This window comes from Limnobaculum eriocheiris (assembly GCF_021010575.1).
Classification (GTDB): Bacteria; Pseudomonadota; Gammaproteobacteria; order Enterobacterales; family Enterobacteriaceae; genus Limnobaculum; species Limnobaculum eriocheiris.
Map to the genome: position 1 here is coordinate 1 of NZ_JAJNAG010000020.1, position 57,671 is coordinate 57,671.

The window sequence follows — 57,671 nt, forward strand, 5'->3', positions numbered from 1 at the left end:
TGCGAACCCATCTTAAACGGTTGACCCGCAAGACTATCTGCTTCTCAAAGTCAGAAGAAATGCACGATAAGATCATCGGATGGTATCTGACGATCAATCATTACCACTAAATCTGCGTCACGACCTAAAATTAGTGCCTCTGTATCTGATTCTTGCAAACAACATGTCACCGTTATTATCTTCCAGTTCAGCAATGGCCACCATATTCATGGTGTTGGTATAAAACTCTATTGCCTTTCTGACATCTGGCACACTGAGTGCAGTGGTCAGCCAGGTTAATCCAGGCCACGGATGGCTGCGATCTTCAACGTTATCAAACCAGTTTGCCTTCTTAGTCATTTTACATCCTCTTAATATGCGTTACCCCGATGAGGTTTTAAAATTACTTTTACCTCAACGATCTCCCTTTTATACCCATCTCACATCAAACAAAAAAATAACCACTTTTCCGCAACCCATGATAAGTATTGCTCTCATCCCCCGTTATAATCCCCCACAGGAATTATAAATACTAAATGGAACAATACCTTATGCGGAAGTCCAAAACTGAACAAAATTATCGCCACCGGGTTCAGCAGGTTCATCGCCTGATTGCCGCATCTTTAGATGAACCAGTGAATATCACGGCACTGGCAAATGAACGGGAAGACCAAAATATCCGCACCATCAAACTGGCCGCCGGACGCTATGCGCGATACCGTCATACGGGCCCCTATAATACGCTGGAACAGGCTTACAATACTTTCTATGGTCAGTGGCTACCTGACAGCGGCTATGAGTGTGCAGACCAGCCACCGTTCGAGATTTATATCAACAGCCCTTACGATACGCCGGAGGCTGATTTAATCACGGACATCTACATGCCGGTTAAAGACAAGTAATCGAAAATTTGCATAAAAAAATGGCGCCGTCTGGTGCCATAAATAAAGCACATCAATGAATTATTCTTTTTCGCTCTGAAACTCTTTTTCAGCTTCATTAAAGCGAGCAATCATTTTTTCTGTTGGCTGACTGCCAATCTTACTGAAAATAACAATGGCGATAGAAGCAAAAATAAAGCCCGGAATAATTTCGTACAGGTTAAACCACCCGAACTGTTTCCAGACCAGTACCGTTGCCGCACCAACCACCATACCGGCCAGCGCACCATTTCTTGTCATACCTGACCAGATAACCGACAGCAGGATCACCGGACCAAAAGCAGCACCAAAACCTGCCCAGGCATAAGCCACCAGACCCAATACCCGATTATCCGGGTTAGCGGCTAACACAATAGCAATCACCGCAACCAGCAATACCATCAGACGACCTACCCACACCAGCTCATTCTGGCTGGCATTTTTGCGCAGGAATGCCTTATAAAAATCTTCCGTTAATGCGCTTGAACACACTAACAACTGACAGCTCAGCGTACTCATTACCGCCGCCAGAATCGCCGACAGCAGAACACCCGCTATCCACGGATTAAACAGTAACTTGGCCAGCTCAATAAATACGCGTTCGCCGTTTTCACTCACATTCCCCGCCAGACCCGGGTTATTAGAGAAGAACGCGATACCAAAAAAACCAACGGCTACCGCACCACCCAGACAGAAAATCATCCAGGTCATACTGATACGGCGGGCGTTGTGGATCACATGGTGAGAATCCGCCGCCATAAAACGTGCCAGAATATGCGGTTGCCCAAAGTAACCTAACCCCCAGCCCAACAGCGAAAGAATGGCAACAAAGTTCAAACCTTTAAACATATCCAGGTATTCCGGGTTTTTCGCCGCAATCACAATCATTGAGCTGTCGATACCACCGACCGCGATAATCACCATCACCGGGGTAAGAATCAACGCAAAAATCATCAGCGATGCCTGAACGGTATCTGTCCAGCTAACAGCAAGAAACCCTCCTATAAAGGTATAGGCTATAGTTGCCGCCGCGCCAACCCATAATGCTGTTTCGTAGTCCATACCGAAGGTACTTTCGAACAGTCTGGCACCGGCAACGACCCCGGAAGCGCAGTAAATAGTGAAGAAAATTAAAATCACGACCGCAGAAAAAATTCTTAAAATACGACTTTTATCTTCAAAGCGCGTGGTGAAATAGTCCGGTAGTGTTAGTGCATTATGGTTAATCTCGGTATGAACCCGTAAACGACCGGCAACAATACGCCAGTTCAGGTAAGCTCCAATGGTTAAACCGATAGCAATCCAGCTTTCCGAAATACCCGACAGGTAAACGGCCCCCGGCAAACCCATTAACAGCCATCCACTCATGTCCGAGGCACCGGCAGATAACGCGGTCACAAAACTCCCCAGACGGCGACCACCCAAAATGTAATCACCAAAGTTGTTAGTTGCCCGATAGGCAGCTAACCCAATTACAATCATTCCCACGATATAGACCACAAAGGTCACTAACATTGGCATGCTGGCGCTCATGCAACTCTCCACTTTCATTATTTTAAATATTTAGTTGACGTTTTTCATCGCTGTTGCGGGAAGTGCCTGAACCAGTTCTGATTGAACAGAAGCGAGAACGAAACTATCCCGAAGCTTCGCCACTGCCAGAAAACGGCACGCGAGATCTAAGTAAAAACGCGAATTTAATGAGTTACCTGCAATTCAGTCCGTTTTACAATCCTAGTCAAAAAAATAAAAAATTAACAATATAATTAACAATTAAATCACACTTATGTTACGGCAGATCACATTTATAAAATTATTACCCTGCCTGCAACAAAATTCCCTGCCCATCCATCGTGCACAAAAGTCCGGAATTATCCATACCTTATCAATAGATTACAAGTCTATGTCAGATATTCCAAAAAATAGCATTTAAATAGAATTATTCACCATCATGGATCGAGATCACATAATAGGTGCAACCATATTAAAACAAAGTTGCAACATTAGGGTTTTACTGCCTATTCTCAGTGAGCGGTAATTTTTCAATCAACATAACCATTTATCTAATTTTTGATGTTTTACGTTTCTTTCGGGCTGATTTATTCAGCGATACGAGCGAAGCTCATTAATAACCACCTGATTTTTGATAACAGGCGTAGAGGAAATAAAATGGGAATGACCACCATGGGCGTCAAGCTGGATGAGGCGACACGCGACCGGATAAAAAAAGCGGCCCAAACCCTGGACCGTACTCCTCACTGGTTGATTAAACAGGCTATTTTCAATTATTTAGAACAGTTGGAACAGGGCAACATCCCTTTCGAGCTGTCTGCCAGTGAACAGGATAACCGGCAAGATGACGATACTCTGCCAGAGCCAGAACCCGAGCAGGCCTGCCAGCCTTTTCTGGAGTTTGCTGAAAATGTGCAACCACAATCCGTCAATCGTGCCGCGATTACTGCCGCCTACCGCACACCGGAAACCGAAATTATTCCGCGCCTGCTGGAACAAGCACGCCTGACCACCGAGCAAAGTAACGCCACCCATCAGCTTGCCTATAAACTTGCTGATAAACTCCGCGGACAAAAAACCGCTATTGGCCGTGCCGGTATGGTTCAGGGATTATTACAAGAATTTTCACTCTCCTCTTCTGAAGGAGTGGCGCTTATGTGTCTGGCGGAGGCACTACTGCGTATCCCGGATAAAGCGACGCGTGATGCCCTCATCCGTGACAAAATCAGCAATGGTGACTGGCATTCCCATCTGGGGCAAAGCCCCTCGCTGTTTGTTAATGCAGCAACCTGGGGGTTATTGTTAACCGGAAAGCTGGTTTCCACCCATAATGAATCCCAACTCTCATCTTCCCTTAATCGAATTATCAGCAACAGTGGTGAACCGCTTATTCGCAAAGGGGTGGACATGGCGATGCGTCTGATGGGGGAACAGTTTGTGACTGGCGAGACCATCTCTGAAGCGCTGGCTAAGGCCCACAAACAGGAGGATAAAGGTTTCAGTTACTCCTACGATATGCTGGGTGAAGCCGCGCTGACTGAAGCCGATGCTCAACGCTATCTCTTCTCCTACCAACAGGCGATTCATGCTATCGGTAAAGCTGCCAATGGCCGTGGGGTTTACGAAGGTCCGGGGATCTCTATTAAGCTGTCAGCACTCCACCCGCGCTACAGTCGGGCACAATATGAACGGGTAATGGGCGAACTCTACCCTCGCCTGCTGGAGTTGACCCTGTTAGCACGCCAATATGATATTGGTTTAAATATTGATTCTGAAGAGGCTGACCGGCTGGAAATCTCACTGGACCTGCTGGAAAAACTCTGTTTTGAACCGCGGCTGGCTAACTGGAACGGTATTGGTTTTGTGGTTCAGGCCTATCAGAAACGTTGTCCTTATGTGATTGACTCGCTGATCGATCTGGCCCATCGCAGCCAGCATCGCCTGATGATTCGTTTAGTCAAAGGCGCTTACTGGGACAGCGAAATTAAACGTGCACAAATTGACGGGCTTGAAGGCTATCCGGTGTATACCCGTAAAGTGTATACCGATATCTCTTATCTGGCCTGCGCCCGTAAACTACTGGCGGTGCCTGAGGCGATTTATCCGCAGTTTGCCACCCACAATGCCCATACGTTGGCAGCGGTTTACCATCTGGCAGGCAATAACTACTATCCTGGTCAATATGAATTCCAGTGTCTGCACGGCATGGGGGAACCACTCTACTATCACGTCGTTGGTAAACACAGTGATGGTAAATTACAACGGCCCTGTCGTATTTATGCGCCGGTTGGTACCCATGAAACCCTGCTGGCCTATCTGGTTCGTCGCCTGCTGGAAAACGGGGCAAATACCTCCTTCGTTAACCGCATTGCCGACCACAGCATCACCCTTGATGAGCTGGTAGCCGATCCGGTTAAAGTTATTGAAGCCCAACTGGTGGCAGAAGGTGAGCTGGGTAAACCCCACGCTAAAATTCCATTACCGCGCAACCTGTATGGCAATGCACGGCTGAATTCTAACGGACTGGATCTCTCTAATGAGCAGCGTCTGGCATCGCTATCCTCTGCGCTGTTAGCTGGCGTTTCCCACATCTGGTGTGCCGAGCCGATGATTGATGGTGAAGTCAGCGGCGATGTGACCACGGAAAAAGTCTTTAATCCGGCAGACAGCCGCGATTGTGTAGGGCGAGTCAGAGAAGCAACCGAACAGGATGCCGAACAGGCGCTCAACAGTGCGGTTAACTTTGCGCCTATCTGGTCAGCAACACCATCAGAACAGCGTGCAGAGCTGCTTAATCGCACCGCTTCTCTGATGGAAAACCAACTCCAACCACTGATTGGCTTGTTGGTCAGAGAAGCCGGGAAAACCGTGAGTAATGCGATTTCTGAAGTGCGTGAAGCCATCGATTTTCTACGTTATTACGCCGAAATGGTACAGCATGACTTTAGCAACGAAACCCACCGTCCTTTGGGTCCGGTCGTTTGCATTAGCCCGTGGAACTTTCCATTAGCTATTTTTACCGGTCAGGTAGCGGCCGCACTGGCTGCTGGCAATACCGTACTGGCTAAACCGGCAGAACAGACACCGTTAATTGCCGCGCAGGCCATTCGCCTGATGCATCAGGCGGGTATTCCTGCCGGAGCCGTTCAGCTATTGCCAGGAAAAGGGGAAACCATAGGTGCCAAACTGGTTAATGATAGGCGTATTCGCGGCGTAATGTTTACCGGTTCAACCGAAGTGGCAATGACGTTACAACGTAACATATCCGGAAGGCTTGATACTTTAGGCCACACCATTCCATTAATTGCTGAAACCGGTGGTTTAAACACCCTGATCGTTGACTCTTCTGCCCTGACAGAACAGGTCGTTAACGATGTAGTTGCCTCCGCCTTTGACAGTGCAGGACAACGTTGCTCTGCCCTGCGCATTCTCTGTCTTCAGGAGGAGATCGCCGACAAAACCATCACCATGCTGAAAGGCGCAATGAGTGAATGCAAAATGGGTAACCCGGACTGTCTATCAACGGATATCGGCCCGGTAATTGATGCTCAGGCAAAAGAGAATATTGAGCAGCATATTCAGACCATGCATTCCAAAGGGCGTAAAGTCTATCAATCATCATTTGACGGCAGTTCAGATAAGAGTCTGCTGACAAAAGGCACTTTCGTACAACCGACCCTGATTGAACTGGAAAACCTCAATGAGTTAACCAAAGAAGTATTTGGCCCGGTTCTGCATGTTGTACGCTATCAGCGTGAAAATATCGCTCAGTTAATTGAACAAATTAATGCCGCAGGCTACGGATTAACCATGGGTATTCACACCCGTATTGATGAAACCATCGCTCAAATTACCGAACGGGCAGCCGTAGGTAATCTGTATGTGAATCGCAATATTGTTGGTGCGGTGGTTGGCGTACAACCCTTTGGCGGCGAAGGATTCTCCGGTACCGGTCCTAAAGCCGGCGGCCCGCTCTATCTCTATCGCCTGCTGTCTCACCGTCCGGATGACGCCATCGCTAAAGCGCTGTCCCGCAGCGATCGGGAACGTCTGGTGGATACCCGTACTAAAGAGTTATTGCTACAACCGCTAAACGTATTTAAAGAATGGGCGCTGAAAAAGGAGAATCGCCCGCTGGCTGCCCTGTGCGACAGCTACGCAACCTATTCACAAACAGGCACGATTCGCCTGCTTACCGGCCCTACCGGTGAGCGCAATAGTTATGCATTAATGCCGCGCCATCGTATTTTATGTTTACATCACGAAGAGCACGACGCCCTGATTCAGCTGGCGGCCGTTTTAGCCAGCGGTTCAAAAGTGCTGTGGGTGGACCATAACTTTACCCGTTCGCTGCACAAAAACCTGCCGGAACAAGTTCAGTCACAAATTGGTTTTGTTGCCGACTGGCATAATACCGAAGTGGCATTTGACGGCGTGCTTTACCACGGTGACAGCGATAAGTTACAGCTGATTAGCGAACAAATCGCCCGCCGTGATGGGCCTATCTTATCGGTACAGGGATTCGCCCATGGGGATACCAACATTCTGTTGGAGCGTTTGATACTGGAACGAGCATTAAGCATTAATACTGCCGCGGCTGGCGGTAACGCCAGTTTGATGACAATTGGTTAATTTTATTTCACAGGGCTTGGTGTAGACTAAGCCCTGTGTTGTACCAATAATGCTCTTAACAGGGCAACGGCTATATGCCATTGATTCCCATGTCCGTTTTATTTAATTCCATATACTGGTTATACTAAGACCTACTCTGAATTCTGTTCAGCTCATTTAACAATGCCAATTGCATAAGTATCGCGATGAAAACAATCACTACACAAATTCCTGCGCTGGATAAAGTTGTTCGTATTTGTGACTTTTTATCTGATAAAAATGGTGCCACCTTTAGCCAAATTTATCAGGGCGTTGGCATTGCAAAAAGCAGCACTTCTTCTTTACTCAACGGTATGGTAGCGCACGGCCTGCTGCGTCAGGACAATGATAAATATTATCTTGGCCTGCGGTTGTATGAGTTTGGTAATAAAGCCGTCGAACAGTATGACATCAAAAAGATCGCCCTGCCGGTGCTAACGGCATTGCGCGATAAAACTAATCTGACCTGCCATTTAGGCGTATTACAGGGTTCCTCACCCATTTATCTGACCAAACTGGAAAGTCCGCAGGCGATTATTATCCGCAGTTGGGAAGGCAAGCGCCTGTCGCTGTACAGCTCTGGTTTAGGTAAAGCGCTGATGGCGCATTTAAGCGATGAAGAAGTTGATGCGCTGTTACCAGAAGATAAAGTTCTAACGCGTATTACCGATACCACGATTACCGATATTAATGTGCTAAAAGCCGAGCTGGCTGAGATCCGCGTGCGCGGCTGGGCCTATGATAATGAAGAGGATAGCCAGGGCGTTCGCTGTATCGCCGTTCCGGTACTGAACCCACAGGGCAAAGCTATTGCCGCTATCAGCACCTCGGGCGTAGCCTTCCAGATCCCGGACGATAAGCGGGAATATCTGGCCTCTCTGGTAATGGAAGCCGGGCAGCAACTGGCCCAACAGCTAAAATAACCTGAATAGTCCCCAAAACGCCTCAGACCTTCGCCAGTCGGCGAAAGTCTGATTGCTTTCTCAATAACAATTTTTATTCTACAGAAGAATTAACGATCCTGATAAGGCACGCCCGCAAAGGTTAATACTTTCATCAGTTGTTGTTTTTTCTCTTGTGATAATTTCTGCACCGGCGCTAAAACCTCGGTGGAAATATTCAACCCGCACAGTTTAATTGCTTGTTTAATCACGCCAAAAAACGGGATTTCCAGACTATATACCGTCGACAGGCGTGACAACTGACGCTGTAATTCAAACATGGTTTCATAATCTTTTGCTTTAAACGCCCGATAAATTCCGCAGGTAATCTGAGCCGCAAAGTTAGACGTTGCCGGAATTGCGCCATTCCCACCCATAATCAGGGTGTCCATCATATATTCGTCATAGCCGGAAAACACCACGAAGTTCGGGCGAATAGGCCGCACCTGATTAATAACCTCCCGTACATGACTGATATTATCCACGGTATCTTTAATACCAATAATATTGCTCACCTCTTTTACCAGACGGGCAATCAGGTTAACGCCGATATCCTGACCGGTTAACGCCGGGAAGTTATACAGAATAACCGGAGAACCAATGTTCTCAGCGACAGTGCGGAAGTGGTTATACATATATTCTTCGTTAAGCAATGCATAATAGGGGTTCAGTACCAGTACGGCATCCACCCCTAACTTATCTGCATGCTGACCAAACTCAATGACTTCCTGAGTGGAGGGACTGCTAATGCCTAATAATACAGGTACCCGACCAGCAATATGCTTTACCGCAAACTCAGCCACTTCAAAACGCTGCGCTTTCGGCATATGGCAAAACTCACCGCCACTGCCAAGGATCAGCATACCATCTACGCCATCATTGACTAATTTATCAATCAGCGCTCCCATTCCCACGGTATCCAGTCGTCCATCCGCATGAAATATCGTCGGCACCGGAGGAAAAACGCCTCTAAACTTATTCAGGTCAGTCATTGTATTATCCTGTCTTATTGCTAATGAATACATCTCTGTTGCTTTGCTTCCGTCATCGTTAAACCATGACGGAAGCTTAACTGGTATAGGCTCCAGCCATTAACGAGGCCGCACGCTGGGTGAACTGCTTGTACACCCCTTTACGATGGGAATAGTCCGGACGTACCCACTTAGCCTGACGTTCCGCCATAATAACGTCGATTTGCTCCGGCGTTTTATGCTCACCATTGATGCCAACGATATTCAGCTTACGGGCAGGTACATCCATTTCGATTAAGTCACCATCCTCCACCAGTGCAATCGGCCCACCGTCTGCCGCTTCTGGTGAAACGTGCCCTACACAGGGACCACTGGTAGCACCAGAGAATCGGCCATCGGTAATCAATGCCACCCGACCATCCAGACGGTTGTCATATACAATGGCATCGGTAGTCATCAGCATTTCCGGGGCGCCAGAACCTTTAGGCCCTTCGTAACGGATAAACAGCACATCCCCCGGATTTACCCGGTTATGAATAATGGCCTGCTGCGCATCTTCTTCTGAGTTAAACACTTTGGCCGGGCCCACGTGTTGATGCATATCGGCGCGACAGGCAGCATATTTGATAACCGCACCATCCGGCGCAATATTGCCTTTAAGAATAGCGATAGACCCCTTTTTAGTGGCTGACTCGGGCTTTCTGATCACCTCTTCCGGCTTCACTTTATGGTTAGCCAGATAGCCCTGATTACGTTCAAAGAAACCTGACTGTTGTAGCATATCCAGATTATCCCCCAGCGAACGTCCTGTTACGGTCATAACATCCAAATCCAGCTTGTCGCGCAGTAACCATTGAATCATGGGTACACCACCGGCAAACCAGAACAATTCTGTCACATACTCGCCGCTTGGCTGAATATTGGTGAGATAAGGAATATCATGATTGATACGGTCAAAGATTTCCGGCTTCAGTTCCCAGCCAAGTTCATGGGCGATGGCCGGTAAATGGATCAGCGCATTGGTGCTACCGCCAATAGCCGCATGCACTTTAATGGCGTTCTCAAATGCGGATGGCGTTAATATTTTTGCCGAGGTGATGTTCTTCTCCGCCAGATACATCGCCTGATGGCCCGCAGCACGCGCTACCCGACGGATCTCTGACATGGTGGAAGGCATGATGGCACTCCCCGGTAGCGCCATACCAAGGGCTTCTGACATACACTGCATGGTGCTGGCCGTTCCCATAAACTGACAGGCTCCGGCGGTAGGACAGCCACACTGTTGATGCGCTTCCACCTGCTTCACGCTAATCTCGCCTTTCTTCAGTTTGGCCGTCAGCCCACCCAAATCGGACGTGCTCATATTGGGTGCAGGGCGCATAGAACCGCCGGGAATATGAATTAATGGCATATCCAAACGCGCAGCGGCAATCAAATGGGCCGGAACCGATTTATCGCAGCTGGAAATCAGTACCGCACCATCATAAGGCACAACGGATGCATGGATCTCAACCATATTGGCAATGGCTTCCCGCGAGGCCAGAATATAGTTCATACCATCATGACCCTGCCCCCAACCATCACAAATATCGGTAACATGATGACGAACAGCACGACCGCCGCTTTCATGAACCCCCAACATAGTTTCATAACCCAGCTCATTAAGATGGAAGCTTCCCGGATGGCTTTCACCATAACAGTCATCAATCAGTACCTGAGGTTTCTGGGTATCTTCTTTGCTGTAGTTCATCCCCATACGTAGTGCATCTAACTGCGACCATAAATCACGAGCGCCCTGACATTTCTGTTTCATTTTGTGGTTCCTTTAATAATTAATTCATCACGACATTACGGATTATTTTTTAGGTGGCCGGGCGGTAATCGCCGGCAGCGTAAATAGCAGGAAAACCGCTATCATTAAGGCAGCAACCAGTACAAACATACCTGCCGTCTGGCTAACGGTCATGGTTAACAGCCCCACCAGATACGGACCTATAAATCCGCCTAAATTACCCAGTGCGTTAATGGTTCCACGCACTCCGCCTAATACATTGGATGGGAACAACAGCGGCGGCAGTGTCCAAAACGGCCCCGCATAGGCCTGCAAAAAGAAGCCACACAACACCATTACGCCATAAGAAAGCCAGATACTCTCTTTCAGCAACAGAGAAAGGGTTAAACAGACGGCAAAACCAACCAGTGGAATCGCGGTATACAGGCGGCGGTTCATCGTCTTATCACACCATTTGGCGATATAATATTGACCGAAGATACAAAGCACATAAGGTGCCGCAGTCAGCATCCCTACCATGGTCATCCCACTGCCTGTCAGGTTTTTAATCAGATTAGGCATCCACAGTGCAAAGCCATAGAACCCGACCTGAACAAAGAAATAGATACCAATCAGTTTCCACAGGTTTGGACTGCGAATAATGGTGCTGATACTGGCTTTATCATCAATGGAAGCCCCCATACGGTCCTCTTCCAGCTTTTTCTCAATCCACTCACGTTCCCGTGGGCCCAGCCATTTCGCCTGATGAGGATGGTCAGATACCAACGGCATCCAGACAAACAGCAGCGCCAGTGACAGTACCCCTTCAATGATGAACATTTCACGCCAGCCGTGCAGCTCAATTAACCAGCCGGACAGTGGGCCTGTAATAATCGAAGCAACTGCCAGATTCATCTGGAAAAAGGCAATGGCCCTGGCCCGCTCTTCATTAGGAAACCAGTGACCAATTAAGGCCAGAATTGCCGGATATACCCCTCCCTCAGCAACGCCAAGAATGAAGCGGATAATCAATAACTGAGTCGGGTTTTGCACAAAACCGGTTAGCAGGGCAAATCCTCCCCAGGCGACAATGGTCCAGGCAATAAATTTCCTGGCGCTGTAACGTTCAGCAATATGGCCGCCGGGTATTTGCAGGAAGATATAACCGATAAAGAAAATCCCTGCCACCAACCCGGCAAATGACGCCGTCATGCCTAAGTCTTTATCCATACCACCGGCAATACCGATTGCGATATTAGTTCGGTCCATATAAGCCACGATATAGACCAAAATGGTTGCCGGAATGATATGCATCCAGCGCCCTTTAGGAATAGGTTTACTTGAATCTGTGCTCATTAGTATGTTCCTTGGTTCAACCGCTAAATGATAAAAAACGCGAGTACGTTTGTTGTTTGTTATTCATTGTTACGCAATTTGTTCTGCATATAGAACAAATATTCAATATACGGAACAATATTCCTCGCGCTGCATAAAAGAGTCAATGGGGGAAATTGCCAAAGTTGAATATCTGTGAACTGACGCAACTTTCGCCATTCTGAAGTTGACGCCAAATAATTTCGGGAAGAATATACCCGCATACAGAACAGCAGTTCCACATAAAGAACAATAAGCACTGGTAACCATTTTTATCACGATTAAGGAGCTAAAATGATTACTACTGCTATTTTCCCCGGTCGTTACGTACAAGGTTCCGGGGCGGTTGAGAAGTGTTTAGGTGATGAGCTATCGCGCCTGGGTCAGAAGGCACTCATTTTGCAGGATCCCGTGGTTCATCAAAAGCTGGGCAGCCATATTGCTAAAGCGCTGGAGGGAAAAATTGCCTGTCAGGTTGAGGTGTTTAATAGCGAATGCTCTGATGAAGAGATCGATCGTATTTCGGCGCTGGCACAAAACTACGGTGCTGAAGTGATTGTAGGTATTGGCGGAGGAAAAACCTTAGATACCGCCAAAGCAACCGGCGCATTCCTTAAGCTTCCTATTGCTATTGTACCAACGCTGGCCTCTACCGATGCTCCATGCAGCTCTTTAGTGGTGATTTACACTCAGGAAGGCAAATTTAAGCGCTATATGATGATCCCCCGCAACCCTGACGTGGTGCTGGTTGATTCAAAAATTATCGCGCAGGCTCCGGTACGTTTTCTGGTTTCCGGCATTGGCGATGCGCTGGCAACCTGGTTTGAAGCAGAAGATTGCCGCATAAAAATGGCTGGCAATATGACCGGTCGCCCTGGCCCAATGTCGGCTTATGGTTTGGCGCGTTTATGTTATGACACCTTATTGCAATATGCGATACTGGCGAAATCGGCCTGCGAACAGCAGCAGGTTACTCCAGCGCTGGAGCTCGTTATTGAAGCTAACACCCTGCTCTCAGGATTAGGCTTTGAAAGCGGTGGTCTGGCCGCAGCACACGCCATCCATAATGGATTAACCGTGCTACCACAAACCCACAGTTACTGGCACGGAGAAAAAGTCGCCTTTGGCACACTGGCCATGCTGATGCTCACCGACCGTGAGCCCGAAGTGATTGATACGGTCTATAACTTCTGCCGCGATGTCGGTTTGCCAACCACACTGGCAGATATCGGGTTAAAACAGGTGAGCGATGACGATCTGATGAAAGTAGCAGAAGCCTCGTGCAATCAGGGGGAAACTATCCATAATGAACCTTATGAGATCTCCGCTGAAAATGTGTTGGCGGCATTAAGGGCGGCTGATGCAGAGGGGCAACGGCGTAAGCTGTTCGCCTGAGACAATAAAAAACAAGATGGCCTGCATCGCAGGCCATTTGAGACTGATGACAAAGTCAGATGATTCAGTTTTACGGGGTCAGTCCATCTAAGCCCGGAGCGCTCCTTAGTTAAGTACAGATGGTCTTCCGGCCGAGCACGAAAGTGATATGAGCAACATCGTTTTTACGGCCGGAATATTCACAGATACTGATTTATCAGCAGACTAAAATGAAATGCCCCACACCGCAGTCCATTTTATTAAGCTAAAAAACCAATATTACCCCAGCGCCTTCAGCTCCTGATGCACTTTCGTCAGCCACTCCTTATGCATTTTACGATAGTGCGGTTTAGCGCGACGGGCCATAACGGCAATCGTCTCTAACTGATGTTTAGCTTCCAGTTTATCGCCCTTTTCTGTCAGCAGTTGGTAGTAACGAAAGCGTGCTTCTGGTCCGGTGTAATACTCAACCAAAACTCTGAATTCATCTTCGGCTTTATCAAGACCGCCAGTTTGTTGCAGCGATCGGGCATACAGCAAATGACCGTCCTGAGAGCGATAGTCAGGATTAGCATCAATCAGTCGTTCCAGGGTTTTCAGGCAGGAGACCGGATCCTGACTGTCAAACTGTGCCTGAGCCAGCTTAACTAAAATGTCCGGATCCTGAACAAAAATACCGGTTAACGCTTTTTGATAATTCGCAACTGCTTCCTGTGGCCTGCCAATACGCAATAGTTCATCGGCTAAACGCACATAGTTCTGGCTGGTTTCGGTAATCACCAGCTCATCACGCAGCATACGCACATGACGTTCCGGATCCATCTTATCCTGTGCTTTACCCAACAGGCGCTTACCATCGCGGCTGCCTAGCAGGTCCGGTAATATAATAGCCAGTACATATATCGCACAACCAATACCCGGCAAACCAATAATGAGATACAGCCAATAACGTTCCTGTCCAGTTTTCACCACATGAACGCCACACATGATTTGAATAATAACCACCAGAATAACCGGCATTTCAGCACTCCCTGCCAAAAGTAAAACAATCGCTATAATGGAGGCATCATATTGCTGAGACGGCTGTCTGACAATGATTTCAGCATATAAACGCAGTAAAATAATAAATTATGAAATTAATTATCCCCTTATTTTCTATTTATAGAATTTAATTATTCTTTGCCATGAATCTGCAAAAAGAATGCAGAAAAAATAGTCTGCTCACAGGGATGCCTAAACCACCGCGATCTGTGGCATAATGTGCCTAATATCACACTTTCAACTATGAGTATTCGTTTTGTTAATCAGCAATAATATTACTATGCAGTTTGGCTCCAAGCCGCTGTTTGAAAACATTTCGGTCAAATTTGGCGGCGGTAATCGCTACGGTTTAATTGGTGCTAACGGTAGTGGTAAATCCACCTTTATGAAGATATTAGGTGGCGATCTGGCCCCTTCCGGCGGCAACGTATTTCTCGATCCAAATGAGCGCCTGGGTAAACTGAAACAGGACCAGTTTGCCTATGAAGAGTACAGCGTACTGGATACCGTGATTATGGGCCACGCTGAACTTTGGCAAGTTAAAGAAGAACGCGACCGCATCTATAATCTACCGGAAATGAGTGAAGAAGATGGGCTAAAAGTTGCCGATCTGGAAGTTCAGTACGGAGAGATGGATGGATATACTGCGGAGTCCCGCGCCGGTGAACTGCTGTTAGGTGTGGGTATTCCGGTAGAACAGCATTATGGCCCGATGAGCGAAGTGGCACCGGGCTGGAAACTGCGGGTATTACTGGCTCAGGCACTTTTTGCCGATCCGGACATTCTGCTGCTCGACGAACCAACCAACAACCTGGATATTGATACTATTCGCTGGCTGGAACAGACGCTAAACGACCGTAACAGCACCATGATCATCATTTCCCATGACCGTCACTTTCTGAATATGGTATGTACCCACATGGCCGATTTGGATTACGGTGAACTTCGTGTCTATCCGGGTAACTATGATGAGTATATGACTGCCTCAACTCAGGCCCGTGAACGCCTGTTGGCAGACAACGCCAAGAAAAAGGCCCAGATTAACGAACTGCAATCTTTCGTTAGCCGTTTTAGCGCCAACGCCTCCAAATCTCGTCAGGCAACATCACGCGCTCGTCAGATTGATAAAATCCAGTTGGAAGAAGTTAAGGCGTCCAGCCGCCAGAATCCATTTATTCGCTTTGAACAGGACAAAAAATTGTTCCGTAATGCGCTGGAAGTGGAAAACCTGTCAAAAGGTTATGACGGCAACGCCCCGCTGTTTAAAAACATCAATCTGATGCTGGAAGTGGGCGAAAAAGTGGCGGTGTTGGGTACCAACGGCGTGGGTAAAACAACGCTGCTGAAAACCTTAATCGGTGAATTAACCCCGGATTCAGGTCGCTTGAAATGGTCAGAAAACGCCAGTATTGGTTATTACGCTCAGGACCATGCCTCTGACTTTGAAATTGATATGACCGTGTTTGACTGGATGAGCCTGTGGATGCAGCCTAATGACGATGAGCAATCAGTGCGCAGCGTATTGGGTCGCCTGCTGTTCTCTCAGGACGATATTAAGAAATCGATCAAAGTCCTGTCCGGTGGTGAAAAAGGCCGTATGCTGTTTGGCAAACTGATGATGACTCGCCCTAACATTCTGATTATGGATGAGCCAACCAACCACCTGGATATGGAATCTATCGAATCACTGAATATGGCGCTGGAGCTGTATCAGGGAACGCTGATTTTCGTCTCCCATGACCGTGAATTTGTTAGCTCACTGGCTACACGCATCATCGAAATTACTCCGGAAAAAGTCACCGACTTCAGCGGTAATTATGATGATTATCTGCGTAGTCAGGGGATTAATAACTGATTAGTCAGCAAGAAATAAACAAAGGCCACCAGCAAGTTTATGTTGGTGGCCCTTTTTATTACTCACAACGGTATTTAACTACCCGCTGACTCCGAACGACGGGCGCCCGCATATGAAGCACGCCTTTGTTGAGCAGGTTTATCCGAGCGAGGCTTCTGGCTACGCGGCTTGTTGTCACCCCGACCTTCAGACTTATTGCCCCACGGACTATTGTTATCACTACGACCAGCATGTTGACCCGCAGCCGGACGAGCGCGTCCGGAATTTGGACGTCCACCTTGCCCTTGCCCCTGACCTCTCCCCTGACGACCATTGATAATAGGTTCAGCTTTAATGGTTGGATCGGGTTCATAGCCTGGTAAAGCAATACGTGCAATTTCAAACTTCAGCAGACGCTCAATATCACGCAGCAGTTTATGTTCATCAACACAAACTAAAGAGACCGCTTCTCCGGTACATTCAGCACGGCCGGTACGACCAATACGGTGAACATAATCTTCCGGGACGTTTGGCAACTCATAGTTAACCACATGAGGCAGATGGTCGATATCCAGACCACGAGCAGCAATATCGGTAGCGACCAATACACGAATTTTACCGTTCTTAAACTCATCCAGAGCACGAGTGCGGGCACCCTGACTCTTATTACCATGAATGGCGGAAGCGGTAATACCGTCTTTATTTAGCTGCTCTGCCAGATGGTTAGCCCCGTGTTTAGTACGGGTAAATACCAGCACCTGTTGCCACTGGCCTTCACCAATCATTTGTGACAGCAGCTCCCGCTTACGTTTTTTATCAACAAAATGGACCTTCTGATCCACCAGTTCTGATGGCGTATTGCGTTTTGCGACTTCCACAGAAGCCGGATTATGCAGCAGTTTAGATGCCAGCCCTTTAATCTCATCGGAGAACGTGGCAGAGAACAGCAGATTCTGGCGTTTGGCAGGCAGTTTAGCTAACACACGACGAATATCGTGAATAAAACCCATATCCAGCATACGGTCAGCTTCGTCCAGTACCAGAATTTCGACTTTAGATAAATCGACCGCATTTTGATGTTCTAAATCCAGTAAACGTCCCGGCGTCGCCACCAGTACATCTACCCCTCCGCGCAGCTTCATCATCTGCGGGTTAATGCTAACGCCACCGAAAACCACCAGTGAACGAATATTTAAATGGCGACTATAATCACGCACATTTTCCCCAACCTGAGCAGCCAGTTCGCGGGTTGGTGTCAAAATCAGTGCTCTGACCGGGCGGCGGCCACGAGCAGCTTCACCGTTTACCGTTAAACGCTGTAATAATGGGAGAGTAAAACCTGCGGTTTTACCGGTACCCGTTTGCGCACAGGCCATTAAATCACGGCCAGATAAAACAACAGGAATCGCCTGCTGCTGAATAGGTGTCGGATCGCGATAACCCTGTTCTTCAACCGCGCGCAAAATATCGGCACTTAAGCCGAGTGAATTAAAAGACATATAAGGAAAAACTCCAGACTCGCCCGGCAAACATTCCGTAGAGGAATAGTCGTTTGCTACGGTCCTGACGAGATTATTATTACGAGGTATGACGTTGAGGCATTACCGCGAGGAATATGGCGTAGACCGAAGTACGCCGGATGTAGTCAGTATAACAGAACTTCTATCAGTTAGTGTAACTATTCAGAATTTCACTAATTAACGATTGATTATCAACTTTTTAGAAACAATAAGGGCGCGAAATCGCGCCCTTATTCAATATTGCCTTGCGGATGATATTAGCGGCGATCGCCTAAAATACGCAGCAGCATTAAGAACAGGTTGATGAAGTCTAAATAGAGGGTTAAAGCACCCATAATAGAAGACTTACGGTAACCTTCTCTGTCATCGATAGAGACTTGCTCACCAATGGCTTTCAGTTTTTGTGTGTCATAAGCGGTTAAACCAACAAACACAATAACGCCGATATAGGTGATTGCCCAGGTCAGCGCCGGGCTCTTAAGGAAAATATTGACCAGTGAAGCCAGCAGAATACCAATCAGGCCCATAATCATCATGCTGCCTAATTTGCTTAAATCACGCTTGGTGGTATATCCGTACAGGCTCATAGCACCAAAGGTACCGGCAGTAACAAAGAAAGTACTGGCAATTGAGCTGCTGGTATAAGCAATAAAGATACTGGATAAGGTTAATCCGGTCAGAACCGAATAGAGCATAAACAGCGTTGTGGCTAAAGCACCACTAATGCGGTTAAGCATACCGGACAGGAAAAACACCACGCCCAGTTGCACAATAATCAGACCAAAAAAGGTGATATTGCTGGAGAAAATGAATGACTGAAGCGCAGTTCCGGTAACAAACCAGGCGGTAAATGCAGTCAATAACAGACCGCAGGTCATCCATCCGTAGACCTGAGCCATAAACGCCTGAATACCGGTATTGGCGTGTTCTACGATAGTACCGTTGTGACGTGGATCCATTAATTTTGTCCTTCTTATCTCATAAGCCAAAAAACAGGGGTGAAAACAGCTAAATTTACCCAAGGTTATCACATATTATGACACCTGATGGCAAAAATAATTTCGTAATGTCTGGTAAAGATAGATGGATATTCCTCCTTTCACCCGACATCTGAGCGTGGTTTATACGCCTGACCAACGCCGGGCTAACTGAGCGATACGCTGACCAAACAGACGAGCGGTTTCCAGTTCCCCTGACAGTGGCGCTTCTTCTACAGAAGCATCTGCCGGAGACACCGTCATCAACCCGGAAACACCGGCGATATAGTTAACATCCTGACGCGTTGCCGCTTTGGTATTGGATGGCAACATCCCCATACCCGCCCAAATACCGCCATGCTGTTGGGACAGATGAAACATATAGTCCAGCGTACTGAGCTTATCGCCATTCATACTGGCTGAGTTAGTAAAGCCAGCGAACAGTTTATCTTTCCACAACAGTGCAGACCAGGGTTTGGAAGAGGCATCGGCAAACTTCTTAAACTGCCAGGAAGGGCCACTCATATAGGTAGGACTACCAAAGATAATGCCATCGGCAATGGAAAGAATAGCCCATGCCTGTTCCGGCAAATTGCCTTCTGCATTGATGGCCAATATATCAACCTGTGTGCCACTGATTTCCGTTAATCCTTTTGCTACTGCTTCGGCAACTTTTGCCGTATGTCCGTATCCACTGTGATACACCATTGCTATACGAGCCATTAAAACCTCTTTAAAACCGAAAAAAACAAAGCCTGCCCTGAACTTCAGACAGGCTTTTACAACCGGGGAATTATATCATTTTTAACAAAGAATGGGATGACGATAAGGGAGATAGTTGGGTATCAAACGCAATTTACGTTTTACATCTCCCTGCGGTTCTCTTTTATTGCAGATTAACTACCAGCGTTCAGCCGCCTGTTTGTCGCTATCGCGGGATTCCACCCAACGGTCACCTTCCTGAGTCGCTTCCCGCTTCCAGAATGGCACTTTCGTTTTCAGATAATCCATGATGAATTCCGCCGCTTCAAACGCAGAACTGCGGTGAGCGCTGGTTACACCAACAAAGACAATTTCATCACCGGGAAACAGTTCACCAATACGATGAATAAGGCTAACCCGCTGTAAAGGCCAGCGCTGACGGGCTTGCTCAATAATCTCAGACAGTGATTTTTCTGTCATTCCCGGATAGTGTTCAAGGGTGAGAGCGCTGACGCTATCGCCTAAATTATGATTACGCACTTTACCGGTGAAAGTCACCACCGCGCCATCATCATCACACTGAGACAACCACTGATACTCATCACCAACCTGAAATGCTGCCGGACTTACGGTAATGCGGGTATTGCTAATATCTGGCATTGCCTCACCCTCCGGTAACCGGTGGAAAAAATGCCACTTCATCACCATCCGCAATAGGGTGATCGGCCATCACTAAAGTCTGATTAACCGCCATCAGCAATTTCCCCGGCTCTAACGCCAGCGGCCATTTATTACCACGGGAGCATAAAGCCTGACGCAGTGCTTCTACCGTTGGGTACTCCGGTGCCAGTTCCAGTTGTTCAGTACCAACCAGCTCTCTTACCTGAGCAAAAAATATCACTTTAATCATGATGTTTTATTTTCCTTTGCTACTGCCCCGCCCTCAGCCAAAAAGTCGCCGGATTTACCGCCGCTTTTCGCCAACAGTCTTACCGGACCAATAACCATATCTTTCTGCACCGCTTTACACATATCATAAATCGTCAGGGCCGCTACCGAGGCAGCGGTTAACGCCTCCATCTCAACCCCGGTTTTTCCGGTTAAACGACAGCATGACTCAATACGGACCCGATTACTTTCAGGTAAGGCTTCAAGGGAAACCTCTACTTTGCTGAGTAACAATGGATGGCAAAGAGGAATCAACTCCCAGGTACGCTTTGCCGCCTGAATACCAGCGATACGTGCGGTAGCAAATACATCACCTTTATGATGGCTACCCTGCATGATCATCGCCAGGGTCTCGGCTTTCATCTCAACAAATGCTTCGGCTCTGGCTTCTCTGACCGTTTCACTTTTTGCTGAAACGTCCACCATGTGCGCTTCGCCAGAAGCATTTATATGGGTTAATTGTGACATGTCGTGGTTTATCTCTGTTTTTTGCTTAAGTGAGGTAAAAAGTTACAGGGCCGATGGCGGGCATCCAGCTGTTCAACAATGATGCGCTCCCACGCCATTTTGCAGGCATTGGTTGAACCGGGTACCGCAAAAATAATGGTTTGATTAGCAATACCGGCCAGCGCACGGGACTGGATGGTAGAAGTACCAATATCTTCATACGACATCATTCGAAACAGCTCACCAAAACCTTCCACTTCGCGGTCAAACAGCGGTGAAATGGCTTCCGGTGTATTATCTCTGGCGGTAAAGCCGGTACCGCCAGTAATCATCACTGCCTGTACCGATTCGTCTGCTACCCAACCGGAAATTACCGCACGAATTTGGTAAATATCATCTTTAATAATACGTTTATCAACCACCTGATGGCCGACCTGTTTGGCCGCTTCCACCAGATAATGGCCAGAAGTATCCTCTGCTTCCCCGCGGGAATCAGAAACGGTTAATACCGCAATGGATACCGGAATAAATTCGCTGGCTGCATGTCCCATGTAGGCTCCTTAAATCATAATGTCTGTTGATAACCCGCGTTGCGGGCTATCAGCCGCCAATAAATGACAGGTTTTGCGTAATGCCGCTATTACCCTGATGCAGGAAGTGCGTCTGTTTTTTAGTTTGAAGTTTTTCCTGAATGCGATCTTTTAACGCTTCGAGCTGACTATCCTCTTCCAGCAGGTCGCGCAGTGAAATACCCTGCTCACCAAACAGGCAAAGATGTAAATGACCAACCGCAGAAACCCGCAGGCGGTTACAGCTCAAACAGAAATCTTTTTCATAAGGCATGATCAGGCCGATTTCGCCCTGATAGTCGGGATGACTAAATACCTGTGCCGGGCCATCGCTACGGCTACGAATCGCCTGTTGCCAGCCTCTTTCCAGCAGTTGCTGACGGATCACTTCACCGGAAACATGGTGTTTACGGAACAGGTCGGTTCCCTCTCCGGTTTCCATCAGCTCAATAAAACGCAGCTGAATTGGGCGGTGTTTAATCCAGTCAAGAAAGGTCGCCAGGCTACGATCGTTTACATCACGCATCAGCACGGTATTAACTTTGATTTTTTTGAATCCGGCGGCAAATCCGGCATCGATACCTTCCATCACCTGACGGAATTTATCCTGACCAGTGATAGCGTGAAACTGGCGGGCGTCCAGACTATCAACGCTGACGTTCACCGAGGTTAACCCGGCATCTTTCCAGCTCTGAATATCTCTCGCCATCCGATAACCATTGGTGGTTACTGCCAATGTTTTTATGGCTGAATTTTCACGGATCGCTGCGACAATATCGACGAAATCACGGCGTAATGTCGGTTCGCCACCGGTCAGGCGGACTTTCTCCGTTCCGAGCCCGGCAAAGCCACGCCCCACGCGTTTAATTTCGTCAAGAGTAAGGAACCGCTTGTTTGAATTTGGTTTATAACCATCAGGCAAACAGTAGTTGCAACGGAAGTTGCAAACATCGGTAATCGATAAACGCAAATAATAGAATTTGCGATCAAAAGCATCGGTCAATTGCGATACCATAAAACACCTTTCCAATATCGGGAGGCGCAGGCATTTCTACCATACACCCTGGTGACGTTAAGCCACGGCTGCAGCACCATATCATTGACTGACTTAGGTCGGAGCAGCTCAGAGTTTCATTTCATTGTATGCTCTAATTCGGTTGATGACTAACAACTGAGTGATTAACAGAGCAATATATAGATATTAATGTGTAATTTCGCTTACTGCCAGAATTATAAATCGTTATGTAATTATTTATATAACGTTTATTCTTCAATTTATTTGTAAGCACCTTACTGAAAAACCCGATGATGTAGCTTGATATAAGTCAATGTTGACCCATGTCATGCAAAATCACTCAGATTTCGCCTTTTGTTTTAAAATCGGGTACCTTATGCCGCAAAAATAAGCTTCACAAAAAGGAATGTTATGCGTAATCGCACCTTGAACGATCTGGAACATGTGGTGGCGCTTGGCGGAGGGCACGGTTTAGGCCGGGTAATGTCAGCACTCTCTCCTTTAGGTTCCCGCCTTACCGGTATCGTGACCACCACCGATAATGGAGGTTCAACAGGACGCATCCGCAAATCAGAAGGCGGGATTGCCTGGGGCGATACCCGTAACTGCCTGAACCAATTAATTACTGAACCCAGTGTCGCTTCCACCATGTTTGAATATCGCTTTAGCGGCAACGGTGAACTGGCTGGGCATAATCTGGGGAATCTGATGCTTAAAGCGCTGGATAACCTCAGCGTTCGCCCTTTAGAAGCAATAAACCTGATTCGTAATTTATTAAAAGTACGTGCTTATCTGATCCCCATGTCTGAACATCCGGTGGATCTGGCTGCAGTCGATGTGGAAGGCAATGTGGTATATGGTGAAGTCAACGTCGACAGCCTGAAACAGATGCCGGAAAAATTGTTGCTGGAACCGCATGTACCGGCAACCCGGGAAGCTATAGAAGCTATTGATGAAGCGGAACTAATACTGATCGGCCCCGGAAGCTTTATGACCAGTCTGCTACCGCCGCTGCTGTTAACTGAAGTCACTCAGGCGCTGCTCCGTAGTAAAGCGAAGATCATCTATATTGGTAATCTGGCTAAAGAGTTAAGCCCGGCAGCTGCCGCACTTCGTCTGAAAGATAAAATGGATATTATTGAGCAAGCCATCGGCGGCCGAAAAATTGATGGTATCGTTATTGGCCCTCATACCAGCCCGGAAGGCATTACCGATAAGGTCATTGTTCAGCAACCTCTGGAAGCAGAAGATATTCCTTATCGTCACGATCGTGAAATGCTGCATAAAGCCCTGGAAGCAGCGCTACAAAAATTCGGCAGATAGAACAACATAAAAAACGCGAGGATTGTTTATCTCTCGCGCTTTTTTATTTCAATTTATCCACTACTTCTGAGAGCGGGTATCTGCCACTACGCGAGTTGGCCTACCTTCAATAACCAATACTTTTTGACCATTAGACAGGGGCTGATCCATACCCTGCGCAACGGTAATCAAGCCATTACTTTCAGTTTGAATCACATATTCAATGGCCTGCTGCTTAGAGGCACTGCTTTCTACCGCTGACCCCAGCATACCACCTAATAAAGCACCACCAATTGCGCCCAACGCATTAGCCCGGAAACCGCCGCCAATAGCAGAACCTGCCACACCACCGGCCGCTGAACCAACCAGCCCACCAATGTTGTTATTACCTTCCACATCAACAACTCTTGAGCTAACAATAACCCCCGCATAAGTGCGGCTGGCTTGCCCAACTTGCTTATCATTGTATGAACTTGAAGAGATATTCGATGCGCATCCTGCCATGCTTAATACAATACAAGCGATGCCCAGAGTTTTAATAAATAGTGATTTCATCTTGATTCTCCCTTTTAGACTTAATTGTCTGCTATCAATCCTGATACACCGACGTTGACATTCCTGTCAGGTGAATAGAGTAAGTATAACAGCAGAGTACTGCATTCTCCTGAGAACCATCTGAATTAACAGATTAAACAACCCGTTAATCAAACGGTTAGTTTATTGAGGCATCGACGTTTTCTTAGAATCTATTGATTATGCGTTGGGAAGAGTTGTTGGTTTTGTGGGCGATGGGAGGGCCGCCTATGCGGCGGTTCAGAGCGAAGGGCAGATAATCACGCGGATTTACAATTTCTAAGCTGCCTATACGGCGGTTCAGGCGCAGGCGCTCCGCTTGATTGCCCCTCGACTTTTCTAAGCCGCCTATACGGCGGTTCAGACATCTTAGGCTGTCCATAGCTTTCTTTTGTCTTTCTAAGCCGCCTATACGGCGGTTCAGGATCCGTTTGCGGGTAGCGGAACAACGGGCATTTTCTAAGCCGCCTATACGGCGGTTCAGTGGGGTGGTTATAAAGACTGGCTGCCGGTGCTTTTCTAAGCCGCCTATACGGCGGTTCAGCACAGAACTCATTAAGCGCTGTTCTCCATGTCTTTCTAAGCCGCCTATACGGCGGTTCAGTAGACATTAAAAGCTAAAATCCCCCTGAACACCAAACAATTTAAGGAGATCCCATGTTTAAATATCTGAATACCCTTTTTCTGACCAATACTCTAATCTATTGTTTTATATAGACAGATTTTTTCAGTCAAAAAAAGGGTATCGCATTAAAACCAAGTTATTAAGGAACCCCTACTTTATAATTAAAAAATAGGGACACTCGCTTTAGCAACAGGATCGCTTAAACCATACTTCGTCAGCGTACCTTTCAACTCCCTGCTTTCTTCTCGACTGATGAATAGATGAAAATGATTTTTTTCATCATCATATTTAGAGCTATGGCTAACTAAATGAATAAACGGCAACTGACAACGTAGTTTGTTAATGAAGCTCTGTAGATTTTTTTGGGCTATCTCATTCCAATTCCCGCCTGCTTTTTTCAATAAAAACTGACGTTTTCTCTCAATATCACGTTCTGTTTTTGCATGTTTACGAGCAAATAGTGCGTACCCTTTCACCACCGCAGGCACTGGTGTAATTTGGCTAATCAATACATAGCCAAATAGACTGGATACTGTACCGGTAAGCTCTAACTGAGATAAATCTTGCTCGGTGCCATGCAACCGTAATATCGGGCCTAAAGTCGTATTGCGATGATTCTCAGAATCAAAGCAGTAGCAAGGAAAGCTAACGCCTACCGGAACACCACTATCAACTAACTTGAGATGTAACTGATAAAACAGTTGATTCATCACTAATGGTGTAGCGATTTCAGGGTTAGGCAAAATCTGGATATCAATATATCTATCCATACATCACTCCTTTCCACTTTCACCAAATACTCCACCACGAATCAATGTTGCTGCCACATAGTGCTGTTCCGTCTGAGAGGGAATCTGATCTTTCAATATCCATGCATCAAACAGAGTATAGAAATCTGTTTTTGCCTTTGGCTGGCGAAATGCGGTTCCCATAGAGGTAACTGCACCATAAGGTTCAACCGCTATAGGAAATTGAGCATCAGGGTACCAGGTATCAATCGTTCTTAATGCATTGCTAATTTTTTGTGAGTGCATCGCCGCGGCTTCATCAATTTCATACAACGTCTTACTTTTCTTCCCTTTATCCAGTATCAATTCTTGTGATGGATAAACTTCCTGCCCCTGACCCACTTTTGCATAAGCTTCTATTTGTAGTAGAACAAACTTCTCGCCCCTTAATCCCTGTTTAATCAGCTTCGTCAGGTCTTGCAGTTGATTATCGGTTTTATCAAAATCCATTAACGAATACTCTTTCCCTTTAAAGGTCAGAGTCTTATCGCCTTCGATTTTAACAACAACATCAATGAATTCGGCCCCCATGCGATTGCGCCATAAAAAACGTCCGTTGGCGATATTAGTTGCGTAACGCTTTGCCAACTCATCAAAACCAACGTTATCAATATAAGTTTTCAACGTTTGCTCCAACTTATTTTGATATTCAGCGTCATTGCATACACAGGGTTTGCCAGTAAATGGCAGAACTTTCAAACTCCATTTAACCACCAGCGTATCGTTCTCCTGGCTTAAGGCTGCCATATCTACCGTTTGCAGATTGGCTTTTTGGATTTCCGCATCCAACTTTGCCGGGTCACTGGCAACGGTATTTTTTAATCGATTAGAAATAGTGCCACGCACTGATTTTTCACTGATTTTAACTTTAACCTGGCGATCCCGTTGTACCCAATTTGTCTGATAAAAAATCCCATCGGAAACATCAAAGTTACGTTCGAAAGCTAACACTGACGCAGTTTTTAATTTGGACATCATGTCTCTCCTTAGAAAATTTAATAATCGATTAATTAATAAGTCTTTTTAACTTTATGAGTCGCACCGACCAAAAACAGTTGATTCTCAAAATCAGTTTGATAACGCCAAAACATCTGATCAAACTCGATTTGGCTGTTAATAAAACGCCACTCACCGATGGAATACACTGATTCAACAAAATGGGTGGGATATTGAGGTGCGCGAATATCTGCAACATCTGATACCGCAAATTCAGGAACAATTCCCTTATAGCCAACAGGAATAGGTACCAGCCATCCCTTTTTAGCAGACGATGAAACCCACTTAACGTTCGAACTATCCGGCTCATTCCCCGCCTCTACCTCTTCGGGGTGCCAATGGATACCACACAAATCGATAAGTGCATCCAACGAGGTTTTTTCAGGATCTTTCTTCTGTAATTTTTGAGTATGTTCAATCAGCAAGTCTTGCCTGCCAATTAATACAAATGAGGGACTTAATTGCTGCCGAATCGCTCTGATTGCTTCCCAATCTCCGGCGGGATCGCTAACGCCGCTTTTGGTTACGATCCTTATGTCGGTTGGTCTTTTGGCTTTATTGCCGGATGGGCCTGGGCTTCCGCCTGGTACGGTCCGTCGTGGGGGCCCTGGTATGACTGGGATGGCCCAACCCCTTAGTATAATGGCCCTTCTGTTGCCATCAGTAATGTCTATGGCCGTTGGGGCAATACCGTCGCTCAGGGTGTACGCACCGACTGGTCAAATCCATGGACCGGAAACTACGGTACCGGCGTAAGAGGCAGCTTCTACAATCAGGCGACGGGTACCCATGGCTATGGTTATGCTGCCCGTAATACCAATGATTACACCGGAATTAAATCCGGCGTTGCAGGCAACGTTCGCTATAACCCACAAACCGGCAGAGCCGTTGCTTCTCATGGTGCGGCTATCGCTAATCCGGATACCGGAAACGCCATTGCTGCCAACAACAGAACCAGCGTCAATACGCGGACAGGCCGTGTAACCGACAGTGCTCATGTCACAACCCGTACCGATCAGGGAGCTACTTCTGCCCGAGCGTTTAACAGCCAGGGAATTGCAGGAGACGCCCACGGTTCTGGCTATGTTCATTATGATGCCAGCACCGGTCAAATTACCCATGGTGGACACGTCAATACCGATAACGGTTTCTACGCCGGTAAAGACGGTCACGTTTATCACTATGATAAGGGTCAGGGTTGGCAGCAGGTTCAGTCAAACGGTCAGCTCAGGCAAGTTACACCATCGGCCAATGCCGGTGTAGACCGAGATCAACTGGCCCGAACGCCTGCCAATCAGCGTACCGAAGATCGTAGCTACTCCTCTTCTGCTGATATTAACCGGGATAACTTCCAGCAGAACCAACAAAATCGCGTTCAGCAACGTCAAAATATTAATCAAAACTTTGACGGCAGCCGTTTAGGCGGAGGGCAATTCCAGGGCGGCGGAAACCGTATGGAGAATATGCACCAGTTCGATCGGGGAAACCTCTCCCGGGGATTTCAGGGCCGGGTTGGTGGATTCCGGCATTTCAGGTAGATAAACCAAGGCGGCCAAATGGCCGCCTTGGTTATTAATCAGTTCCACAAATTTAGGGCTAACATCATAAAGGCATCACCAACATAACCGTTAAGGTTAATTTACCATCATGACGCATACATTTATGACATGGCTATAAACTGCTCGCGCAGTTTCTGCAACTGATCCCGTAACTGAGCTGCATCTTCAAACTCAAGATTCTGCGCATGCTGATACATTTTGCCTTCCAGCTCGCGAATCTTTTTATCCAATGCCTGAGGTGTCAGTGCAGTGTAATCAGCTTCTGGCTCTGCGGCTTTCTTCTTACCGCGTCCCTTGGCATGTTTCAGCGTACCCAGTCCCTGACCCAACTCCAGAATATCCTCAATCGACTTGTTTAGTCCCTGAGGAATAATTCCGTTGGCCTCGTTATAAGCTATCTGCCGCGCTCTGCGGCGTTCAGTTTCATCAATGGCCTTCGCCATGGAGTTAGTCACTCTGTCGCCGTAGAGAATCGCTTTGCCGTTTAAATTACGTGCTGCACGACCAATGGTCTGGATCAGTGAACGTTCAGAACGCAGGAACCCTTCTTTATCCGCATCCAAAATCGCCACTAACGAGACCTCTGGCATATCTAAACCTTCCCGCAACAGGTTAATCCCGACCAGAACATCAAACTCACCTAAACGCAGGTCGCGGATAATCTCTACCCGCTCAACGGTATCAATATCCGAGTGCAGATAGCGTACACGCTCCCCATGCTCTTCCAGATATTCAGTTAAATCCTCGGCCATCCGCTTAGTTAGCGTAGTGACCAGCACCCGTTCATTTTTCTCCACCCGAATGCGTATTTCAGACAGTAAGTCATCAACCTGAGTAGCAACGGGACGCACTTCAATTAATGGATCCAATAATCCTGTAGGACGTACTACCTGATCGATAACTTCACCACCGGATTTCTCCAGTTCATAATTTCCCGGCGTCGCGGACACATAAATAGTTTGCGGCGCCAATTGTTCAAATTCTTCAAACCGCAACGGACGGTTGTCTAATGCAGATGGCAAACGGAAACCATATTCCACCAGCGTCTCTTTACGCGCTCTATCACCACGATACATACCGCCTAACTGAGGCACGGTTACGTGGGATTCATCAATCACCAGTAGGCCATCGGCCGGTAAGTAATCAAACAGGGTTGGCGGCGGAGCCCCTTCGCCGCGTCCCGATAAATAACGAGAATAGTTTTCGATACCAGAGCAATAACCCAGTTCATTCATCATCTCTATATCAAACTGGGTTCGTTGACTCAGACGCTGCTCTTCCACCAGTTTATCATTTGCCAGTAATACGCGGCGGCGATCGGCCAGCTCAACTTTAATCCCTTCTATCGCTTCCAGGATGCGTTCCCGTGGTGTGACATAGTGCGTTTTAGGGTAGATAGTAAAACGGGGAACCACCTGCTGAACCTGGCCGGTTAGCGGGTCAAAAACTGACAGACGCTCCACTTCATCATCAAACAGTTCAATACGCAAAGCATACTCATCCGATTCAGCCGGGAAGATATCTATCACTTCACCGCGCACCCGAAACGTACTGCGCTGAAAAACCTGATCGTTGCGGGTGTATTGCAATTCAGCCAGACGTTGCAGAATTGAGCGTTGATCGATAATCATACCGCGCGTCAGGTGTAACATCATTTTCAGATAGGCATCCGGATCGCCCAAACCATAAATCGCAGAAACCGACGCCACCAGAACCACATCCCGCCGTTCCAGTAAAGCTTTCGTCGCCGACAACCGCATCTGTTCAATGTGTTCGTTAATCGATGCGTCTTTCTCAATAAAGGTATCCGAACTGGGAACATAGGCTTCAGGCTGGTAGTAATCATAGTAAGAGACGAAATACTCCACCGCATTTTCAGGAAAGAAGGCCTTCATTTCCCCATACAGTTGGGCAGCTAACGTCTTATTTGGCGCCAGAATCATGGTGGGTCTTTCCAACCTGGCGATAACATTAGCAATGGTAAAGGTTTTACCTGAGCCGGTTACCCCAAGTAGCGTTTGGTGAGCTAATCCATCCTCCAGTCCTTCAGCCAACCGCCTGATAGCCTCGGGTTGATCGCCTGCGGGCTGGAAAGCAGAGTTTAATTTGAATGTTTTACTCATGATTCACGCTACCTGAATTGAAAGATTAGCTATCTGAAAATAAAGTCCGATAGAGATCGCAATTTCTATTATGTGGAGCTGGACAGTTTTTTACCACTTCCATTATACTGTATATTAAACCAGTAAAAAACCTCATTTGAGTAACTGGTTAATTTTAAAACAACTATTGTTCCAATAGGGCAAGTATACCCGGAAGGGACAATAGTCAAGTTATAGAAATGTAATTTATCCCCAAAAACGTGTTGACATTTCTCAAATCAACTCGTTTTTTCAGTCATATCCACTGTGCCTTTTTTAGGACGGTTTCCACCTCTTGATTTTAGGTAACAAAATGATATTTAAGCTTTTTTACTTGGCGTCGAGAATGCAAACAAAAACTGAAAAAGCCGCATGAGAACTGGGATGAGGTGATCTTTCTAACGTTAATACACAAGGTTATCCACAGGAATAGTGGATAAGTAAAATTTTCCTACTAATACTGCTGCATTGCGTCCGGTGCCTTTTTTAGAAACTCAGCGAAAAACATCCCTTCAGAAAATTTTTTATCCTGTTTACCAGCGATTTATTCTTAAAAATAATTGAAAAAAACTTTTGGATTTATCCTTTTTGATGATTTTTCTGTTTGCGCCACCAATTTATTATTCCAAACAGAACAGCGATGAAATTTATCATGAACTTTCAGCAAAATGCGTCAAACAGATGCAATATTGCCATATCTCAGGCAATAAGGCGTCATCATCACAGGTTATGATATTCTGATTCGGTTACAAGCATGTTACATATCAAAGATAAAAATGGTTTGGAATTAAACTTTGATAATATGCTGGTTTTATGCTCGAATTGACGCTTCAGCTCCCTCCTATCCTGTAAACAACAGACAATGTAGCCGCCATGAAATATCAGATTATTGCTCTCGACCTCGATGGTACCTTACTAAACTCACATAAGCAGATTTTGCAGGAGTCTCTGGATACCCTTGCCCTTGCTCGTCAGCAAGGCATTAAAGTGGTTATCGTTACCGGACGCCATCACGTTGCTATTCACCCTTTCTATCAGGCTTTGCAACTGGATACACCGGCAATTTGCTGTAATGGTACCTATACCTACCACTATCAAAAGCAACAGGTATTGTCTGGCACACCGCTGACCAAATCACAGGCTACCCGCGTGGCCCAATTGCTACGTAATCATCCAATTCAAAGCCTGATGTATATTGATAACGCCATGACCTTTGAACAGAAAGATGACAGCATCGACCGTTGGTATGCCTGGGCCGCTCGCCTTCCGGAGAATCAACGGCCGAATATGCTTCATGTGGATAAATTCGAAACGGCAATTAATCAGGCAGATAACGTATGGAAGTTTGCCACCTCCAGCGATGATGAGGAGGCACTGAAGCACTTTAGTCATCTGGTAGAAAAAGAGCTGGGGCTGGCCTGTGAACGCTCCTGGCATAATCAGATAGATCTGGCTCAACAAGGCAACAGTAAAGGCAATCGACTGCGTGAGTGGGTCGAATCTCAGGGAATTAGCATGAATAACGTCATCGCTTTCGGCGATAACCTGAATGATGTCAGTATGCTGTCTCAGGCAGGATTAGGGGTTGCAATGGGTAACAGTAGCGATGAGGTAAAAATGCACGCCAATCTGGTAGCCGGAGAAAATGACACCCCTACCATCGCAAATATCATCCGCGAGCGTGTTTTGCAGCAGTAAGGCGGACCAGACCAGACGCACACCACAGCTGAGTACAGACGGTTTACTGACCGCTTTCGGTACCGATATAAGCACTGTGTTTTTACGATCGGAATATGCACAGATGCTGATTTATTAGCGCTATCAAAAATAGCGTCATCATCACCACGCCTCACGACTAATCGACACGCTCTTAACCTGTGCAAACAGTGCCTGTCCCACATGGATGTTTAACTCATCCCGGGCCCAGGGGGTGATTCTGGCCCAAATGGCGTGTTGTCCTACCGACAGTTTCACATCAATACGCTCGTCCGCAGGATGAATTTCTGTCACCTCAGCGGCCAGCACGTTGCGGATACTGCTATCCTGTGGTTTGGTTAATGCTAAAGAGACATCCGCAGCATTAATACGAATGCGCAATCTTTCCCCCTGTGGTACATCGACCCGATTCACCCACAGACATTGTTCTCCTAATGCCAGCGCACTCATCAGATATTTATCATGCTGTTGCAGTAAGGTCACATTCAACACACTGCTTTGTTCATCCTGCTGTAACCAGGGTGTCATTGCATCACTGGCCCAGACCGCTTCCAGTTCCCCGGAAGCTCTGACTTTCCCGCTATCCAGCACTATAACCTGTTCCGCCAGCCGCAAAATCTCCTCCATGCTGTGGGTGACATACAGTATGGGAATATTCACATCTTTGGCTAAACGCTCCAGATAGGGGATCAGTTCCCGTTTGCGGGGAACATCCAGTGAGGCTAAGGGTTCATCCATCAATAACAGTTCTGGCGCAGTTAACAAAGCGCGACCAATAGCCACCCGCTGTTTTTCACCGCCGGATAAAGTAACAGGAAAACGTTTAAGTAAATGACCAATCCCCAGCAGTTCAACAATATCATCAAACTGAGGCTGCATTTGCGGCTGCATACCGTATTGCAGGTTGCCTTTGGTACTGTAGTGGGGAAACAGCCTTGCATCCTGAAAGACATAGCCAATACGACGCTTTGCCGGTGGCAAACAAATTCCGCGTGAACAATCCACCAGCACCCTGTCGTTTAAAATAATTTCACCGCTGTCCGGGCGAGTTAAGCCACTGACGGCGTTAATTAATGAAGTCTTACCCGCGCCAGACAGGCCAAAAATTGCGGTAATACCATCACCGGGAACTTCAACGGAGATATCCATCTCCAGCGCACCCAGCCGCTGTTTAAAATTTAGCTTTAACATCAGCCTTTCAGCCTCCGTTGACTCCAGCGCGCCAGCCATTCAGACATCAGCAACGACAATAACGACAGCAAAATGGCAATAATGCACAGGCGAGCCGCATCCCCTTCTGCACCGGGTGTTTCAATCAGGGTATACATCGCCAATGGGATGGTACGTGTTTCACCGGGAATATTAGAGACAAAGGTAATGGTTGCGCCAAACTCCCCCAACGATCGGGCAAAGGCCAGCACCACACCGGCTAACAAGCCGGGAAAAGCCAGCGGTAATGTGATAGTAAACAGTACCCGCCAGAAACTGGCGCCCAGAGTTCTGGCTGCCTGTTCCAGTTTGGTATCCACGGCTTCAAGCGCCAGCCGAATAGCGCGGACCATCAGGGGAAAGGCAATAACCGCAGAAGCAAAGGCGGCGCCGCGCCAGCTAAAGGTAAAGCTGAAGCCAAACCACTGATATAGCCATTCACCTATAATGCCTCTGCGACCAAAGCCAATTAACAGTAAATAGCCTATCACCACTGGCGGTAACACCAGTGGAAGATGAATAACGCTATCCAGTAAGGCTTTGCCCGGAAACTGGCAGCGGGCCAGAATCCAGGCAACAAAAATACCAACAGGCAAACTGAAAGCCACTGCCACGCCAGCCACTTTCAGACTGAGCAGCAGGGCTTCTAACTCATATTGAGATAACATCATTTAGTACGTGGACTGAATCCATATTTTTCAAATACTGCTGAAGCTTCCGGTGTAGTCAGGTATTTAGCAAACGCCTGCACTGCCGGGGTTGCATGATCTTTTACCGCTGCCATAGGATACTCTACCGGTAAGTGGCTGTCGTCAGGGAAAATACCGACCATTTTTACTTTTTTACTGGCAACGACATCAGAGCCATACACAATACCCAATGGCGCTTCACCACGTTCAACCAATGCTAAGGCTGCACGCACATTGTTGGCACGAGCCATCTTCAGTGACAGTTGATCCCAAACGCCAAGGAAGGTTAATGCCTGCCTGGTATAAATGCCTGCCGGAACATGATCAGGATCGCCAACCGCTAAACGCCCATCTTTCAGTAAAGATGACCAGTCGGTTACTTTATTCACATTAACGTGTTTTAGCGAGCTATCTGCCGGTGCAACCAGAACCAGATCGTTGCCCAGCAGGGTTACGCGGGTTTTGTCATCCATCAGTTTCTTTTCAACAACATAGTCCATCCACTGTTGGTCGGCAGAGATAAACATATCTGCCGGGGCACCCTGCTCTATTTGACGAGCCAATGTGGAAGAAGAGGCAAACGAGGAAGCGACCTCTACACCGCTTTTTTTCTTATAGTCTGTTGCGATTTCTTCCAGCGCGTTGGTTAAGGATGCCGCAGCAAATACGGTAATTTTTTCTGCTGCTGATGCGGTTTGTAGCAAAGTAGCAGCTAACAATCCAACCAGAGTGAGTTTCAGTTTATTCTTCATTTTAGCCTCGTTATTTTATTGTCATTACTATCGAGCAATATCGCCCTTCGATATATAATGAAAAACATAATGCTTTCCCGTTTACTTGTCATCGACTGATGTTTGATTTATGAAAGAACTACCGAAAAGAGGTATCGCAGAAACAAAAAACACCGGCCTGCTATGCAGGCCGGTGTCATAAAATATTCAGCGTTACGCTAATCCCTGAAGGGATCAGTTATTGCGGGTTTTGCCTGGGCCCAGTTTGGAGATAAAGTTAAACACTTCTCCCAGACCGTAAATCAATCCTAAAATAATTGCCATTACCACGGGAACCATACAGGCGGCAAATACCAGACTTTTTAATAACTCAAACATAAGTTCCTCTTTTAACTATCCATGCTGATGCATGTTCGCAATGGTTTAATTACCGGCGGTATTAATTAATATAACACAGAGTTTATCAGCTATCCGCTGATAATTTTCATCTATCTGTGCTGCCATGACATTTGGCAGAATAATAAAAATAAAGGAGAATGACATATGCCTTTACCAAACGGACCCTATCGCGATGAATGCTGAAATTTTACTTACCCTGAAATTACAAGGCCACCTTTTCGCCGACCCACGTCGTATTGCTTTGCTAAAACAAATTGAACATACCGGTTCAATCAGTCAGGGGGCCAAACTGGCGGAAATCAGCTATAAGAGCGCCTGGGATGCGGTTAACGAGATGAATAAGTTAACCGATAACCTATTGGTCGAACGTGCTACCGGTGGTAAAGGCGGCGGCGGTGCTCATTTGACACCTTATGGTAAACGCCTGCTTCAACTTTACGATCTGCTGGAAAAAATACAGCAGAAAGCGTTTGATGTGTTGCAAGATGACACCATGCCATTGGACAGCCTGCTGGCAGCCATTGCGCGTTTCTCGTTACAAACCAGTGCCCGAAATCAATTCTTTGGCACCATTCACGAGCGTCAATCAGCGAATCTGTCTGACTGTGTTACTTTGCTGATGAACGACGGCAAAACTGAAATCCATGCATCGCTAACCCAACAAAGTATTCATCGATTACAACTCTCTCAGGGAAAAGAGGTGTTAGCGCTGATCAAAGCACCACTGATCGATTTACACCAACAGCCTCCCGCCGCCAGTGATAACTGCCTGCGCAGTACAGTAACCTCGGTAAACACCAGCGGGCATCGTTGCGAAGTATTATTACAGTTGGATGGCGGAGAAACCCTCTGCTCTACCATTTCCAGGCAGCAGGCAGAGGCCTTATCCGTTCAGTCAGGGCAAGTACTATGGGCAACATTTAGTGCAGAAAGCGTGATTATTGCCACACTGTGCTAAAAAGCCACCATGCATTGTCGTGAATGACCACGGGTGCCAATTAATCCCCCGTCTGCAGAGCATTCAATTGGCACCCTGAGATAAAAAATTTACTGGGCAGAAACTACCTTCAGCTCATCAATCAGCCTCAGGGTTGTTGACGTGATCTGTGATTCATCATAAACCACATATAAATCGGCAGGGATCCGCTCCTCCAGCGGTCGAAAAATCACCCCCGGCCAGTTCATTTGAGCGTAGCTGTCCGCTATCAAGGTAATTCCCAATCCCATACTGATTAATGCCAGCACCGTTTGTGGCTCTACTGCCTCACGCACAATATGAGGGGAAAAGCCCGCTTTGTTGCACACTTTTTGTAAAAAGGACCAGTCCGAATGCACCGCTGGCAGGGTTACAAAGGCTTCATTTCTTAATTCATGTAGAGGAATAGAATCATATCTGGCCAGACGATGCTCACTCGGTAGAGCCACCAAAAAAGAAGCCTGCTGTAATCGCAGACTGGTTAACCCCTGAGGGGGAATAGAGACCATTCGCCAGATACCGGCATCAATTTCGTGGCGCTCCAACATGGCCATCTGAATACCGGGGGGGGTTTCACGAAAGATAATATCTACGGAAGGGTTCGCTTTAATAAAGCTATGCAGTATTGGTCTTAATCCTCCCCCATAAAGCGGTTCCGACAATGCCCAGCTCTATTCGCCCTCGCTCTCCCCTGCCTATTTGCTCAACCCGGGCCAGTGCCTGATTGGTTGCCGCCAACAGATTGCGCGTCTCTTCCATCAGTACCTTTCCCGCATGAGTCAGCGCAACACTGCGGGAATGGCGAATAAACAGCATGGTTCCTAGCTGGGCTTCCAGTTCCTTTATATGAATACTGAGCGGCGGCTGCGACATATTCAGGCGCACCGCCGCTTTGCCAAAATGAAGTTCTTCCGCTACCGCTAAAAAATAGCGTAATAGCTTCAGGTCAGTGCGATAAACACGTTCAATTGAATCCACATCGACTCCTGTCCAGGGTATTCTTTATCGTTAGTTTATATTACCACCAGTCAGAACTTCACCATGGCAAATTAAGCATCAATAGCCATTTTGAGACGTAGCGGACTGTTTATCGTCCAGCGTAGCCAGTAAACTCGCCAACAGGCTGGAAGCACCAAAGCGAAAATGCGCTGGCGTTATCCATGTTTCTCCCAGTAAGCGAGCCGCAATAGACAGATAATGTTGTGCCTCTTCCGCAGAGCGAACCCCTCCGGCAGCCTTAAAACCACAGCGACCGCCCTTTTCAGCAATCACACCAAGCATGATTTCTGCCGCTTCCGGCGTGGCATTAACCGGCACTTTACCGGTAGAGGTTTTAATAAAATCAGCTCCGGCATCAATAGCGATTGTTGATGCCTGACGAATCAATTCCTGCGTTTTTAGCTCTCCGCTTTCAATGATCACTTTCAGCAGCTTATCGCCACAGGCCGCTTTACAGGCAGCAACCAGATCGTAACCGATTTGGCTATTCCCGGTCTGTAACGCACGCCACGGAAATACGACATCAACCTCATCAGCTCCCGCTGCAATAGCCGCTTTAGTTTCGCGTTCGGCTAATGCCACATCTGCCGCTCCGGCAGGAAAATTCGTTACGGTGGCTATCTGCACCGCAGATAACCCCTGCCCGACCAGAGCACGGCGTGCATCAGCAATAAAAGCAGGATAAACACAAACGGCAGCAGGATGACCGTAAGCAGTTTTAGCGTTTTGGCAAAGCTTGTTAATAACCTCTGTGGTGTCATTATCGTTTAATGAGGTGAGGTCCATAAGATTCAGCGCCTGTCGGGCAATGGTTTTCAAATTCTGCATGTTGCTTGTTCCTCTATTTTTTATTGCATAACCCATTTGATAGCCAGATAACCAATATACATGAAGACAATGGTCAACACCCCAGGCAGAACGTTAGGTGCCGGAATGGGAACCCGAAGAAATGTACACAGCGCCCCTACGGCAAAACCTACTCCGGAAGATAATAGAATCTCTTTCATTTACTACTCAATTAACATACAGCTATTGCCCGATCGTCATGCTCAGGCCTGATAAAATTGAATGTCTGAAAAGATAAGCCCGCCGAAACGGGCTCTGTTTTCACTATTTAGTGAGCAATACTGGTTTGAGCCAGTTTTTCTGGTTGATGCTTGTACTGGAAGGTAAAGAAAAACACCACCGCCAGCAGCACTGCATAAGCCGCAAAGACTAACCAGATGGTGTGCCAGTCTTTAATGCCATCGACAGAGAAGTAATCTACGGCTTTACCGCTCAGGATTGCACCAACATAGGCACCAACGCCGTTGACCATCGTCATAAACAGACCCTGGGCACTGGCCCGAATATCCGAACTGACTTCCTGTTCAACAAATACCGAACCGGAAATATTGAAGAAGTCAAAAGCACAGCCATAAACGATCATTGACATCATCAGCAGCACAAAACCGACCGGGGAAGGATCGCCATAGGCAAACAATCCAAAGCGCAGGCACCAGGCCACCATGCTTAACAACATGACGGTTTTAATACCAAAACGTTTAAGAAAGAACGGAATCGTCAGAATAAACAGTACTTCTGACATTTGTGAAACCGACAGTAAAATGGATGGGTATTTCACAACAAAGCTGTCTTTAAACTCCGGATTTAGCGCAAAGTCGTGCAGGAACGGGCTACCAAAGGTATTGGTAATCTGTAATACCGCCCCTAACAGCATGGCAAATAGAAAAAATACAGCCATTCTCGGTTTTTTGAATAACACAAAAGCATCCAGTCCTAACATACTGACCTAGGTCTGATTTTGCTTTTTATTCGCCGTTGGGATGGAAGGTAAGGTTAATGAATAGGCAGCCAACAGCAATGATGCCCCTGAAGCGATATACAGTTGCATATTGCTTAATTCAAGCCCTAACAGACTGATGGTCCACATAGCAACGATAAAGCCGATGGTGCCAAACACCCGAATAGGCGGAAAGTTACTTACCGTATCCAATCCGGCTTTTTCCAGACAGGAATAAGAGATGGTATTAGATAGCGCAATGGTGGGCATAAATGTCATGGCGTTAATCAGCATCACCCAAAACATCAGTCCTGGCTCATTGATACTGGCAGCATAAAACAGCGCCGCTGCACATACCAGATGGCACAAGGTATAAACCCGGTTAGCCCTCATCCACTTATCGACAATAATACCAATCAAACTTGGCATCAGTACCGCAGCTAATCCCTTGGTGCTATATACCACACCAACCGATGCGCCGTTAAAGTGAAGCGTATTAATCATGTAGGAACCCAGCGTTACCAGCCAGCTTCCCCATATGAAATACTGCAAAAACGACATGATTTTCAGGCGGTTTTTAATTCCCATGTTGTTTCCCCTTCCCATCATATGTCTGGCGCATTGGTGATAACACCAAATGATGTAACATCACAGATAACTTCATTAATGCAGACATTCCTGTCTCCTTATGGATGTTCTCTGTTTTAAGCCAGCTTGCGTAAAAAACCGCAAATCAGGGTAATAAAGTTCTGGCGGGAGAGCTCTGCCGCAGCCAGCGTTTGTGCATGGGATAACGTCACCTTGCCTAATCCTTCCGCCAGATTGGTAATCGCCGATACCGCAACCACTTTTAATCCACAGTGACGCGCAGAAATAACCTCTGGTACCACTGACATACCCACTACATCACCGCCGATAATCTGCATCATGCGGATCTCTGCCGCGGTTTCGAAGTTAGGCCCCGGATAAGAGACAAAAACCCCTTCAGACAGCGGGAAACCTGACTCTTTCGCCACTTGCTGAAGCACCGCACGATAATCAGCATCATAAGCATTAGCCAGAGTGAAAAAGCGCTCACCAAAGCGTTCATCGTTTAAACCCACCATCGGCGTACCCGGCATGGTATTAATATGATCGTTTAGAGAAACCAGACTTCCCGGCTCCACTTCAGGGCGTAAAGAGCCTGCGGCATTGGTTGAAAACAACAGCTCACAACCCAGCAGTTTAAAGGTGCGAATAGCATCGGTCATAATGGTCATGCCGCGGCCTTCATAAAAGTGTCCGCGCCCTTTCATACAGGCTACCGGCACGCCAGAAAGCGTACCCAACACCAACTCCCCCGCATGACCATGAACGGTACTGACCGGAAATCCTGGTAACTTTTCATAAGAGATAGCAACCGCATCTTCAATTTGTTCAGCCAGGGCACCCAGTCCGGAACCTAAAATAAAAGCAACTCGAGGTGTAAAGTCAGGTTTATATTTACGAATAATATCCGCAGCATAAAATGGATTTTGAGATAATTCTTGTGACATAACAGTTTTCCTCATTGATTGAGTTTTTTTAGTTTTTAATCGCAATAAAGCGTTTCTTTTTAATCCTGTTATTTATACCGACTGCCAAATCACTTTATCCAATATTGTTTTTCCATAAGATTGATATGGATTTAATATTGATTAATTTCACCCACTCCAATCAATTCCTGTTATATATAATTTTATATCACTTAACTGGCTGAATTATTATCCGGAGATAATATGCGCGCGATTATTTTAATCATGGACTCCTTTGGCGTGGGAGCAACACCCGATGCTGATACATTTGGTGATACCGGTTCAGATACGCTGGGCCACATTGCGGAATATTGTGCAACCGGTCGGGCCGGGCAAGGTCGCCATGGCCCATTAACCTTACCTAATCTGGAACAGTTAGGGTTGGGGCTGGCGGGTCAACTGGCTACCGGCAAATTACCGGCGGGCTTTAACCCCAATCCGGTTATTCGTGCTGCTTATGGTGCGGCAAAAGAGGCGTCTTCCGGTAAAGATACACCTTCCGGCCACTGGGAGCTGGCGGGTGTTCCGGTTCGTTTTGACTGGGGCTATTTCAGTGAACCGACCGACACTTTTCCACAAAGCCTACTGGACAATCTGGTACGCAGAGCCAACCTGCCCGGCTATCTGGGAAACTGTCACTCATCCGGTACCGTAATTCTTGATCGATATGCACAAGAGCATATGACCAGCGGTAAACCCATTTTTTATACCTCGGCAGACTCCGTGTTTCAGATTGCCTGTCATGAAGAAACCTTTGGTCTGGAACGCCTATATCAACTGTGTGAAATCGCCCGCGAAGAGGTTGACCCATATAACATTTGCCGGGTCATTGCCCGTCCGTTTGTAGGGGATGCCCGCAGCGGATTTACCCGAACCGGCAATCGTCATGACCTGGCGGTAGAACCGCCAGCAGATACCGTATTGAAAAAGCTGGTTGATGCCGGTGGCTCAGTGATTGCTATTGGTAAGATTTCAGACATCTATGCCGGCGTTGGCATTAGCCAAAAAATGAAAGCCAACGGTCTGGATGCTTTGTGGGATGCTACATTAGAAGCAACCGCACAGGATAATGATGACAGTATCATCATGACTAACTTTGTTGATTTTGACCAAAATTACGGCCACCGTCGGGATATTTCCGGTTACGCCGCAGCGCTGGAGCTGTTTGACCGTCGCCTGCCGGAGCTTTACCCACTTTTGCGTGATGATGATGTTGTTATTATCACCGCCGACCACGGCTGCGATCCCACCTGGCCAGGCTCCGACCATACCCGTGAACATATTCCGGTTCTGGTCTACGGTAAGCAAATACACAACGGCAGCCTGGGAATACGGGAGTCCTTTATTGATATCGGTCAAAGCCTGGCAACCTGGTTTGGGTTACCGCCATTCAGCGAAGGCATCAGCTTTTTAAACAAGGCGTCACCTCGCTAATTACCTGTTTTAACTATCTTAAACCGTTAGATAATCGGGAGCGTTAAATATTAACGTTCCCGATTTTATTTAATAACCAATTTATTTTGAATCAACCAAACAATCCTTTATAAAAACAATTTTTTTCAATTAATAAATCAATCACTCATTAAAAAATAAAAATAGAAAAACATTTTCTCTTAATTAGTTTACAGCACAATTAAATAACCACCTGCCATTATATTTTTTGACTGTCATCACAGAAACCAAATCATAATCATTTCAGATAAAACGATCATTGTTTGTTTTTTTAATGACAATTGTTTGTTTTAAATAGGCTAATTAGCATTCATATTAAAATTATATTAATCACTAAAAATTGAATATTGGTTTTATTTCTTCTCCCCCTTTAATAATACAGCGCCATCATTTTATTCCGGCATAACAACAATCAAATTCTATTCGGGAGAACTTCCCAAATACGCTTATTGGACAAAGGGAATAACATTAATGAAAAAATATCTCTCCGGCATGGTTGCTCTTACCGCTGTTGCTGTCAGCCCCGCGATTCAGGCTGAATATCTCCGGGGCTTTGCTGATATCGGTATTCACTATCTTGACTGGACGTCTCACACCACTCATCGAACCTCACATAAATCTCATAAAGATGACTTTGCCTATCTGGAACTGGAAGGCGGTGCCGGTTTTACCTGGGGTGAAACCTATGGCTTTTTTGACTGGGAAAACCCGTTTAATGACCGACACGATAAACCGGGTAGCGAGCAACGCTATACCTTTAAAAACACTAATCGTATCTATCTTGGGGATACAGGTTTTAACCTGTACGGTCATGTTTATGGTACCTATGGCTCACCAAAGGGCAGAAACTTTCATGATGTTATGGCCCTTTACGGCTTAGGTTATAACTTTAAACTGGATCAATTCTGGTTTAAGCCATTTATCGCCAAGCGCTACACCGACCAAACCTATTACAGCGGCAATAATGGTTATGTATTTGGCTGGGTAGCCGGTTATGACTTTAACCTCTGGAATGAAAAGTTTGCTCTGACCAACTGGACAGAGTATGAGTTCGACCGTGCGGACCGCTACGCCGCCGGTAACGGAGGAAAAGAGGGTATCAACGGTGCCGCTGCACTGTGGTGGAAACCAAACCCATCTATCTCCACCGGAATTCAGTACCGCTATGCGGATAACAAGCTGGGGGAAAGCTTCCTGCAGGACGGTATTATCTATTCAGTGAAATATAATTTCTAATCGAATTTTAGTTAATAAAAAGCCTGTGAGAGCTAAAATTCACAGGCTCATTCTCCCAAAATCTCCCTTCACTATTTATAATCTTCTATTCATATCGCCTGTTTACCGTACCTTTCTAAACAAAAAATTGCCGTTGTGCTAAAAAGCAGCACGTTATGTGGTGTTATTTCACTTTTATTTTGAGATGCTTATAAACAGCTATAGTCACATCATAAAAAATAATAAGAACTTACTGATATTCAGGTAGAAAGGTCATGATATGAAACAGTTAACTATTACTGATGGATGCTTCCGATTAAGCGATACCAAAACCCTAACCCTGCCTGCACTTACTCTAAATGAGGGGGAAAGCTGGGGTTTTGTTGGCGCTAACGGCAGTGGAAAATCGGCGCTGGCCAGAGCCCTATCCGATGAACTCATTCTGCTTAACGGCTTCCGCCATAACAACTTCCAACATATTGTTCGCCTGTCTTTTGAACAGCTACAAAAAATTATTGAAGAAGAATGGCAGCGCAATAACACTGACCTGCTAAGTGAAGGGGAAGACGATACCGGCCGAACTACCGCAGAAATCATTCAGTCAGAACATCACCATCAAGACAAATGCCAACAGCTGGCGGAAATGTTTGGTATCAGCCATCTGCTTAATCGTCGGTTTAAATACCTCTCTACCGGTGAAACCCGCAAAACACTACTCTGTCAGGCGCTTATCTCCTCCCCTGACCTGTTAATTTTAGATGAACCATTCGATGGATTAGATGTAGCCTCGCGTCAACAGTTAGCCAGTTTACTGGCTCAGTTATCCGCCAATGGCCTGACGTTAGTGCTGGTTCTGAACCGGTTTGATCAAATCCCGAACTTTATTACTCACGTTGGTGTACTGGCAGACTGCCACCTGACCCGTATTGGTTCGCGTCAGGAGATCCTGTCAGAAGCGCTAGTTGCCCAACTGGCCCGGAGCGAACGAATAGCGGGAGTGTCTCTGCCACCACCAGAAACTATCATTGAGCGCACCTTTTCAGCCGATACTCCACTGATAACCCTCAACAACTGCCTGATTAGCTATAATGACCAGCCAATTATTAACGGCCTGAACTGGCAGGTTAAACCGGATGAACACTGGCAAATTGTCGGCCCTAACGGTGCAGGTAAATCAACCTTACTGAGTTTAATTACCGGGGACCATCCGCAAGGATACAGCAACGATCTGACGCTATTTGGCCGTCGTCGCGGCAGTGGCGAAACCATATGGGATATCAAAAAACATATTGGATATGTCAGCAGCAGCCTGCATCAGGATTATCGGGTTAGCACCAGCGTAAGCAATGTCATTCTTTCCGGCTATCTGGATTCTATTGGTATCTATCAGGCAACCCCAGATATCCAGGAAAAACTCACTCAACAATGGTTGGATATGTTAGGACTCAGTCAACAGGCTGATAGCCCTTTTCATTCGTTATCATGGGGACAACAGCGATTAACCCTGATTGCCCGGGCGCTGGTAAAACATCCAATGCTGTTAATTCTTGATGAACCGCTACAGGGACTGGATCCACTCAATCGGCAGTTAGTCAGACGCTGGATTGATGTGTTAATGAGTGAAGGTAACAGCCAGTTGCTGTTTGTTTCCCATCATGCAGAAGATGCCCCTGAGTGCATCACCCATCGTCTGAGCTTTATTCCTACTGGTAATAGCTATGCTTATGCGATAGAACAGCTGCCGGGTTAAGCTTCATCGACTATGCTTAAAAGCGGTGACTGAAAAAATATTATCTCAGCCAATGAATACAGGGAAACCTTATGTCCAGTGCTTTAATTATCATTGACCTTATTGAAGAGATTGTCGGCGAACATGGGCGTTCCAACAGTAGCCATCAACAAGTTCAGGAACGCCGTCTGGTTCCATTAACCAATCAGGCAGTGGCTTTCGCCCGCCGACACCATATACCCGTTATTTGGGTTAAGGTCGGTTTTGCTGATGATTACCATGATATCCCTCCCTACTCCCCATTGTTTAATCTGGCGAAAAAAAATGGCGCTCTGCGCCTGAGCGATCCCGGCTGTCAGTGGGTGAAAGATCTGGACGTACAGCCAGAAGATGAAGTGGTGATTAAGAAAGCCGTTTCTGCCTTCGCGGGCAATAACCTTTATGACTGGCTAACGGGACGGGGATACGACCATATTCTGTTAGGCGGAGTAAGTTCCCTGATGGCTATCCAGAGCACCGCCCGTCAGGCTCACGACCTGGGATTTAAGGTCACGGTACTGGAGGATCTCTGTGCCGCTGCCTCCCCGGAACTCCATCAGCAAAGTATGCAATCCCTTACGCCACTGGCTGAAATCACCACCAGTATGCAGTGGCAGGAACATAGCACCTCATAATCAGGTAGGTTCAATTTTATCATTTTGCCAGCCCCATGCTGGTTATGTGGGGCTACTTTTGATTGCCCTTTTCGCATCATTTACCATTAAAATGTAAACGCTTTCATTTTTTTATCTCGATCACCTTTTTCCCTGTTTTTGTTGTGCTATCATTGCCTCAATTATTTTATATGTGGAGAAAGTCTTGTGAATGTTCTGATTACAGGTGGTATCGGTTACATAGGCAGTCATACCTGCGTTCAACTGATTGAAGCTGGACATACTCCAGTTATCATCGATAACTTGTGTAACAGTAAAGCCAGTGTACTTAAACGTATTGAACAATTAACGGGCCACAAGCCAGCGTTCTACAACGGTGATGTTCGTGATGCGACGTTACTGGATAAGATTTTTGCAGAACATCGCATTGACTCAGTTATCCATTTTGCTGCGCTAAAAGCTGTCGGTGAATCCGTCAACAAGCCACTGGAATATTATGACAATAATATTCATGGCTCATTATCTTTAGTTGATGCCATGCGTCGGGCTGGCGTTAAAAACTTTATCTTTAGTTCATCCGCAACGGTATATGGCGATCAGCCCATTACCCCTTATGTGGAGACCATGAAAACCCGCCGCCCTTCCAGCCCTTACGGTAACAGTAAACTGATTATCGAACAGTGTCTGGAGGATATACAAAAAGCACAGCCGGATATGAGCATCGCGCTATTACGTTACTTTAATCCGGTTGGTGCACACTCTTCCGGCTTGATGGGCGAAGATCCTCAGGGTATTCCCAATAACCTGATGCCATTTATTGCTCAAGTCGCCGTTGGCCGCCGTGAATATCTCTCCATCTTTGGAAACGATTACCCAACACCGGACGGCACCTGTGTACGGGATTATATCCACGTGGTTGACGTAGCCGATGGTCACCTTGCCGCATTGAATAAGGTAACCAATCACCCAGGCACTTATATCTATAATCTGGGTGCTGGCTTTGGTTATAGCGTACTGGATGTGGTTAATGCCTTTAGCAAAGCCTGCGGTAAACCGGTTCCTTATCAGTTTGCTGCACGCCGTGATGGCGATCTGGCCAGCTACTGGGCAGACTCAACCAAAGCAGCCAATGAGTTAGGCTGGCAGGTAAAACTGAACCTGGACGACATGTGTGCAGATACCTGGCGTTGGCAATCAATGAATCCTCAAGGGTATCCCGATGAGTAATACCAACTCTGCTGGTTTTAATCCTGTTGATCATCCCCACCGTCGATTTAATCCGCTAACCGGACAGTGGATTTTGGTCTCCCCCCACCGGGCTAAACGCCCGTGGCAAGGGCAACAAGAGTCTGTAGACCATACCCGTCAGCCAGCCCACGACCCCGACTGCTTTTTATGTGCAGGCAACACTCGGGTAACCGGAGACGTTAATCCTGATTACCGTGGAACCTATGTGTTCACCAACGACTTTGCCGCGCTAATGCCGGATACCCCTGATGCAGAGCAATCCACCGATCCGCTAATGCGCTGCCAAAGCGCACGGGGGACCAGCCGGGTGATCTGCTTCTCTCCGGACCACAGCAAAAGCCTGCCGGAGTTATCACTTGCCGCTTTAGAAGAGATCATTCGTACCTGGCAACAGCAGTTAGACGAGCTGGGGAAAATTTATCCCTGGGTACAAATTTTTGAAAATAAAGGGGCGGCGATGGGGTGCTCTAATCCCCATCCTCATGGACAAATATGGGCTAACAGTTTTCTGCCCAATGAAGCCGAACGGGAAGATCGCCTGCAACGTGAATATTTTGAACAGCAGCATTCATCTATGTTGCTGGACTATGTAAAACGGGAAATGGCCGACGGTAGCCGCACGGTTGTAGAGACGAAACACTGGTTGGCAGTAGTTCCTTACTGGGCTGCCTGGCCTTTTGAAACCTTGCTATTACCTAAAGTTCACGTTCGCCATATGGGGGAACTCAGCGCTGAACAGCGTCAGGATCTGGCGCTGGCATTGAAAAAGCTTACCAGCCGTTACGATAATCTGTTCCGCTGCTCCTTCCCCTACTCTATGGGCTGGCATGGTGCACCATTCAACGGACAGGACAATTCCCACTGGCAATTGCATGCTCACTTTTATCCACCGTTGCTGCGTTCCGCTACGGTGCGTAAATTTATGGTGGGCTATGAAATGATGGCAGAGTCGCAGCGGGATCTTACCGCAGAGCAGGCAGCAGAACGCCTGAGAGCAGTTAGCGATGTGCATTACAATGAGTCAGGAGAGCCAAATGAGTGATTTGAAGCAAAAAACCCAGGCTATTTTTCAACAGCAGTTTGGCTATCTTCCTGAAACGACCATTCAGGCACCGGGAAGAGTCAATCTTATCGGTGAACACACGGATTACAACGACGGTTTTGTTCTGCCTTGCGCCATTGATTACCAGACGGTAATTAGCTGCACCAGACGCAATGATAATCTGGTTCGGGTGGTTGCCGCTGACTACCACAACCAGCAGGATAGCTTTACGCTCGGTGAGGATATCGCCTCCCATCCTGAATATATGTGGGCTAACTATATTCGCGGTGTGATTCTGTTTCTGCAACAGCGCGCCCCCGGATTTGGCGGCGCCGATCTGGTGATTAGCGGTAACGTACCTCAGGGTGCAGGTTTAAGCTCTTCAGCCTCATTGGAAGTTGCCGTCGGCAAAGCGTTTCAGGTGCTGTATCAGTTACCGCTGGATGGTGTGGCGCTGGCGCTAAACGGACAACAGGCCGAGAACCAGTTTGTTGGTTGTAACTGCGGCATTATGGATCAGCTTATCTCTTCTCTGGGTAAAAAAGATCATGCCTTGCTGATTGACTGCCGCAGTCTGAAAACCAAAGCGGTCTCTATGCCTGATGACATGGCGGTAATTATCATCAACTCCAATGTAAAACGTGGGTTGGTTGATAGTGAATACAATACCCGCCGTAAACAGTGCGAGGCAGCAGCAGACTTCTTTAATGTGACGGCACTGCGCGATGTCACCATTGAACAACTCAATGCGGCTAAAGCAAATCTGGACCCGCTGGTATTCAAACGCGCCCGTCATGTTATCACTGAAAATACCCGTACTCTGGCCGCCGCTGACGCACTGGCAGCAGGCAATCTGCCTGAGCTGGGTCACCTGATGGCTGAATCGCATATTTCAATGCGTGATGACTTCGAAATTACCGTCCCTGCCATTGATGTGCTGGTTGAAATTATCAAACCGGTGATTGGTAATCGTGGTGGCGTGCGTATGACCGGTGGTGGCTTCGGTGGCTGTATTGTGGCGCTGGCTCCTCAGGCGCTGGTAGATGAAATCCGTCAGGCGGTTCATCAACAATATCATCAGCAAACCGGCATGAAAGAAGTATTCTATATTTGCCGGGCGTCAGAAGGAGCGGGAACATGTTAAAAACCACCGCAGCGCTGGCCCCGGATGGTCAGCCATTTCATATTGTTACTTTAGCCAACCAATCCGGTACTCAGGCTCAAATGATGGATTGGGGAGCGACATGGCTCTCTTTTCGCATGCCGATGGGTGATGGTTCAGTACGTGAATTACTGTTAGGTTGCAGCAGCCCGGAAGATTACCTGCATCAGGGTGCCTACCTGGGTGCTACCGTTGGTCGTTATGCTAACCGAATTGCCAACTCGCGCTTAAGCCACCGGGGTATAACCACCACGTTAAGCCCTAATCAGGGAACTCACCAGTTGCACGGTGGCGCTAACAGTTTTGACCAGCGTCGTTGGACAATTGAGAGCCGGAGCGACCAGTCAGTAACCTTTAAGTTCTATTCAGCCGATGGCGACAATGGTTATCCGGGAAATCTTACCGCAGAAGTCACCTATACCCTGACGGAAACCAATCGTATAGAGATTAGCTATCTGGCTACTGTCGATCGCGATTGTCCGGTTAACCTGACCAATCACGCCTATTTTAATCTTGATGGTGTCAATCAGGACAGCCGCCATCATCGACTGCAAATTAATGCTGAGTACTTTTTACCGGTCAATAGCGAAGGTATTCCTGATGCCGATCTTACACCGGTCAATGGCCTGAGCATGGATTTCCGTCAGCCGAAAACGCTAATGCAAGATTTCCTGACCGATGAATACCAGCGCAAAGTAAGCGGTTATGACCATGCTTATCTGTTATCAGCGGCGTGCCACAATGGAGAGCACCCGGCAGCCCTGCTCTGGTCTGCGGATAATAAGGTAAAAATGAGCGTATTCACCACCAAACCTGCACTTCAGCTGTATAGTGGTAACTTTTTGCAGGGTACCCCATCTCGCGATGGTGAAACCTACGCTAGCTTTGTCGGTGTCGCTCTGGAAAGCGAGTTTTTGCCAGACAGCCCTAATCATCCTGAATGGCCACAACCTGACTGTTGGTTAGCGCCAAAGCAAATCTATCGCTCCTCAACTGTCTATCAATTTGATTGGGTTTAACTATCAATGGTTAACCTCTGTGTAAAAAGCCCGATATCATTGACGATCTCGGGCTTTTTACTCTTCTGATTTGCCTCGTTATGCATAACTTCATCTATCATTAAGTCATACCCTTCTATTTGAATTTATTTTAATAAGCGTATAGTGATAATCATTATCATTTAATGAGCATATGGAAAGGAGATAACGATGGCTGTAACAAAACTCGTTCTCGTCAGACACGGTGAAAGTGAGTGGAATAAAGAGAACCGTTTTACCGGTTGGACTGACATAGAACTTTCCGATAAAGGCAGAGCCGAAGCCGCTCAGGCCGGTGAACTGTTAAAAGCGGAAGGTTTTGCCTTTGATTTTGCTTATACCTCTGTGCTGAAAAGAGCCATTCATACGCTGTGGAGCATTTTAGATAAAATGGATACCCAGTGGCTACCGGTTGAAAAATCCTGGAAATTAAACGAGCGTCACTATGGTGCGCTTCAGGGGTTAAACAAAGCTGAAACCGCACAAAAATATGGTGATGAGCAGGTTAAGCTTTGGCGCCGCGGCTTTGCCGTTACACCTCCGGAACTGACCAAAGACGATGAGCGTTATCCGGGGCATGACCCGCGCTATGCCAAACTAAAACCAGCCGAATTGCCGGTAACCGAAAGTCTGGCAACCACTATCGAACGTGTAATCCCTTACTGGAGTGACGTTATCAAACCACGTATTGCCAGCGGAGAACGCGTAATTATCGCTGCTCATGGTAACTCTATTCGTGCTCTGGTGAAGTATTTGGATAATATGACCGAGGATGAAATTCTGGAACTGAATATCCCAACGGGCGTACCTTTGGTGTATGAGTTTGATGAAAATATGAATTCGATTAAGCACTACTATCTTAGTGATGCAGATGAAATCGCGGCAAAAGCGGCGGCGGTAGCGAATCAGGGTAAAGCAAAGTAATTATTACGCTGAGTTGAATATAAAACGGGGAGTCAAAGCTCTCCGTTTTATTCTATTTCATACTCTGTGTATTACTTACCGCGACGCGCCTGAACCGCGTAGGCCAGATTTTGTAGCAGCAGTTCGGTGTCGTCCCAGCCAATACAGGCATCGGTAACGCTCTGACCGTAAATTAGTGGCTCACCGCTTTCCAGACTCTGAGCGCCTTCCACCAGATGACTTTCAACCATTACACCAGTAATTGCACCATCACCATCAGAGATTTGCTGGCATACGCTTTCGCACACTTCCATCTGCTTTTTATACTGTTTGCAACTGTTAGCATGGCTGAAATCGATCATGACGTTAAGCGGTAGCTTAGCCTTATTCAGACTCTCTTTAACGTTCTTCACGTCTTCAGGACTGTAATTTGGCGCTTTACCACCACGCAGGATGATATGGCAATCATGATTACCACGGGTATTCACAATCGCCGAATGACCATATTTGGTCACTGACAGAAAACAGTGCGGCGCACCGGCAGCATTAATCGCGTCAATTGCTACTTTAATCGTACCGTCGGTACCATTTTTAAAACCAACCGGGCAGGATAACCCTGATGCCAGTTCACGATGAACCTGTGATTCGGTAGTACGAGCCCCAATGGCTCCCCAGCTCATTAAATCTGCCAGATATTGCGGGGTAATCATATCCAGAAATTCACCGGCGGTTGGCAAACCACTGTCGTTAATATCCAGCAGTAGCTTACGCGCAATACGCAGGCCATCATTAATCTGGTAGCTATTATCCAGGTTAGGATCGTTAATTAACCCTTTCCAACCCACGGTAGTACGCGGTTTCTCAAAGTAGACCCGCATAACAATTTCCAGATCTTTATCAAGGCGCTTACGCACCTCTGCCAGACGGCGAGAATACTCAAGAGCAGCATCAACATCATGAATAGAACAAGGGCCAATTACCACTAACAGGCGGTCATCTTCCCCCGCCAAAATATTATGAATCGCCTCTCGGGAAGCCGCGACCGTTAAAGCAGCCTTCTCCGTAGCAGGGAACTTCTCCAGCAACGCAACCGGAGGTAACAGTTCATTAATCTCTTTTATTCTTATATCATCATTTTGATAGTTCATTTTTACCCATCCGGTGTCTGATCAAACAACAATATTACAGCCTACAACAATCCCCTGCCTTCAAACAACCGGAGAAACGGACATTATTTATTAAAGATAATTACATGGTAAAAACTGGTGATGACGTAGTTTTGTATAGTCAAATATGAGTGATATAAACGAAAGCACCATAAAAAGCGGCTCTTTTAGTGGTGATGTGTTTGAAAAGTTGAAAATTACTCCGTTAAATTGCTGCGTTCTACCGCAAAACAAGCGTTTTAACATGCAATCTCGCTCACAATCTCCCGTCAGTAAAATTCCCCACACAAAAACCTGTGTTATCATGCCTACCGTAAATACCTTTCAACTCAATCAGAGGCTTGATGCTGGAGAATGTAATCATCAGATAATCAGACACCCGCGACATTACGTCGGGCTGGTTATCAATGCGCTAAAACAGGATGCGAACATATTGTGTTTGCAGATTTGCTCATGATGATTAACAGGTTTTTCCAGTATGAATATTTCCCGTCAAGAACAACGTACTCTTCACGTCCTTGCTAAGGGCGGACGTATCACTTATATCCGTGACATCTCTGGTCGCGTTACTTTCGTTGAATGTTATTCCCGGGAGGGATATTTACTCAGCGACTGCACCCTCGACATTTTCGGTAAGCTAAAACGTAAAAAACTGATTAAATCAGTCAACAGTCAGCCTTATCGTATCACGATGGCCGGGCTACGGGCGGTTCGCCCTCAGTTAGATAACCAATAGTTCAACACAGGTGCTTAAGCGAGTGACGATGTAGGTAAAACGACATCGTCACTTCTTTTCATCAATGGAAGATTTAAGCCATGAATTGGCTCTCTATGCCCCTTTAAGCGCTTAAAAGGTATCGGATGCGATAACCATCTCTTTATATAGAATAACGCTGACAGACCCCTTTCAGGGTACAGAAAGCTTATATAAGCTGTATATTAGCGTGGAAAGTAAATTGAAATGTTTCCAGGGATGATGCTCCCACGATTTGCAGACATAAAAAAAGCGCCTTTGGCGCCTGTTCAATAATGGTGGGTCGTGCAGGATTACTCGGCCTCTGGCCTCGCCCTCCGGGCCGTTGCCGTTGGCAACGTTGTCTCACTTCGTTCGACTCGAACCTTAGGTTCTTCATCCCCACGATTTGCAGACATAAAAAAAGCGCCTTTGGCGCCTGTTCAATAATGGTGGGTCGTGCAGGATTCGAACCTGCGACCAATTGATTAAAAGTCAACTGCTCTACCGACTGAGCTAACGACCCATTATTGATATTCTGAAGTGATAACAACGAAATAAATCAAGATGAAATGGCTTAAATGGTGGGTCGTGCAGGATTACTCGGCCTCTGGCCTCGCCCTTCGGGCCGTTGCCGTTGGCAACGTTGTCTCACTGCGTTCGACTCGAACCTTGGGTTCTTCATCCCACGATTTTCCATCGTACTAAAGCCTAGTAATGGTGGGTCGTGCAGGATTCGAACCTGCGACCAATTGATTAAAAGTCAACTGCTCTACCGACTGAGCTAACGACCCTAAGCTTTACTATCTTTACTAATTTGCTATCCGTTGCATGTGGATGCTGTATCCAGTTATCCCCTGCAACGGCGGCTTATATTAATCACTTCTGGAATTTGTGCAACAAAAATTTTCCCTTTCGGCATCTAACTGCCTGATCTTTACCCATCTGACCTCATAAAATAGCCAATCTGGTAAAAATACAGGCAGATTATAATAGCCAAAAGCTTACAGAGCGCTTAAACGTTTCTCAGCTTGTTTAGCGCTGGCGCTGTTCGCATACAGGGAGATAATACGCTGATACACCGCTTTAGCTTTATCCTTCTCCCCTTTCTCCTGCATGATAATGCCCACTTTCAGCATTGATTCAGAAGCTTTAGGTGATTTCGGGTAATTTTTTACTACGGTAGCAAAATAGTATGACGCATCATCTTTTTTGCCTTTGTTGTAATTCAGTTGCCCCAGCCAGTAATTAGCATTTGGCTGATAACTGGAGTTTGGGTACTGTTTTACAAAACTCTGGAAGGCAGTGATGGCATCATCATACTGTTTCTTCTCCAGAGCCAGGGCTACCGCATTATCGTAATCCTGTTTTTCATTACCACTGCTTGTTGCTGCTGCACTGGTCGAAGTACTTGCTGCACTTGCGGCAGTAACAGTATTGGTTGATGGCGTATTGGTTGTGCTTGCAGCAGATGAAGCCCCTTTACTACCCAGTTCATCTATCTGCTGCAAAATAATCTTTTGTCGTTCGACAATTTGTTCTAATTGATACTGATTGGTTTGGATCTGGCCACGCAGACTATCAATATCTCTCTGCGAATCGGACAACTGCTGCTGCAATTGGGTCAGCAATTGCCCATGTGCGTTAGATATACGCTCCAGTTGAGTGAGGCGCTCATCATCTGACGCAGCAATAGCAGCCCCAGGGGCTGCTATGCCAACCAGTAACGACAGACCTAATAAACGATATCTGAAATTACGGTTCATGAGTTTCTCTTAGTAAACAAGTACTGCGCGACGGTTTTTAGCATAAGCAGCTTCGTCATGACCTAACACTGCAGGTTTCTCTTTACCATAAGAGACGATAGCCATTTGCTCGCCAGATACGCCTTTACCCTGGAGATACATCTTCACCGCATTAGCACGACGCTCGCCCAGTGCGATGTTGTATTCCGGAGTACCACGTTCATCAGCATGACCTTCGATAGTCACTTTGTAAGACGGGTTTGAACGCAGGAATGCAGCATGAGCATCCAGCATTTGAGCGAAATCAGAACGTACATCGTAGCTGTCGTAATCGAAGTAAACGATGTTGTTGCTTTGCAGCTGTTGCAGAGTCAGACGCGCTTGCTCATCCAGAGATGAACTGTTGCCACCCATACCGTAACCACCGTTAGCACCCATACCTGACTGGCTACCATCAGTGTCAGAACCACTGCTGCTACATGCAGCCAGAGCCATAACAGGTAACGCAAACATCAGCCCCTTCAGCACTTTATTCAGTTGCATTTTTCTCGATCCTTTAATAAATAAAATTGCCATACATTTTTAACATCATGCATCACAGATACGGCGACCAGGCAGGGAATTTAACCTGACCTTCAGTTGCCGGAAGACGCGCTTTAAAACGCCCATCAGTCGAAACTAAACGTAACACGCTACCCGGCCCTTCAGTGGCACTATAGATAATCATGGTTCCGTTAGGTGCGATACTCGGCGTTTCATCCAGGAAGGTTTCGGTCAATACTTGCACCGCTCCTGTGTCCAGATCCAGTTTAGCGATGTGCTGTTGACCATTCGCAGAACTCACCATAGCCATAAACTTGCCATCTGGTGAAACATCCGTGTCTTGATTTTGAGCACCTTCCCAGGAAACGCGAACCGGCGCACCGCCGTTAATATTCACTTTATAAATTTGTGGACGCCCACCCTGGTCGGAAGTGTACGCCAGAGTTTGGTTATCCGGATACCAGGATGGCTCGGTGTCGTTACTACGACTACGAGTAACCTGAGTAATCTGACCTGAAGCTAAGTTCATCATATACAGGTTCAAACTGCCATCTTTTGATAACGCAAAAGCCAGTTTAGAACCATCCGGAGAGAATGCCGGCGCGCCGTTGTGACGAGGGAAAGCAGCAACGCGCTTAATTGCGCCGTTAGATAATGTCTGAACCACTAATTCAGAACGACCGCTTTCAAAAGTTACATAAGCAATTTTGCTACCGTCCGGAGACCAGGCCGGAGACATCAAAGGCTCAGGTGAACGATGAACCACTGACTGGTTAAAGCCATCATAATCAGATACGCGCAGCTCATGAGGGAATTGACCACCGGCTTTACGCACCACATAAGCGATGCGAGTACGGAATGCACCTTTAATACCCGTTAGCTTTTCAAAGGTTTCATCGCTGGCGGTATGAGCCGCAAAACGTAACCATTGTTTAGTGATCTTATATTGGTTTTGCGATAAAACCGTCGGGCTAGCCGTTGAGGTATCAACTAATTGATAAGATACCAGGTAACCACCATCAGCACTTGGCTGAATTTGCCCAACCACTACTGCATCAATACCCAACGCAGACCATGCTGCCGGTGTAACTTCTGAAACCGTGGTTGGTGATTGTGGATTACGTTCAGCCGCTAATGGGTTAAATTTGCCGCTGTTTCTTAAATCAGAAGCGATAATATCGGCGATATTTTCTGGCGCTGCGCCAGTACCTGTCCACTTAAATGGCACAACGCCAATAGGTCTGGCTGAATCCACGCCCTGAGTAATAACAATTCTGACTTCAGCGTGTAGCACGGATGCCCACAAAATCAGCAAACCCATAGCTAGTCGAAATGCATGCTTCATGTTCTCTCCCTTATCCCGGCCGGACGGCCTTGATAAATTGCTCGTTTGTAACAAAGTGACAACGTTTAAACCGTTCAAATATTGGCTATAACCAATCAGAAATCAAGTCTAAAACGTAATTTCTCTTTATCTATCTTCCATTTACTGCGGTTTAAAATCGATTGGAGCGTTTTTAAACTTTTCATATACGGCAGTTGATGGTGGTTTTGGTATTTTTGCCTGTCTGGCCGCAACTAACGCAACCTGACAAAGCGCCGGATCCCCGCCTTCTGCCTGAACACTAAACAAGGTTCCATCTGGTGCTAACTTGATGCGCAGCGTACAGGTTTTACCTCTGTACAGTTGCGCATCATAAAAATTTCGCATAATTGCAGATTGAATCTGCGACATATAAGCATCAACTTCAGGACCGGTGGCTCCCGCTTTAGTGCCCCCGCCAGAAGCGCCATTGGCTGATGGTGCATTTTTATCAGAAGCCAGTCCGCCAAAGATATCATCAACCTCTGCCGCCGCTTTTTTAGCGTCCGCGGCGGCCTTTTTAGCATCAGCAGCTTTTTTGGCATCATCAGCGGCTTTTTGTTTAACTTCATCAGCCGCTTTTTGTTTTGCATCTTCAGCAGCTTTCTGTTTGGCTAATGCTTCGACCTGTTTTTTAGCATCATCCGCCGCTTTTTTAGCATCGGCTTCTGCTTTCTTTCTGGCTTCTGCCGCTGCTGCGGTCGCTTTTTGTTGAGCTTCGGCTTCAGCCTTAGCCTGAGCGGCCTGAGCCTCAGCCTGTTTTTGTACTTCCTGAGCCTTCTTCGCAGCCTGCTCTGCCTGCTGCTGTTGTTCCGCCTGCTTTTTCGCTGCTTCCTGAGCAGCCAGACGATCTTTTTCTAACTGCTTCAGGCGTTGCTGCTCCGCAGCCTGTTGTTGGCGTTGTTCTTCGGCCTGACGGTCAACTTCCTGTTGTCTGAGTTTTTCTGCCCGCTTGGCATCTGATTTTTGTTGCTGCTGACGCTCATATTGTTGCGCCATCGCATTAGGATCGACCATCACAGCATCAATAACTGAACCACCGCCACCACCACCGGTCAGGATATCTTTCTGCATAAACGCGCCGATCGCCAGCAAG

Annotated in this window: 54 protein-coding genes, 2 tRNA genes, 2 other RNA genes, 2 pseudogenes, 1 CRISPR repeat array and 1 riboswitch (1 of these 62 running past the window's edge); of the genes and pseudogenes, 20 read left to right on the forward strand and 40 right to left on the reverse strand. The window is 46.9% G+C overall.

Annotated elements, in window-relative coordinates; genetic code table 11:
* A partial coding sequence (locus tag LPW36_RS09985; protein ID WP_230608631.1) for an IS1 family transposase occupies nt 1-110 on the forward strand: 110 nt, incomplete at its 5' end.
* Between the two features lie 7 nt (nt 111-117).
* On the opposite strand, the gene LPW36_RS09990 is transcribed toward LPW36_RS09985, so the two are convergent.
* The gene (locus LPW36_RS09990) at nt 118-339 is read right to left on the reverse strand and encodes a hypothetical protein (RefSeq protein WP_230609528.1); all 222 of its coding nucleotides are present in this window, start codon (nt 337-339) and stop codon (nt 118-120) included.
* 191 nt (nt 340-530) lie between these two features.
* Between LPW36_RS09990 and LPW36_RS09995 the strand changes: the two genes are divergently transcribed.
* A complete protein-coding gene (locus tag LPW36_RS09995; protein ID WP_230609529.1) occupies nt 531-881 on the forward strand; it encodes an AraC family transcriptional regulator in 351 nt (116 codons plus the stop codon).
* Between the two features lie 60 nt (nt 882-941).
* On the opposite strand, the gene putP is transcribed toward LPW36_RS09995, so the two are convergent.
* Nucleotides 942-2,432, reverse strand: a complete 1,491-nt coding sequence (gene putP / locus LPW36_RS10000) for a sodium/proline symporter PutP (RefSeq protein ID WP_230609530.1) — start codon at nt 2,430-2,432, stop codon at nt 942-944.
* Nucleotides 2,433-3,068: 636 nt separating this feature from the next.
* Here putP and putA point away from each other — a divergent pair.
* Together putA and LPW36_RS10010 are read left to right on the forward strand one after the other, a co-directional pair.
* Nucleotides 3,069-7,043 carry a trifunctional transcriptional regulator/proline dehydrogenase/L-glutamate gamma-semialdehyde dehydrogenase gene (putA, locus tag LPW36_RS10005; RefSeq protein ID WP_230609531.1) on the forward strand — a complete coding sequence of 1,325 codons (3,975 nt, stop codon included), beginning with the start codon at nt 3,069-3,071 and terminating at the stop codon, nt 7,041-7,043.
* A gap of 185 nt (nt 7,044-7,228) precedes the next feature.
* Entirely contained in the window at nt 7,229-7,984 is a 756-nt protein-coding gene (locus LPW36_RS10010; protein ID WP_230609532.1) for an IclR family transcriptional regulator, read from the forward strand.
* Nucleotides 7,985-8,073: 89 nt separating this feature from the next.
* Here LPW36_RS10010 and LPW36_RS10015 read toward each other — a convergent pair whose 3' ends face one another.
* From LPW36_RS10015 to LPW36_RS10025, 3 genes are all read right to left on the reverse strand, one after another.
* Nucleotides 8,074-8,994 carry a dihydrodipicolinate synthase family protein gene (locus LPW36_RS10015; RefSeq protein ID WP_230609533.1) on the reverse strand — a complete coding sequence of 307 codons (921 nt, stop codon included), beginning with the start codon at nt 8,992-8,994 and terminating at the stop codon, nt 8,074-8,076.
* 76 nt (nt 8,995-9,070) lie between these two features.
* On the reverse strand, nt 9,071-10,786 hold the full coding sequence (gene ilvD / locus LPW36_RS10020) for a dihydroxy-acid dehydratase (protein ID WP_230609534.1): 1,716 nt from the start codon (nt 10,784-10,786) through the stop codon (nt 9,071-9,073).
* Between the two features lie 42 nt (nt 10,787-10,828).
* Nucleotides 10,829-12,100 carry an MFS transporter gene (locus tag LPW36_RS10025; RefSeq protein WP_338085979.1) on the reverse strand — a complete coding sequence of 424 codons (1,272 nt, stop codon included), beginning with the start codon at nt 12,098-12,100 and terminating at the stop codon, nt 10,829-10,831.
* A gap of 312 nt (nt 12,101-12,412) precedes the next feature.
* Here LPW36_RS10025 and LPW36_RS10030 point away from each other — a divergent pair, with 312 nt between their 5' ends.
* Entirely contained in the window at nt 12,413-13,513 is a 1,101-nt protein-coding gene (locus tag LPW36_RS10030) for a glycerol dehydrogenase (RefSeq protein WP_230609535.1), read from the forward strand.
* A 258-nt stretch (nt 13,514-13,771) separates the two neighbouring features.
* Here the strand turns inward: LPW36_RS10030 and LPW36_RS10035 are convergent, their stop codons facing one another.
* Nucleotides 13,772-14,512 (reverse strand): tetratricopeptide repeat protein, encoded by a 741-nt coding sequence (locus LPW36_RS10035; protein WP_230609536.1) that lies wholly within the window; start codon nt 14,510-14,512, stop codon nt 13,772-13,774.
* Between the two features lie 277 nt (nt 14,513-14,789).
* On the opposite strand from LPW36_RS10035, the gene LPW36_RS10040 reads away from it, so the two are divergent.
* Entirely contained in the window at nt 14,790-16,388 is a 1,599-nt protein-coding gene (locus tag LPW36_RS10040) for an ABC-F family ATPase (protein ID WP_230609537.1), read from the forward strand.
* Nucleotides 16,389-16,462: 74 nt separating this feature from the next.
* On the opposite strand, the gene rhlE is transcribed toward LPW36_RS10040, so the two are convergent.
* The 8 genes from rhlE to moaA all read right to left on the reverse strand — a co-directional run bounded on the left by rhlE (nt 16,463) and on the right by moaA (nt 22,545).
* Entirely contained in the window at nt 16,463-17,866 is a 1,404-nt protein-coding gene (gene rhlE / locus LPW36_RS10045; RefSeq protein ID WP_230609538.1) for an ATP-dependent RNA helicase RhlE, read from the reverse strand.
* 278 nt (nt 17,867-18,144) lie between these two features.
* A complete protein-coding gene (locus LPW36_RS10050) occupies nt 18,145-18,846 on the reverse strand; it encodes a Bax inhibitor-1/YccA family protein (protein ID WP_218465453.1) in 702 nt (233 codons plus the stop codon).
* 162 nt (nt 18,847-19,008) lie between these two features.
* The gene (locus LPW36_RS10055; RefSeq protein WP_230609539.1) at nt 19,009-19,587 is read right to left on the reverse strand and encodes a flavodoxin family protein; all 579 of its coding nucleotides are present in this window, start codon (nt 19,585-19,587) and stop codon (nt 19,009-19,011) included.
* Between the two features lie 177 nt (nt 19,588-19,764).
* Nucleotides 19,765-20,217 carry a molybdopterin synthase catalytic subunit MoaE gene (gene moaE / locus LPW36_RS10060; protein WP_420844763.1) on the reverse strand — a complete coding sequence of 151 codons (453 nt, stop codon included), beginning with the start codon at nt 20,215-20,217 and terminating at the stop codon, nt 19,765-19,767.
* Nucleotides 20,218-20,230: 13 nt separating this feature from the next.
* Nucleotides 20,231-20,476, reverse strand: a complete 246-nt coding sequence (gene moaD / locus LPW36_RS10065) for a molybdopterin synthase sulfur carrier subunit (RefSeq protein WP_230609541.1) — start codon at nt 20,474-20,476, stop codon at nt 20,231-20,233.
* Nucleotides 20,473-20,982 (reverse strand): cyclic pyranopterin monophosphate synthase MoaC, encoded by a 510-nt coding sequence (gene moaC / locus LPW36_RS10070; RefSeq protein WP_230609542.1) that lies wholly within the window; start codon nt 20,980-20,982, stop codon nt 20,473-20,475. Before moaC ends, moaD begins: the two co-directional genes overlap by 4 nt.
* Nucleotides 20,983-20,990: 8 nt before the next feature.
* Nucleotides 20,991-21,512 carry a molybdenum cofactor biosynthesis protein B gene (gene moaB / locus LPW36_RS10075; protein ID WP_230609543.1) on the reverse strand — a complete coding sequence of 174 codons (522 nt, stop codon included), beginning with the start codon at nt 21,510-21,512 and terminating at the stop codon, nt 20,991-20,993.
* 49 nt (nt 21,513-21,561) lie between these two features.
* Nucleotides 21,562-22,545, reverse strand: coding sequence for a GTP 3',8-cyclase MoaA (gene moaA / locus LPW36_RS10080; RefSeq protein ID WP_230609544.1), 984 nt, complete (start codon nt 22,543-22,545; stop codon nt 21,562-21,564).
* Nucleotides 22,534-22,671: riboswitch (molybdenum cofactor riboswitch) on the reverse strand. Its footprint overlaps the gene before it by 12 nt.
* A 285-nt stretch (nt 22,672-22,956) precedes the next feature.
* Between moaA and yvcK the strand changes: the two genes are divergently transcribed.
* Nucleotides 22,957-23,868 carry a uridine diphosphate-N-acetylglucosamine-binding protein YvcK gene (gene yvcK, locus LPW36_RS10085; protein WP_230609545.1) on the forward strand — a complete coding sequence of 304 codons (912 nt, stop codon included), beginning with the start codon at nt 22,957-22,959 and terminating at the stop codon, nt 23,866-23,868.
* 60 nt (nt 23,869-23,928) lie between these two features.
* On the opposite strand, the gene LPW36_RS10090 is transcribed toward yvcK, so the two are convergent.
* The 4 genes from LPW36_RS10090 to LPW36_RS10105 form a co-directional block, all read right to left on the reverse strand.
* Entirely contained in the window at nt 23,929-24,402 is a 474-nt protein-coding gene (locus LPW36_RS10090; RefSeq protein ID WP_230609546.1) for an outer membrane lipoprotein, read from the reverse strand.
* Between the two features lie 294 nt (nt 24,403-24,696).
* A CRISPR array of direct repeats spans nt 24,697-25,024; the repeat unit is 28 nt; unit sequence TTTCTAAGCCGCCTATACGGCGGTTCAG.
* Nucleotides 25,025-25,206: 182 nt separating this feature from the next.
* On the reverse strand, nt 25,207-25,815 hold the full coding sequence (cas6f, locus tag LPW36_RS10095; RefSeq protein WP_230609547.1) for a type I-F CRISPR-associated endoribonuclease Cas6/Csy4: 609 nt from the start codon (nt 25,813-25,815) through the stop codon (nt 25,207-25,209).
* Between the two features lie 3 nt (nt 25,816-25,818).
* Entirely contained in the window at nt 25,819-26,811 is a 993-nt protein-coding gene (gene csy3, locus LPW36_RS10100; protein WP_420844762.1) for a type I-F CRISPR-associated protein Csy3, read from the reverse strand.
* A 32-nt stretch (nt 26,812-26,843) separates the two neighbouring features.
* The gene (locus LPW36_RS10105) at nt 26,844-27,365 is read right to left on the reverse strand and encodes a type I-F CRISPR-associated protein Csy2 (protein WP_338085980.1); all 522 of its coding nucleotides are present in this window, start codon (nt 27,363-27,365) and stop codon (nt 26,844-26,846) included.
* Between LPW36_RS10105 and LPW36_RS10110 the strand changes: the two genes are divergently transcribed.
* Nucleotides 27,291-27,467: a hypothetical protein gene (locus LPW36_RS10110; protein WP_230609548.1), complete on the forward strand. Its 177-nt coding sequence runs from the start codon at nt 27,291-27,293 to the stop codon at nt 27,465-27,467. The two genes, LPW36_RS10105 and LPW36_RS10110, sit on opposite strands and share 75 nt — an antisense overlap.
* An 81-nt stretch (nt 27,468-27,548) precedes the next feature.
* Here the strand turns inward: LPW36_RS10110 and LPW36_RS10115 are convergent, their stop codons facing one another.
* The 4 genes from LPW36_RS10115 to uvrB form a co-directional block, all read right to left on the reverse strand.
* Nucleotides 27,549-28,001 (reverse strand): hypothetical protein, encoded by a 453-nt coding sequence (locus LPW36_RS10115; protein ID WP_230609549.1) that lies wholly within the window; start codon nt 27,999-28,001, stop codon nt 27,549-27,551.
* Between the two features lie 42 nt (nt 28,002-28,043).
* The gene (locus tag LPW36_RS10120; protein WP_230609550.1) at nt 28,044-28,217 is read right to left on the reverse strand and encodes a hypothetical protein; all 174 of its coding nucleotides are present in this window, start codon (nt 28,215-28,217) and stop codon (nt 28,044-28,046) included.
* 30 nt (nt 28,218-28,247) lie between these two features.
* Nucleotides 28,248-28,385, reverse strand: a complete 138-nt coding sequence (locus LPW36_RS10125) for a hypothetical protein (RefSeq protein WP_230609551.1) — start codon at nt 28,383-28,385, stop codon at nt 28,248-28,250.
* 104 nt (nt 28,386-28,489) lie between these two features.
* Nucleotides 28,490-30,511 carry an excinuclease ABC subunit UvrB gene (uvrB, locus tag LPW36_RS10130; RefSeq protein WP_230609552.1) on the reverse strand — a complete coding sequence of 674 codons (2,022 nt, stop codon included), beginning with the start codon at nt 30,509-30,511 and terminating at the stop codon, nt 28,490-28,492.
* An 891-nt stretch (nt 30,512-31,402) separates the two neighbouring features.
* Between uvrB and LPW36_RS10135 the strand changes: the two genes are divergently transcribed.
* Nucleotides 31,403-32,227, forward strand: a complete 825-nt coding sequence (locus LPW36_RS10135; protein ID WP_230609553.1) for a pyridoxal phosphatase — start codon at nt 31,403-31,405, stop codon at nt 32,225-32,227.
* Between the two features lie 141 nt (nt 32,228-32,368).
* Here LPW36_RS10135 and modC read toward each other — a convergent pair whose 3' ends face one another.
* From modC to LPW36_RS10155, 4 genes are all read right to left on the reverse strand, one after another.
* On the reverse strand, nt 32,369-33,436 hold the full coding sequence (gene modC / locus LPW36_RS10140) for a molybdenum ABC transporter ATP-binding protein ModC (RefSeq protein WP_230609554.1): 1,068 nt from the start codon (nt 33,434-33,436) through the stop codon (nt 32,369-32,371).
* Nucleotides 33,436-34,125, reverse strand: coding sequence for a molybdate ABC transporter permease subunit (gene modB, locus LPW36_RS10145; RefSeq protein ID WP_230609555.1), 690 nt, complete (start codon nt 34,123-34,125; stop codon nt 33,436-33,438). Before modB ends, modC begins: the two co-directional genes overlap by 1 nt.
* Nucleotides 34,122-34,895 (reverse strand): molybdate ABC transporter substrate-binding protein, encoded by a 774-nt coding sequence (gene modA, locus LPW36_RS10150; RefSeq protein ID WP_230609556.1) that lies wholly within the window; start codon nt 34,893-34,895, stop codon nt 34,122-34,124. Before modA ends, modB begins: the two co-directional genes overlap by 4 nt.
* 213 nt (nt 34,896-35,108) lie before the next feature.
* Nucleotides 35,109-35,252 (reverse strand): AcrZ family multidrug efflux pump-associated protein, encoded by a 144-nt coding sequence (locus LPW36_RS10155; RefSeq protein ID WP_230609557.1) that lies wholly within the window; start codon nt 35,250-35,252, stop codon nt 35,109-35,111.
* Between the two features lie 193 nt (nt 35,253-35,445).
* Between LPW36_RS10155 and modE the strand changes: the two genes are divergently transcribed.
* Nucleotides 35,446-36,231, forward strand: a complete 786-nt coding sequence (gene modE / locus LPW36_RS10160) for a molybdenum-dependent transcriptional regulator (protein WP_230609558.1) — start codon at nt 35,446-35,448, stop codon at nt 36,229-36,231.
* A gap of 89 nt (nt 36,232-36,320) precedes the next feature.
* Here the strand turns inward: modE and LPW36_RS10165 are convergent.
* The 5 genes and pseudogenes from LPW36_RS10165 to xapA form a co-directional block, all read right to left on the reverse strand.
* Nucleotides 36,321-37,218: pseudogene (locus LPW36_RS10165) on the reverse strand (LysR family transcriptional regulator).
* 87 nt (nt 37,219-37,305) lie between these two features.
* The gene (gene deoC, locus LPW36_RS10170) at nt 37,306-38,076 is read right to left on the reverse strand and encodes a deoxyribose-phosphate aldolase (protein WP_230609559.1); all 771 of its coding nucleotides are present in this window, start codon (nt 38,074-38,076) and stop codon (nt 37,306-37,308) included.
* A gap of 20 nt (nt 38,077-38,096) precedes the next feature.
* Nucleotides 38,097-38,255 (reverse strand): XapX domain-containing protein, encoded by a 159-nt coding sequence (locus LPW36_RS10175; protein WP_230609560.1) that lies wholly within the window; start codon nt 38,253-38,255, stop codon nt 38,097-38,099.
* Between the two features lie 107 nt (nt 38,256-38,362).
* Nucleotides 38,363-39,619: pseudogene (locus LPW36_RS10180) on the reverse strand (nucleoside permease).
* 116 nt (nt 39,620-39,735) lie between these two features.
* On the reverse strand, nt 39,736-40,566 hold the full coding sequence (gene xapA, locus LPW36_RS10185; protein WP_230609561.1) for a xanthosine phosphorylase: 831 nt from the start codon (nt 40,564-40,566) through the stop codon (nt 39,736-39,738).
* 222 nt (nt 40,567-40,788) lie between these two features.
* Here xapA and LPW36_RS10190 point away from each other — a divergent pair, with 222 nt between their 5' ends.
* The 9 genes from LPW36_RS10190 to gpmA all read left to right on the forward strand — a co-directional run bounded on the left by LPW36_RS10190 (nt 40,789) and on the right by gpmA (nt 51,046).
* A complete protein-coding gene (locus LPW36_RS10190) occupies nt 40,789-42,018 on the forward strand; it encodes a phosphopentomutase (RefSeq protein ID WP_230609562.1) in 1,230 nt (409 codons plus the stop codon).
* A gap of 489 nt (nt 42,019-42,507) precedes the next feature.
* Nucleotides 42,508-43,272, forward strand: a complete 765-nt coding sequence (locus tag LPW36_RS10195; protein WP_230609563.1) for a nucleoside-specific channel-forming Tsx family protein — start codon at nt 42,508-42,510, stop codon at nt 43,270-43,272.
* A 259-nt stretch (nt 43,273-43,531) separates the two neighbouring features.
* A complete protein-coding gene (modF, locus tag LPW36_RS10200) occupies nt 43,532-45,001 on the forward strand; it encodes a molybdate ABC transporter ATP-binding protein ModF (RefSeq protein ID WP_230609564.1) in 1,470 nt (489 codons plus the stop codon).
* Nucleotides 45,002-45,072: 71 nt separating this feature from the next.
* On the forward strand, nt 45,073-45,654 hold the full coding sequence (locus LPW36_RS10205) for a cysteine hydrolase family protein (RefSeq protein ID WP_230609565.1): 582 nt from the start codon (nt 45,073-45,075) through the stop codon (nt 45,652-45,654).
* 186 nt (nt 45,655-45,840) lie between these two features.
* The gene (gene galE, locus LPW36_RS10210; protein ID WP_230609566.1) at nt 45,841-46,860 is read left to right on the forward strand and encodes a UDP-glucose 4-epimerase GalE; all 1,020 of its coding nucleotides are present in this window, start codon (nt 45,841-45,843) and stop codon (nt 46,858-46,860) included.
* Nucleotides 46,853-47,923: a galactose-1-phosphate uridylyltransferase gene (galT, locus tag LPW36_RS10215; protein WP_230609567.1), complete on the forward strand. Its 1,071-nt coding sequence runs from the start codon at nt 46,853-46,855 to the stop codon at nt 47,921-47,923. Before galE ends, galT begins: the two co-directional genes overlap by 8 nt.
* Entirely contained in the window at nt 47,916-49,067 is a 1,152-nt protein-coding gene (gene galK, locus LPW36_RS10220) for a galactokinase (RefSeq protein ID WP_230609568.1), read from the forward strand. The genes galT and galK overlap by 8 nt, the downstream gene beginning before the upstream one ends.
* Nucleotides 49,061-50,104: a galactose-1-epimerase gene (galM, locus tag LPW36_RS10225; RefSeq protein ID WP_230609569.1), complete on the forward strand. Its 1,044-nt coding sequence runs from the start codon at nt 49,061-49,063 to the stop codon at nt 50,102-50,104. Before galK ends, galM begins: the two co-directional genes overlap by 7 nt.
* A gap of 189 nt (nt 50,105-50,293) precedes the next feature.
* A complete protein-coding gene (gene gpmA, locus LPW36_RS10230) occupies nt 50,294-51,046 on the forward strand; it encodes a 2,3-diphosphoglycerate-dependent phosphoglycerate mutase (RefSeq protein ID WP_230609570.1) in 753 nt (250 codons plus the stop codon).
* A gap of 71 nt (nt 51,047-51,117) precedes the next feature.
* Here gpmA and aroG read toward each other — a convergent pair whose 3' ends face one another.
* On the reverse strand, nt 51,118-52,173 hold the full coding sequence (gene aroG, locus LPW36_RS10235) for a 3-deoxy-7-phosphoheptulonate synthase AroG (protein WP_230609571.1): 1,056 nt from the start codon (nt 52,171-52,173) through the stop codon (nt 51,118-51,120).
* 496 nt (nt 52,174-52,669) lie between these two features.
* Between aroG and LPW36_RS10240 the strand changes: the two genes are divergently transcribed.
* Nucleotides 52,670-52,927 (forward strand): YjhX family toxin, encoded by a 258-nt coding sequence (locus LPW36_RS10240; protein WP_230609572.1) that lies wholly within the window; start codon nt 52,670-52,672, stop codon nt 52,925-52,927.
* A 294-nt stretch (nt 52,928-53,221) separates the two neighbouring features.
* Here the strand turns inward: LPW36_RS10240 and LPW36_RS10245 are convergent.
* The 8 genes from LPW36_RS10245 to tolA all read right to left on the reverse strand — a co-directional run.
* Nucleotides 53,222-53,344: non-coding RNA, RtT sRNA (locus LPW36_RS10245), on the reverse strand.
* Between the two features lie 30 nt (nt 53,345-53,374).
* A tRNA-Lys gene (locus LPW36_RS10250) sits at nt 53,375-53,450 on the reverse strand.
* 56 nt (nt 53,451-53,506) lie between these two features.
* Nucleotides 53,507-53,628: non-coding RNA, RtT sRNA (locus LPW36_RS10255), on the reverse strand.
* 14 nt (nt 53,629-53,642) lie between these two features.
* A tRNA-Lys gene (locus LPW36_RS10260) sits at nt 53,643-53,718 on the reverse strand.
* A gap of 210 nt (nt 53,719-53,928) precedes the next feature.
* Nucleotides 53,929-54,690, reverse strand: a complete 762-nt coding sequence (gene cpoB, locus LPW36_RS10265; protein ID WP_230609573.1) for a cell division protein CpoB — start codon at nt 54,688-54,690, stop codon at nt 53,929-53,931.
* Between the two features lie 9 nt (nt 54,691-54,699).
* A complete protein-coding gene (gene pal / locus LPW36_RS10270) occupies nt 54,700-55,212 on the reverse strand; it encodes a peptidoglycan-associated lipoprotein Pal (RefSeq protein ID WP_130591761.1) in 513 nt (170 codons plus the stop codon).
* 52 nt (nt 55,213-55,264) lie between these two features.
* On the reverse strand, nt 55,265-56,557 hold the full coding sequence (gene tolB / locus LPW36_RS10275; RefSeq protein WP_230609574.1) for a Tol-Pal system beta propeller repeat protein TolB: 1,293 nt from the start codon (nt 56,555-56,557) through the stop codon (nt 55,265-55,267).
* Between the two features lie 141 nt (nt 56,558-56,698).
* Nucleotides 56,699-57,671, reverse strand: the 3' portion of a protein-coding gene (gene tolA / locus LPW36_RS10280) for a cell envelope integrity protein TolA (RefSeq protein ID WP_230609575.1). 80 nt of this gene lie beyond the right edge of the window; 973 of the gene's 1,053 nt are visible here — the last part of the coding sequence; its start codon lies beyond the right edge, outside the window; it ends in the stop codon at nt 56,699-56,701.

Coding starts and splice junctions, on each gene's coding strand:
- LPW36_RS09990 (WP_230609528.1), bottom strand. CDS start 339: ATGACTAAGAAGGCAAACTGGTTTGATAACGTTGAAGATCGCAGCCAT.
- LPW36_RS09995 (WP_230609529.1), top strand. CDS start 531: ATGCGGAAGTCCAAAACTGAACAAAATTATCGCCACCGGGTTCAGCAG.
- putP (WP_230609530.1), bottom strand. CDS start 2,432: ATGAGCGCCAGCATGCCAATGTTAGTGACCTTTGTGGTCTATATCGTG.
- putA (WP_230609531.1), top strand. CDS start 3,069: ATGGGAATGACCACCATGGGCGTCAAGCTGGATGAGGCGACACGCGAC.
- LPW36_RS10010 (WP_230609532.1), top strand. CDS start 7,229: ATGAAAACAATCACTACACAAATTCCTGCGCTGGATAAAGTTGTTCGT.
- LPW36_RS10015 (WP_230609533.1), bottom strand. CDS start 8,994: ATGACTGACCTGAATAAGTTTAGAGGCGTTTTTCCTCCGGTGCCGACG.
- ilvD (WP_230609534.1), bottom strand. CDS start 10,786: ATGAAACAGAAATGTCAGGGCGCTCGTGATTTATGGTCGCAGTTAGAT.
- LPW36_RS10025 (WP_338085979.1), bottom strand. CDS start 12,100: ATGAGCACAGATTCAAGTAAACCTATTCCTAAAGGGCGCTGGATGCAT.
- LPW36_RS10030 (WP_230609535.1), top strand. CDS start 12,413: ATGATTACTACTGCTATTTTCCCCGGTCGTTACGTACAAGGTTCCGGG.
- LPW36_RS10035 (WP_230609536.1), bottom strand. CDS start 14,512: ATGCCGGTTATTCTGGTGGTTATTATTCAAATCATGTGTGGCGTTCAT.
- rhlE (WP_230609538.1), bottom strand. CDS start 17,866: ATGTCTTTTAATTCACTCGGCTTAAGTGCCGATATTTTGCGCGCGGTT.
- LPW36_RS10050 (WP_218465453.1), bottom strand. CDS start 18,846: ATGGATCCACGTCACAACGGTACTATCGTAGAACACGCCAATACCGGT.
- LPW36_RS10055 (WP_230609539.1), bottom strand. CDS start 19,587: ATGGCTCGTATAGCAATGGTGTATCACAGTGGATACGGACATACGGCA.
- moaD (WP_230609541.1), bottom strand. CDS start 20,476: ATGATTAAAGTGATATTTTTTGCTCAGGTAAGAGAGCTGGTTGGTACT.
- moaC (WP_230609542.1), bottom strand. CDS start 20,982: ATGTCACAATTAACCCATATAAATGCTTCTGGCGAAGCGCACATGGTG.
- moaB (WP_230609543.1), bottom strand. CDS start 21,512: ATGGGACATGCAGCCAGCGAATTTATTCCGGTATCCATTGCGGTATTA.
- moaA (WP_230609544.1), bottom strand. CDS start 22,545: ATGGTATCGCAATTGACCGATGCTTTTGATCGCAAATTCTATTATTTG.
- yvcK (WP_230609545.1), top strand. CDS start 22,957: ATGCGTAATCGCACCTTGAACGATCTGGAACATGTGGTGGCGCTTGGC.
- LPW36_RS10090 (WP_230609546.1), bottom strand. CDS start 24,402: ATGAAATCACTATTTATTAAAACTCTGGGCATCGCTTGTATTGTATTA.
- cas6f (WP_230609547.1), bottom strand. CDS start 25,815: ATGGATAGATATATTGATATCCAGATTTTGCCTAACCCTGAAATCGCT.
- csy3 (WP_420844762.1), bottom strand. CDS start 26,811: ATGATGTCCAAATTAAAAACTGCGTCAGTGTTAGCTTTCGAACGTAAC.
- uvrB (WP_230609552.1), bottom strand. CDS start 30,511: ATGAGTAAAACATTCAAATTAAACTCTGCTTTCCAGCCCGCAGGCGAT.
- LPW36_RS10135 (WP_230609553.1), top strand. CDS start 31,403: ATGAAATATCAGATTATTGCTCTCGACCTCGATGGTACCTTACTAAAC.
- modC (WP_230609554.1), bottom strand. CDS start 33,436: ATGTTAAAGCTAAATTTTAAACAGCGGCTGGGTGCGCTGGAGATGGAT.
- modB (WP_230609555.1), bottom strand. CDS start 34,125: ATGATGTTATCTCAATATGAGTTAGAAGCCCTGCTGCTCAGTCTGAAA.
- modA (WP_230609556.1), bottom strand. CDS start 34,895: ATGAAGAATAAACTGAAACTCACTCTGGTTGGATTGTTAGCTGCTACT.
- LPW36_RS10155 (WP_230609557.1), bottom strand. CDS start 35,252: ATGTTTGAGTTATTAAAAAGTCTGGTATTTGCCGCCTGTATGGTTCCC.
- modE (WP_230609558.1), top strand. CDS start 35,446: ATGAATGCTGAAATTTTACTTACCCTGAAATTACAAGGCCACCTTTTC.
- deoC (WP_230609559.1), bottom strand. CDS start 38,076: ATGCAGAATTTGAAAACCATTGCCCGACAGGCGCTGAATCTTATGGAC.
- LPW36_RS10175 (WP_230609560.1), bottom strand. CDS start 38,255: ATGAAAGAGATTCTATTATCTTCCGGAGTAGGTTTTGCCGTAGGGGCG.
- xapA (WP_230609561.1), bottom strand. CDS start 40,566: ATGTCACAAGAATTATCTCAAAATCCATTTTATGCTGCGGATATTATT.
- LPW36_RS10190 (WP_230609562.1), top strand. CDS start 40,789: ATGCGCGCGATTATTTTAATCATGGACTCCTTTGGCGTGGGAGCAACA.
- LPW36_RS10195 (WP_230609563.1), top strand. CDS start 42,508: ATGAAAAAATATCTCTCCGGCATGGTTGCTCTTACCGCTGTTGCTGTC.
- modF (WP_230609564.1), top strand. CDS start 43,532: ATGAAACAGTTAACTATTACTGATGGATGCTTCCGATTAAGCGATACC.
- LPW36_RS10205 (WP_230609565.1), top strand. CDS start 45,073: ATGTCCAGTGCTTTAATTATCATTGACCTTATTGAAGAGATTGTCGGC.
- galT (WP_230609567.1), top strand. CDS start 46,853: ATGAGTAATACCAACTCTGCTGGTTTTAATCCTGTTGATCATCCCCAC.
- galK (WP_230609568.1), top strand. CDS start 47,916: ATGAGTGATTTGAAGCAAAAAACCCAGGCTATTTTTCAACAGCAGTTT.
- galM (WP_230609569.1), top strand. CDS start 49,061: ATGTTAAAAACCACCGCAGCGCTGGCCCCGGATGGTCAGCCATTTCAT.
- gpmA (WP_230609570.1), top strand. CDS start 50,294: ATGGCTGTAACAAAACTCGTTCTCGTCAGACACGGTGAAAGTGAGTGG.
- aroG (WP_230609571.1), bottom strand. CDS start 52,173: ATGAACTATCAAAATGATGATATAAGAATAAAAGAGATTAATGAACTG.
- LPW36_RS10240 (WP_230609572.1), top strand. CDS start 52,670: ATGAATATTTCCCGTCAAGAACAACGTACTCTTCACGTCCTTGCTAAG.
- cpoB (WP_230609573.1), bottom strand. CDS start 54,690: ATGAACCGTAATTTCAGATATCGTTTATTAGGTCTGTCGTTACTGGTT.
- pal (WP_130591761.1), bottom strand. CDS start 55,212: ATGCAACTGAATAAAGTGCTGAAGGGGCTGATGTTTGCGTTACCTGTT.
- tolB (WP_230609574.1), bottom strand. CDS start 56,557: ATGAAGCATGCATTTCGACTAGCTATGGGTTTGCTGATTTTGTGGGCA.